Annotated in this window: 48 protein-coding genes and 1 riboswitch; of the genes, 29 read left to right on the top strand and 19 right to left on the bottom strand. The window is 70.7% G+C overall.

The window, feature by feature from the left end:
- The 3 genes from AB0K36_RS27290 to AB0K36_RS27280 all read left to right on the top strand — a co-directional run.
- Positions 1 to 1,358 (top strand): cytochrome c oxidase subunit I (locus tag AB0K36_RS27290; protein WP_364599418.1); only part of this gene is annotated, 1,358 nt, incomplete at its 5' end.
- Positions 1,355 to 1,753: a cytochrome c oxidase subunit 4 gene (locus AB0K36_RS27285; RefSeq protein WP_005318569.1), complete on the top strand. Its 399-nt coding sequence runs from the start codon at positions 1,355 to 1,357 to the stop codon at positions 1,751 to 1,753. The genes AB0K36_RS27290 and AB0K36_RS27285, both read left to right, overlap by 4 nt.
- A 118-nt stretch (positions 1,754 to 1,871) precedes the next feature.
- Entirely contained in the window at positions 1,872 to 3,125 is a 1,254-nt protein-coding gene (locus AB0K36_RS27280) for a L,D-transpeptidase (RefSeq protein ID WP_364599416.1), read from the top strand.
- 16 nt (positions 3,126 to 3,141) lie between these two features.
- On the opposite strand, the gene AB0K36_RS27275 is transcribed toward AB0K36_RS27280, so the two are convergent.
- Positions 3,142 to 3,543 carry a DNA-binding transcriptional response regulator gene (locus AB0K36_RS27275; RefSeq protein ID WP_189475592.1) on the bottom strand — a complete coding sequence of 134 codons (402 nt, stop codon included), beginning with the start codon at positions 3,541 to 3,543 and terminating at the stop codon, positions 3,142 to 3,144.
- 182 nt (positions 3,544 to 3,725) lie between these two features.
- Between AB0K36_RS27275 and ctaE the strand changes: the two genes are divergently transcribed.
- The 6 genes from ctaE to AB0K36_RS27245 all read left to right on the top strand — a co-directional run bounded on the left by ctaE (position 3,726) and on the right by AB0K36_RS27245 (position 10,942).
- Positions 3,726 to 4,346, top strand: a complete 621-nt coding sequence (gene ctaE / locus AB0K36_RS27270; RefSeq protein WP_005318575.1) for an aa3-type cytochrome oxidase subunit III — start codon at positions 3,726 to 3,728, stop codon at positions 4,344 to 4,346.
- A 93-nt stretch (positions 4,347 to 4,439) separates the two neighbouring features.
- Positions 4,440 to 5,249, top strand: a complete 810-nt coding sequence (gene qcrC, locus AB0K36_RS27265; protein WP_189475590.1) for a cytochrome bc1 complex diheme cytochrome c subunit — start codon at positions 4,440 to 4,442, stop codon at positions 5,247 to 5,249.
- Positions 5,246 to 6,322: a cytochrome bc1 complex Rieske iron-sulfur subunit gene (gene qcrA / locus AB0K36_RS27260; RefSeq protein ID WP_364599413.1), complete on the top strand. Its 1,077-nt coding sequence runs from the start codon at positions 5,246 to 5,248 to the stop codon at positions 6,320 to 6,322. Before qcrC ends, qcrA begins: the two co-directional genes overlap by 4 nt.
- A complete protein-coding gene (gene qcrB / locus AB0K36_RS27255) occupies positions 6,319 to 7,944 on the top strand; it encodes a cytochrome bc1 complex cytochrome b subunit (RefSeq protein WP_364599411.1) in 1,626 nt (541 codons plus the stop codon). The genes qcrA and qcrB overlap by 4 nt, the downstream gene beginning before the upstream one ends.
- A gap of 138 nt (positions 7,945 to 8,082) precedes the next feature.
- Positions 8,083 to 9,147 carry an anthranilate phosphoribosyltransferase gene (gene trpD / locus AB0K36_RS27250; protein ID WP_364599409.1) on the top strand — a complete coding sequence of 355 codons (1,065 nt, stop codon included), beginning with the start codon at positions 8,083 to 8,085 and terminating at the stop codon, positions 9,145 to 9,147.
- Between the two features lie 75 nt (positions 9,148 to 9,222).
- Positions 9,223 to 9,340, top strand: a riboswitch (SAM riboswitch).
- A gap of 213 nt (positions 9,341 to 9,553) precedes the next feature.
- Positions 9,554 to 10,942, top strand: a complete 1,389-nt coding sequence (locus tag AB0K36_RS27245; RefSeq protein ID WP_364599407.1) for an aminotransferase class V-fold PLP-dependent enzyme — start codon at positions 9,554 to 9,556, stop codon at positions 10,940 to 10,942.
- Between the two features lies 1 nt (position 10,943).
- Here AB0K36_RS27245 and AB0K36_RS27240 read toward each other — a convergent pair whose 3' ends face one another.
- From AB0K36_RS27240 to AB0K36_RS27210, 7 genes are all read right to left on the bottom strand, one after another.
- Positions 10,944 to 12,104: a glycerate kinase family protein gene (locus AB0K36_RS27240; protein ID WP_364599405.1), complete on the bottom strand. Its 1,161-nt coding sequence runs from the start codon at positions 12,102 to 12,104 to the stop codon at positions 10,944 to 10,946.
- Complete coding sequence (locus tag AB0K36_RS27235; protein WP_364599403.1) at positions 12,101 to 13,531, bottom strand: SLC13 family permease; 1,431 nt, start codon at positions 13,529 to 13,531, stop codon at positions 12,101 to 12,103. Before AB0K36_RS27235 ends, AB0K36_RS27240 begins: the two co-directional genes overlap by 4 nt.
- A gap of 86 nt (positions 13,532 to 13,617) precedes the next feature.
- A complete protein-coding gene (locus AB0K36_RS27230) occupies positions 13,618 to 14,277 on the bottom strand; it encodes a response regulator transcription factor (RefSeq protein ID WP_159692793.1) in 660 nt (219 codons plus the stop codon).
- Complete coding sequence (locus AB0K36_RS27225; protein ID WP_364599424.1) at positions 14,274 to 15,638, bottom strand: sensor histidine kinase; 1,365 nt, start codon at positions 15,636 to 15,638, stop codon at positions 14,274 to 14,276. Before AB0K36_RS27225 ends, AB0K36_RS27230 begins: the two co-directional genes overlap by 4 nt.
- Before the next feature lie 49 nt (positions 15,639 to 15,687).
- Complete coding sequence (locus tag AB0K36_RS27220) at positions 15,688 to 15,981, bottom strand: small hydrophilic protein (RefSeq protein ID WP_364599401.1); 294 nt, start codon at positions 15,979 to 15,981, stop codon at positions 15,688 to 15,690.
- A 153-nt stretch (positions 15,982 to 16,134) separates the two neighbouring features.
- Positions 16,135 to 16,416 carry an Lrp/AsnC family transcriptional regulator gene (locus AB0K36_RS27215; RefSeq protein WP_065488891.1) on the bottom strand — a complete coding sequence of 94 codons (282 nt, stop codon included), beginning with the start codon at positions 16,414 to 16,416 and terminating at the stop codon, positions 16,135 to 16,137.
- Positions 16,413 to 17,144: a rhomboid family intramembrane serine protease gene (locus tag AB0K36_RS27210; protein ID WP_364599399.1), complete on the bottom strand. Its 732-nt coding sequence runs from the start codon at positions 17,142 to 17,144 to the stop codon at positions 16,413 to 16,415. The genes AB0K36_RS27215 and AB0K36_RS27210 overlap by 4 nt, the downstream gene beginning before the upstream one ends.
- Before the next feature lie 149 nt (positions 17,145 to 17,293).
- Here AB0K36_RS27210 and AB0K36_RS27205 point away from each other — a divergent pair, with 149 nt between their 5' ends.
- The 5 genes from AB0K36_RS27205 to AB0K36_RS27185 all read left to right on the top strand — a co-directional run bounded on the left by AB0K36_RS27205 (position 17,294) and on the right by AB0K36_RS27185 (position 22,931).
- The gene (locus AB0K36_RS27205; protein WP_037774904.1) at positions 17,294 to 17,536 is read left to right on the top strand and encodes a hypothetical protein; all 243 of its coding nucleotides are present in this window, start codon (positions 17,294 to 17,296) and stop codon (positions 17,534 to 17,536) included.
- 37 nt (positions 17,537 to 17,573) lie between these two features.
- Positions 17,574 to 18,938, top strand: a complete 1,365-nt coding sequence (locus AB0K36_RS27200; protein WP_364599397.1) for an NYN domain-containing protein — start codon at positions 17,574 to 17,576, stop codon at positions 18,936 to 18,938.
- A gap of 322 nt (positions 18,939 to 19,260) precedes the next feature.
- Complete coding sequence (locus AB0K36_RS27195) at positions 19,261 to 20,286, top strand: C40 family peptidase (RefSeq protein ID WP_364599395.1); 1,026 nt, start codon at positions 19,261 to 19,263, stop codon at positions 20,284 to 20,286.
- Between the two features lie 268 nt (positions 20,287 to 20,554).
- Positions 20,555 to 21,598 (top strand): C40 family peptidase, encoded by a 1,044-nt coding sequence (locus tag AB0K36_RS27190; protein WP_364599393.1) that lies wholly within the window; start codon positions 20,555 to 20,557, stop codon positions 21,596 to 21,598.
- 109 nt (positions 21,599 to 21,707) lie between these two features.
- Complete coding sequence (locus tag AB0K36_RS27185) at positions 21,708 to 22,931, top strand: hypothetical protein (RefSeq protein ID WP_364599391.1); 1,224 nt, start codon at positions 21,708 to 21,710, stop codon at positions 22,929 to 22,931.
- On the opposite strand, the gene AB0K36_RS27180 is transcribed toward AB0K36_RS27185, so the two are convergent.
- The gene (locus tag AB0K36_RS27180; RefSeq protein WP_364599422.1) at positions 22,888 to 24,129 is read right to left on the bottom strand and encodes a glycosyltransferase 87 family protein; all 1,242 of its coding nucleotides are present in this window, start codon (positions 24,127 to 24,129) and stop codon (positions 22,888 to 22,890) included. The genes AB0K36_RS27185 and AB0K36_RS27180 overlap by 44 nt on opposite strands.
- Before the next feature lie 113 nt (positions 24,130 to 24,242).
- On the opposite strand from AB0K36_RS27180, the gene AB0K36_RS27175 reads away from it, so the two are divergent.
- The gene (locus AB0K36_RS27175) at positions 24,243 to 25,385 is read left to right on the top strand and encodes a glycosyltransferase family 4 protein (RefSeq protein WP_364599389.1); all 1,143 of its coding nucleotides are present in this window, start codon (positions 24,243 to 24,245) and stop codon (positions 25,383 to 25,385) included.
- 243 nt (positions 25,386 to 25,628) lie between these two features.
- Here the strand turns inward: AB0K36_RS27175 and AB0K36_RS27170 are convergent, their stop codons facing one another.
- Positions 25,629 to 27,425, bottom strand: coding sequence for an AMP-dependent synthetase/ligase (locus tag AB0K36_RS27170; RefSeq protein WP_364599387.1), 1,797 nt, complete (start codon positions 27,423 to 27,425; stop codon positions 25,629 to 25,631).
- 289 nt (positions 27,426 to 27,714) lie between these two features.
- Here AB0K36_RS27170 and AB0K36_RS27165 point away from each other — a divergent pair, with 289 nt between their 5' ends.
- The 6 genes from AB0K36_RS27165 (at position 27,715) to AB0K36_RS27140 (ending at position 32,642) form a co-directional block, all read left to right on the top strand.
- The gene (locus tag AB0K36_RS27165) at positions 27,715 to 28,482 is read left to right on the top strand and encodes a metallophosphoesterase family protein (RefSeq protein WP_364599420.1); all 768 of its coding nucleotides are present in this window, start codon (positions 27,715 to 27,717) and stop codon (positions 28,480 to 28,482) included.
- A gap of 91 nt (positions 28,483 to 28,573) precedes the next feature.
- Positions 28,574 to 29,023, top strand: coding sequence for an SRPBCC family protein (locus tag AB0K36_RS27160; RefSeq protein ID WP_005318605.1), 450 nt, complete (start codon positions 28,574 to 28,576; stop codon positions 29,021 to 29,023).
- Positions 29,023 to 30,273: an ArsA family ATPase gene (locus AB0K36_RS27155; RefSeq protein WP_364599385.1), complete on the top strand. Its 1,251-nt coding sequence runs from the start codon at positions 29,023 to 29,025 to the stop codon at positions 30,271 to 30,273. Before AB0K36_RS27160 ends, AB0K36_RS27155 begins: the two co-directional genes overlap by 1 nt.
- Positions 30,274 to 30,341: 68 nt before the next feature.
- Complete coding sequence (locus tag AB0K36_RS27150) at positions 30,342 to 30,785, top strand: DUF5304 domain-containing protein (protein WP_364599383.1); 444 nt, start codon at positions 30,342 to 30,344, stop codon at positions 30,783 to 30,785.
- Between the two features lie 65 nt (positions 30,786 to 30,850).
- The gene (locus AB0K36_RS27145; RefSeq protein WP_189475561.1) at positions 30,851 to 31,792 is read left to right on the top strand and encodes an ROK family glucokinase; all 942 of its coding nucleotides are present in this window, start codon (positions 30,851 to 30,853) and stop codon (positions 31,790 to 31,792) included.
- 106 nt (positions 31,793 to 31,898) lie between these two features.
- A complete protein-coding gene (locus AB0K36_RS27140) occupies positions 31,899 to 32,642 on the top strand; it encodes an endonuclease/exonuclease/phosphatase family protein (protein WP_364599381.1) in 744 nt (247 codons plus the stop codon).
- Between the two features lie 264 nt (positions 32,643 to 32,906).
- Here AB0K36_RS27140 and AB0K36_RS27135 read toward each other — a convergent pair whose 3' ends face one another.
- Positions 32,907 to 33,578 carry a hypothetical protein gene (locus tag AB0K36_RS27135; RefSeq protein ID WP_435877946.1) on the bottom strand — a complete coding sequence of 224 codons (672 nt, stop codon included), beginning with the start codon at positions 33,576 to 33,578 and terminating at the stop codon, positions 32,907 to 32,909.
- Positions 33,463 to 34,269, bottom strand: a complete 807-nt coding sequence (locus AB0K36_RS27130; protein ID WP_189475550.1) for an alpha/beta hydrolase — start codon at positions 34,267 to 34,269, stop codon at positions 33,463 to 33,465. The genes AB0K36_RS27135 and AB0K36_RS27130 overlap by 116 nt, the downstream gene beginning before the upstream one ends.
- 187 nt (positions 34,270 to 34,456) lie before the next feature.
- Between AB0K36_RS27130 and AB0K36_RS27125 the strand changes: the two genes are divergently transcribed.
- The 5 genes from AB0K36_RS27125 to AB0K36_RS27105 all read left to right on the top strand — a co-directional run bounded on the left by AB0K36_RS27125 (position 34,457) and on the right by AB0K36_RS27105 (position 39,401).
- Positions 34,457 to 35,218: a lysophospholipid acyltransferase family protein gene (locus tag AB0K36_RS27125; RefSeq protein WP_364599377.1), complete on the top strand. Its 762-nt coding sequence runs from the start codon at positions 34,457 to 34,459 to the stop codon at positions 35,216 to 35,218.
- 30 nt (positions 35,219 to 35,248) lie between these two features.
- Positions 35,249 to 36,457 carry a MacS family sensor histidine kinase gene (gene macS, locus AB0K36_RS27120; protein WP_364599376.1) on the top strand — a complete coding sequence of 403 codons (1,209 nt, stop codon included), beginning with the start codon at positions 35,249 to 35,251 and terminating at the stop codon, positions 36,455 to 36,457.
- Positions 36,454 to 37,128 carry a response regulator gene (locus AB0K36_RS27115; protein ID WP_364599375.1) on the top strand — a complete coding sequence of 225 codons (675 nt, stop codon included), beginning with the start codon at positions 36,454 to 36,456 and terminating at the stop codon, positions 37,126 to 37,128. The genes macS and AB0K36_RS27115 overlap by 4 nt, the downstream gene beginning before the upstream one ends.
- A 158-nt stretch (positions 37,129 to 37,286) precedes the next feature.
- On the top strand, positions 37,287 to 38,315 hold the full coding sequence (locus AB0K36_RS27110) for a 6-phosphofructokinase (protein ID WP_364599373.1): 1,029 nt from the start codon (positions 37,287 to 37,289) through the stop codon (positions 38,313 to 38,315).
- 78 nt (positions 38,316 to 38,393) lie between these two features.
- The gene (locus AB0K36_RS27105; RefSeq protein WP_364599371.1) at positions 38,394 to 39,401 is read left to right on the top strand and encodes a 2-hydroxyacid dehydrogenase; all 1,008 of its coding nucleotides are present in this window, start codon (positions 38,394 to 38,396) and stop codon (positions 39,399 to 39,401) included.
- 12 nt (positions 39,402 to 39,413) lie between these two features.
- On the opposite strand, the gene AB0K36_RS27100 is transcribed toward AB0K36_RS27105, so the two are convergent.
- The 3 genes from AB0K36_RS27100 to AB0K36_RS27090 form a co-directional block, all read right to left on the bottom strand.
- Entirely contained in the window at positions 39,414 to 41,279 is a 1,866-nt protein-coding gene (locus AB0K36_RS27100; protein WP_364599369.1) for an anthranilate synthase family protein, read from the bottom strand.
- 96 nt (positions 41,280 to 41,375) lie between these two features.
- Positions 41,376 to 41,438 carry a trp operon leader peptide gene (locus AB0K36_RS27095; protein WP_159695253.1) on the bottom strand — a complete coding sequence of 21 codons (63 nt, stop codon included), beginning with the start codon at positions 41,436 to 41,438 and terminating at the stop codon, positions 41,376 to 41,378.
- 95 nt (positions 41,439 to 41,533) lie between these two features.
- On the bottom strand, positions 41,534 to 44,317 hold the full coding sequence (locus AB0K36_RS27090; protein WP_364599367.1) for an N-acetylmuramoyl-L-alanine amidase: 2,784 nt from the start codon (positions 44,315 to 44,317) through the stop codon (positions 41,534 to 41,536).
- A gap of 165 nt (positions 44,318 to 44,482) precedes the next feature.
- Between AB0K36_RS27090 and AB0K36_RS27085 the strand changes: the two genes are divergently transcribed.
- Together AB0K36_RS27085 and AB0K36_RS27080 are read left to right on the top strand one after the other, a co-directional pair.
- Positions 44,483 to 45,829, top strand: coding sequence for a class II 3-deoxy-7-phosphoheptulonate synthase (locus AB0K36_RS27085; RefSeq protein WP_189475603.1), 1,347 nt, complete (start codon positions 44,483 to 44,485; stop codon positions 45,827 to 45,829).
- Between the two features lie 145 nt (positions 45,830 to 45,974).
- Entirely contained in the window at positions 45,975 to 46,241 is a 267-nt protein-coding gene (locus AB0K36_RS27080) for a (2Fe-2S)-binding protein (protein ID WP_364599365.1), read from the top strand.
- Positions 46,242 to 46,280: 39 nt separating this feature from the next.
- Here the strand turns inward: AB0K36_RS27080 and bfr are convergent, their stop codons facing one another.
- A complete protein-coding gene (gene bfr / locus AB0K36_RS27075) occupies positions 46,281 to 46,760 on the bottom strand; it encodes a bacterioferritin (protein ID WP_189475531.1) in 480 nt (159 codons plus the stop codon).
- Positions 46,761 to 46,914: 154 nt separating this feature from the next.
- On the opposite strand from bfr, the gene AB0K36_RS27070 reads away from it, so the two are divergent.
- Complete coding sequence (locus AB0K36_RS27070; protein ID WP_364599363.1) at positions 46,915 to 47,547, top strand: sulfite oxidase-like oxidoreductase; 633 nt, start codon at positions 46,915 to 46,917, stop codon at positions 47,545 to 47,547.
- A 47-nt stretch (positions 47,548 to 47,594) separates the two neighbouring features.
- Here the strand turns inward: AB0K36_RS27070 and AB0K36_RS27065 are convergent, their stop codons facing one another.
- From AB0K36_RS27065 to pknB, 3 genes are all read right to left on the bottom strand, one after another.
- Positions 47,595 to 48,095, bottom strand: coding sequence for a DUF4396 domain-containing protein (locus tag AB0K36_RS27065; RefSeq protein ID WP_364599361.1), 501 nt, complete (start codon positions 48,093 to 48,095; stop codon positions 47,595 to 47,597).
- Between the two features lie 78 nt (positions 48,096 to 48,173).
- Entirely contained in the window at positions 48,174 to 49,022 is an 849-nt protein-coding gene (locus AB0K36_RS27060) for a deoxyribonuclease IV (protein ID WP_364599359.1), read from the bottom strand.
- 5 nt (positions 49,023 to 49,027) lie between these two features.
- Positions 49,028 to 50,977 carry a Stk1 family PASTA domain-containing Ser/Thr kinase gene (gene pknB / locus AB0K36_RS27055; protein ID WP_364599357.1) on the bottom strand — a complete coding sequence of 650 codons (1,950 nt, stop codon included), beginning with the start codon at positions 50,975 to 50,977 and terminating at the stop codon, positions 49,028 to 49,030.
- Positions 50,978 to 51,155: the final 178 nt, after the last annotated feature.

Genomic DNA, 51,155 nt, shown 5'->3' with positions numbered 1-51,155 from the left:
TGTTCGCGTACTGGCTGTACCTCTTCGGCTCGCTGATCGCGGTCGCCGGCTTCCTCACCCCGCAGGGTGCGGCCGACTTCGGCTGGTTCGCCTACTCCCCGCTGTCGGACGCGGTCCGTTCGCCGGGTGTCGGCGCCGACATGTGGATCATGGGTCTGGCCTTCTCCGGCTTCGGCACGATCCTCGGCTCGGTCAACTTCATCACCACGATCATCTGCATGCGCGCTCCCGGCATGACGATGTTCCGGATGCCGATCTTCACCTGGAACGTGCTGCTGACCGGTGTGCTGGTCCTGCTCGCCTTCCCGGTCCTCGCGGCGGCGCTGTTCGCCCTGGAGGCGGACCGCAAGTTCGGCGCCCACATCTTCGACGCCTCCAACGGCGGCGCGTTGCTGTGGCAGCACCTCTTCTGGTTCTTCGGCCATCCAGAGGTGTACATCATCGCCCTGCCGTTCTTCGGCATCGTCTCGGAGATCATTCCGGTCTTCTCCCGTAAGCCGATGTTCGGTTACATCGGTCTCATCGGTGCGACGATCGCGATCGCCGGTCTGTCCGTGACGGTGTGGGCCCACCACATGTACGTCACAGGCGGCGTGCTGTTGCCGTTCTTCTCGTTCATGACGTTCCTCATCGCGGTACCGACCGGTGTGAAGTTCTTCAACTGGATCGGCACGATGTGGAAGGGGTCGTTGTCGTTCGAGACACCGATGCTGTGGACCATCGGCTTCCTGGTCACCTTCACCTTCGGTGGCCTGACCGGTGTCATCCTCGCGTCGCCGCCGCTGGACTTCCACGTCTCCGACTCGTACTTCGTCGTCGCGCACTTCCACTACGTCGTCTTCGGCACCGTGGTCTTCGCGATGTTCGCCGGATTCCACTACTGGTGGCCGAAGTTCACGGGCAAGATGCTGGACGAGCGACTCGGCAAGATCACGTTCTGGACGCTGTTCATCGGCTTCCACGGCACGTTCCTGGTGCAGCACTGGCTGGGAGCCGAGGGCATGCCCCGCCGGTACGCGGACTACCTCGCCGCCGACGGCTTCACCGCCCTGAACACGATCTCGACGATCGCGTCGTTCCTGCTGGGCCTGTCGATGCTCCCCTTCATGTACAACGTCTGGAAGACGGCGAAGTACGGCAAGAAGGTCGAGGTCGACGACCCGTGGGGCTACGGCCGCTCGCTCGAGTGGGCGACCTCCTGCCCGCCGCCGCGGCACAACTTCCTCACCCTGCCGCGCATCCGCAGTGAATCGCCCGCGTTCGACCTGCACCACCCGGAGATCGCGGCTCTCGACCAGCTCGAGGACGGCGGCCACGGTGCCCCGGTGGCGGCCGTCGGCAAGGAGGAGAGCAAGTGAAGATCCAGGGCAAGATGTTCCTCTGGCTGAGCGTCTTCATCCTGGCCGTCGCCATCCTGTACGGCGTCTGGTCGAAGGAGCCTGCCGGTACCACCGCGCTCTTCCTGGCTTTCGGCCTGAGCGTCATGATCGGCTACTACCTGGCCTTCACGGCCCGGCGGGTGGACGCCATGGCCCAGGACAACAAGGAAGCCGACGTGGCCGACGAGGCCGGCGAGGTGGGGTTCTTCTCCCCGCACAGCTGGCAGCCGCTCGCGCTGGGCATCGGCGGCGCGCTCGCCTTCCTCGGCGTGGCGCTCGGCTGGTGGCTGCTGTACTTCTCCCTGCCGGTGATCCTGGTCGGCCTCTTCGGCTGGGTGTTCGAGTACTACCGCGGTGAGAGCCAGAACCAGTAACAACGCCTGAGACACACGGGACGAGCCCGGGTCACCTCACTCCAGTGAGGTGATCCGGGCTCACTCGTTCGGAGCCATCCCGCGCGCCGCGGCTGACGATCCTTCATAGCGTGTGCTCATGAACCACACGCCTCGTATCCGTGCCGTCAGCTGCATCGCGCTGGTCGTCTCCCTCGGTGTGGTCGCGACCGCCTGCGGCGGACCGGACGGACACCCGCTGTCCGCCGCGCCGTACGACGCGGCGCGGCAGGTGAGCTTCAACGCCGGGTCAGACTCGAAGGTGGACCCCGACAAGCCTCTGGAGGTCACCTCCAAGGGCGACGGCGGCCGGATCACGGACGTCACGGTCATGGACGAAGCGGGCCACTACGTCGCCGGCGAGCTCGCCGCGGACGGCGTCCGCTGGCGCTCCACGGCCCCCCTCGCGGCCGGCGCGAAGTACACCATCCGCGTCTCCACGGAGGACGACGAGGGCGCCCCGGGGCTGCGCACCATGCTCTTCGAGACGGCGCCCGCCAAGAGCTCACTCACCGCCGAGTTCGGCCCCAAGGCCGGCACCTACGGCGTGGGGCAGCCCATCACGGCCAAGCTCAGCCTCGCCGTCGGCGACGGCAAGGGCCGGGCGGTCGTCGAACGCGCCCTGAAGGTCACCTCGAAGCCCGCGGTGGAGGGTTCCTGGCACTGGGTCGACGACAAGACGCTGCACTACCGCCCGAGGGACTACTGGCCCGCCGGGGCCGTCGTGAACGCCACCAGCAACCTCCAGGGCGTCAAGGTCGCCGGCAAGCTCTACGGCGGCCGCTCCAAGCCGCTGAAGATCACCATCGGTGACCGTCTCGAAGCCGTCACCGACGCCGGGTCGCACACCATGACGGTGATGCGCAACGGAGAAGTGATCAAGACCATGCCGGTCACCACCGGCAAGCCCGGCTTCGACACGCGCAACGGCATCAAGGTCGTGCTGGGCAAGGAGTACTTCGTACGGATGCGCAGCACCAGTATCGGCATCGCCGAGGGCAGCTCCGAGTCCTACGACCTGCCCGTCTACTACGCGACCCGGGTGACCTGGAGCGGCGAGTACGTCCACGCGGCGCCCTGGTCGGTCGGTTCACAGGGCTCGGCGAACGTCAGCCACGGCTGCACCGGGATGTCCATGGAGAACGCCGAATGGTTCTACAAGACCGTTCAGGAGGGTGACATCGTCAAGGTCGTCAACAGCTACGGCGACATGATGGACACGTTCGGTAACGGCTTCGGCGACTGGAACCTGTCCTGGGACAAGTGGCTCAAGGGCAGCGCCCTGGTCGCCGGCTCCGACGCGGCGGACGGCAACGTCACCGAGGTCTCCGCCCGCCTGCGTCCCCGGGTCTGACCGGCCGCTCGCGTGGTCAGGCCTCGATGGAGAGCCGGCTGCGCAGCAGGGCCGCCAGTGAGGCGGCGAACTCGACCGGGTCCACCGGCAGCGTCACCGCCGCCTCCGCACGGCTCCAGGTGGCAAGCCAGGCGTCCTGCGGGCGGCCGATCAGCAGCAGCACCGGCGGGCAGTCGAAGACTTCGTCCTTGATCTGCCGGCACACGCCCATACCGCCCGCCGGAACCGTCTCGCCGTCCAGGACGCAGACGTCGATCCCGCCCTCGTCAAGGGCCTTGAGGACCGCGGGCAGGGTCGCGCATTCCACGAACCGCACCGGCGGAACGTCGGGGGCCGGCCTGCGCCCCGCCGCCAGCCTGACCTGCTCGCGGGTGTTGGAGTCGTCGCTGTAGACCAGGACCGTGGCGCTCGACTGCATGGTTCCTCCGCACTCGTTCGATCAGGCTTGTTGCGCCGGATGCTACTCCGTCCCACTGCCTGTCAACACCGGTTCGGACACGCCTTCGATGGGCCGTTCGGCTCCCCCGGAACGCCCCGCGGGGAGTGGGAACACTCCGAACGGCACCCCCCGGAGTGAGGGCGGGATAAGCGACCGACATAATGTCGGTCGTGGCGACAGCAACGACAGTAGAAACCGGGCACGCGCACCCGTCGGTCAATCGACCGAACCTCACCAGCGTCGGAACCATCATCTGGCTGAGTTCCGAGCTGATGTTCTTCGCGGCCCTCTTCGCGATGTACTTCACCCTGCGATCGGTGACGGGTGCCGAGTTCTGGGCAGAGAAAGCCGATGCGCTGAACTTCCCGTTCTCGGCGACCAACACCACGATCCTGGTGCTCTCTTCACTCACCTGCCAGCTCGGCGTGTTCGCCGCGGAGCGGGGCGACGTGAAGAAGCTCCGCACCTGGTTCGTGATCACATTCGTGATGGGTGCCATCTTCATCGGCGGTCAGGTCTTCGAGTACACCGAGCTGGTCAAGCACGAGGGGCTCTCCCTCTCGTCGGACCCGTACGGCTCGGTGTTCTACCTGACCACCGGTTTCCACGGCCTGCACGTGACGGGCGGTCTCATCGCCTTCCTGCTGGTCCTGGGAAGGACCTACGCGGCCAGGAGATTCACCCATGAGCAGGCAACCGCCGCCATCGTCGTGTCCTACTACTGGCACTTCGTCGATGTCGTCTGGATCGGCCTCTTCGCCACGATCTACATGATCAAGTAATCGGCGCGGGCGGTTCGTCCCCGAGCGGACGCCGCCTGAAGCAGACACAGTCCAGAAGCATCGACGCAGAAGATCCTGACACCGGGGTAATCCGTGAAAAAGCTCTCCGCACGACGACGCCATCCGCTGGCGGCGGTCGTCGTCCTACTCCTCGCGCTGGCGGCCACTGGGGGGCTGTACGCCGCGTTCGCACCCGCGGACAAGGCGCAGGCCGACACAACCGCCCAGTCCCTCGCCATCAAGGAGGGGCAGAAGCTCTACACCGTCGGCTGCGCAAGCTGCCACGGAACCGGCGGTCAGGGCACCTCAGACGGCCCGTCCCTGGTCGGTGTCGGCTCCGCCGCCGTCGACTTCCAGGTCGGCACGGGGCGCATGCCCGCCCAGCAGCCCGGCGCTCAGGTGCCGAAGAAGAAGAACATCTACACGCAGGCCGAGATCGACCAGCTCGCGGCCTACGTCGCCTCCCTGGGCGCAGGTCCGATCACGCCGACCGAGAAGCAGTACAGCCCGGAGGGCGCGGACATCGCCAAGGGTGGCGAACTGTTCCGCAACAACTGCGCCCAGTGCCACAACTTCACCGGTGAGGGCGGCGCGCTGACCGAGGGCAAGTACGCCCCGAGTCTGGAAGGGGTCAGCCCCAAGCACCTCTACGAGGCCATGCAGACCGGCCCGCAGAACATGCCCTCCTTCCCCGACACCACGATGCCCGAGCAGCAGAAGCGGGACATCATCGCGTACGTCAAGACCGTGAACGGCGAAGACACGCCGACGCCCGGCGGCTTCGCGCTGGGTGGCCTGGGCCCCGTCAGTGAGGGTCTGTTCGGCTGGATCTTCGGTCTCGGTTCGCTGATCGCTGTTGCCATCTGGGTCGCGGCCCACACCGCTAAGGCCAAGAAGTCATGAGTAGCCAAGACATTCCAGAAGAGAACCTGCCCGCAGAGCAGGGCGCCGCGCACGACGCGGCCCACGGTGGCAGCACCACCGTCGCGGAGCGCCACGACGATCCGTTCGCCGACCCGGGACTGCCGGCCCACAAGCCGCGCATCCAGGACATCGACGAGCGGGCCGCCAAGCGCTCGGAGCGCGCCGTCGCCTTCATGTTCACGCTGTCGATGCTGGCCACGATCGGCTTCATCGCCGCCTTCGTGATCTTCCCGGTCGACAAGATCGTCTACATCTGGCCGTTCGGGCACATCAGCGCGCTGAACTTCTCGCTGGGTGTGACGCTGGGCCTGGCGCTCTTCTGCATCGGCGCGGGCGCCGTCCACTGGGCGCGCACCCTGATGTCCGACGTGGAGGTCGCCGACGACCGGCACGCGATCGAGGCCGAGCCCGAGGTCAAGGCCAAGGTCATGGCCGACTTCGCGGACGGTGCCCGGGAGTCCGCGATCGGACGGCGCAAGCTGATCCGCAACACCATGTTCGGCGCGCTGGCCATGGTGCCGCTCTCCGGTGTGGTCCTGCTGCGCGAGCTCGGCCCGCTGCCCGAGGACAAGCTCCGCAAGACGCTGTGGGCCAAGGGCAAGCAGCTCATCAACATGAACACCAACGAGCCGCTGCGTCCCGAGGACGTATCGGTGGGTTCGCTGACCTTCGTCATGCCCGAGGGCCTGAAGGAGAGCGACCACAACTTCAACACCGAGATCGCCAAGGCGGCCGTGATGATCGTCCGGCTCCAGCCGGAGGACATCAAGGACAAGCGTGAGCTCGAGTGGTCCCACGACGGCATCGTGGCCTACTCGAAGATCTGCACGCACGTCGGTTGCCCGATCAGCCTGTACGAGCAGCAGACGCACCACGTCCTCTGCCCGTGCCACCAGTCCACCTTCGACCTCTCCGACGGCGCCCGCGTCATCTTCGGTCCGGCCGGTCACCCGCTTCCGCAGCTGCGGATCGGTGTGAACGCCGAGGGCAACCTCGAGGCGCTCGGCGACTTCGAAGAGCCCGTCGGTCCTGCCTTCTGGGAGCGCGGATGAGCACTGCAACGGATACGAAGAAGAAGGCGCCCGCCGGCGAGCGGGTGGCCGACTGGGCGGACGGCAGGCTCGGGATCTACTCGTTGGCCAAGGCCAACATGCGCAAGATCTTCCCGGACCACTGGTCCTTCATGCTCGGTGAGATCGCGCTCTACAGCTTCATCATCATCATCCTCACGGGTGTGTACCTGACGCTGTTCTTCCACCCGAGCATGAACGAGATCGAGTACCACGGCTCGTACGTGCCGATGCAGGGCATCCGGATGACCGAGGCGTACGCCTCGACCCTGGACATCAGCTTCGACGTCCGCGGTGGTCTGCTGATCCGGCAGATCCACCACTGGGCCGCGCTGATCTTCCTCGCCGCGATGTTCGTGCACATGATGCGCGTGTTCTTCACGGGCGCGTTCCGCAAGCCGCGTGAGATCAACTGGCTGTTCGGCTTCCTGCTGTTCGTCCTCGGCATGTTCACCGGTTTCACCGGTTACTCGCTCCCGGACGACCTGCTCTCCGGCACCGGTGTCCGCTTCACGCAGGGCGCGATCCTGGCGACGCCGATCGTCGGCACCTACCTGTCGATGTTCCTGTTCGGCGGGGAGTTCCCGGGCCACGACATGGTGGCGCGGTTCTACTCGATCCACATCCTGCTGCTGCCGGGCATCATGCTCGGGCTCGTGGTGGCCCACCTGATCCTGGTCTTCTACCACAAGCACACCCAGTTCGCGGGTCCCGGCCGTACGAACAAGAACGTCGTCGGCATGCCGCTGCTCCCGGTGTACATGGCCAAGGCCGGCGGCTTCTTCTTCCTGGTCTTCGGTGTCATCGCGCTGATCGCGGGCATGTTCACGATCAACCCGGTGTGGGCGCTCGGTCCGTACCGTCCGGACCATGTGTCCACCGGCGCCCAGCCCGACTGGTACATGGGCTTCGCCGAGGGCCTCGTCCGAGTGATGCCCGGCTGGGAGATCAACCTGTGGGGCCACACGCTGGTCCTCGGTGTGTTCGTCCCGCTGGTCCTCTTCGGTGTCGTCCTCGCGGTGCTCGCGGTCTACCCGTTCATCGAGTCGTGGATCACGGGCGACAAGCGCGAGCACCACATCCTGGACCGTCCGCGCAACGCTCCGACGCGGACCGCGCTGGGTGTCGCCTGGGTCACCGGCTACGTGATCATGCTGCTGGGTGGCGGAAACGACATCTTCGCGACGCACTTCCACCTGTCGATCAACGCGATCACCTGGTTCGTGCGCATCACGTACTTCGTCGGACCGGTCCTCGCGTTCATCATCACCAAGCGGATCTGCCTGGGTCTGCAGCGGCGCGACAAGGACAAGGTGCTGCACGGACGCGAGTCCGGCATCATCAAGCGCCTGCCGCACGGTGAGTTCGTCGAGGTGCACGAGCCGCTGGCACAGGGCGACCTGTACAAGCTCACCGCGCACGAGCAGTACAAGCCCGCGGAGATCGGCCCGACCGTCGACGAGAACGGCGTCCGCCGCAAGGTGAAGCTCACGGAGAGGCTGCGCGCCAGGCTCAGCAAGAGCTACTACGGCGAGCACAACCAGATCGACAAGGCCACCGCGGACGAGTACAAGGAGATCACGAGCGGCCACGGCCACCACTGATCGTCCGACGGACACGTCCGGCAGACCCGTCGCCACAGCGAAGGGCCCCGTCCACTCGATGGACGGGGCCCTTCGCCGTGCCCGGGGCTGGATAGGGTGGTATCCACCCCTGTCGGCTTGTGGACCCTGGAGCGGACCATGAACGTTGTGACCCCAGTAGGCGGCGACAGCGTGGCGGCCCACTCCTGGCCGAGCGTGCTGAACGCCCTCCTCGAGAACCGCGACCAGAGCGCGGACGCGACGGCGTGGGCCATGGACCGGATCCTCAGCGGCGAGGCCACCGACGCGCAGATCGCCGGCTTCGCGGTCGCCCTGCGCGCGAAGGGCGAGACGGTGGAGGAGATCACCGGTCTGGTGCGGACGATGTACCGCCACGCCAACCTGATCGAGGTGCCCGGGGGAGGTGTCGACATCGTCGGCACCGGCGGCGACGGCGCCAAGACCGTCAACATCTCCACCATGTCCGCGATCGTCGTCGCCGGTACGGGCGCGAAGGTGGTCAAGCACGGCAACCGCGCCGCCTCCTCCGCGAGCGGCGCCTCCGACGTCCTGGAGAAGCTCGGCGTCAATCTGGAGCTGACCCCGCGGCGGGTGGCCGAGGTCGCGGCCGAGGCCGGCATCACCTTCTGCTTCGCCGTGAAGTTCCACCCGGCGCTGCGGCACGTCGCCATGGCCCGCAAGGAACTGGGCATCCGGACGGTCTTCAACTTCCTCGGCCCGCTCACCAACCCGGCGAAGGTGACCGCGCAGGCGACCGGCGTCGCCGACGCCCGGATGGCGCCGATCATGGCCGGGGTGCTGGCGGAGCGCGGCTCCTCCGCACTGGTCTTCCGCGGTGACGACGGGCTCGACGAACTGACGACCACCTCGACCTCCCATGTCTGGGTGGTGCGGGACGGCGCCGTGCGCGAGGAGACCTTCGATCCGCGGGACATCGGCATCGAGCTGGTCCCGGTCGAGGCGCTGCGGGGCGCGGACGCGTCGTACAACGCCGACGTGGCGCGCCGGTTGCTGGGCGGCGAGACCGGGCCCGTACGGGACGCCGTGCTGCTCAACTCCGCGGCGGCGCTGGCGGCCCTGGAGCCGACCGACGGCACGCTGAACGAGCAGCTGGCGGCCGGTGTGGCACGGGCGGCACGGTCGATCGACTCCGGCGCGGCGAGGGCCGCGCTGGAGCGCTGGGTCGAGGCCAGCAACGCGTAGCACGGCCCGGGGCGCGGTCCGGATGATGGACCGCGCCCTTGCGTCCGCCGCGACGTGTGGCAGGATGCTGGCCAAGGTCATGAGTGACAGCGATTACGGCCCCGGCCCGCTGTCCGGCAACCCTCCGTCCGTGGCGGGGTGCCCCGGGTGAAGACCAGGCCGCAGGCAGCGAGGTCTGTGGCAAGCGCGGACCCCCGCGGCGTCATCGACCGCCGCGTCCCTGGGGTCCTGGTCCTCAAGGGAGCAGTCTCGTGAGCAAGCGAATGCGATAGGGCGTCTCCGCCCCTTCTTCACCACCCTCCGCACGGCGTCGCCGTGTGCCGAGGCGATCCCGTATCCGGGTTCTGAAGCCGATTCGTCTTTCTCCCCCTGCCTTCGGTGGGGGCCCCAGCTGGGAGATACCGCCATGTCCGTGTACCCGAACGCCGCCGAGACCGCTGTCGCCGACGCCGCCGACCCGTCCCTCTGTGCCCCGCTGCCGGTCCTCGGCCGGGACGTCACCGTCCCGCTGGTCACCGGCGGCGAAGTCACCTACGCCGCCCTCGACTACGCGGCGAGCGCCCCGGCGCTGCAGCGGGTGTGGGACGACGTGGCCGCGTACGCCCCGTACTACGGCAGCGTGCACCGGGGCGCCGGGTACCTGTCCCAGCTGTCCACCGACCTGTTCGAGAACAGCCGGGCCGTGGTGCACGAGTTCCTCGGCTGCCGCGACGGCGACGAGGTGGTCTTCACCCGGTCGACGACCGACTCGCTGAACCTGCTGGCCGCCGCGCTGCCCGACGGATGCGAGGTGTTCGTCTTCGAGACCGAGCACCATGCCTCGCTGCTGCCGTGGAGGGACGCCCGGGTGACGTACCTCGACGCGCCCCGCACGCCCGGTCAGGCGGTGCGGACGCTGGAGCACGCGCTCGCCCACCGCGACCCGCACGGCCCGGCGCTGGTCTGTGTGACGGGCGCGTCCAACGTGACCGGTGAGCTGTGGCCGGTGCGCGAACTCGCCGCGGCGGCCCACGCGCACGGCGCCCGTATCGTGCTCGACGCCGCCCAGCTCGCGCCCCACCACCCGCTGTCCGTCCAGGAGCTGGATGTCGACTGGGTGGCCTTCTCCGGGCACAAGCTCTACGCGCCGTTCGGTTCCGGTGTGCTCGCCGGCCGGGCGGACTGGCTGCGCGAGGCCGAGCCGTACCTCGCGGGCGGCGGCGCCTCGCGCACCGTCGCACGCCGTGCCGACGGCGGGGTGGAGGTCGAGTGGCACACCACCGCCGCACGGCACGAGGCCGGCTCGCCCAACGTGATCGGCGTCTACTCGATCGCCGCCGCCTGCAAGTCGCTCACCGAGGCCGGTTTCGACCGGCTGGTCGCCCGCGAGCAGCACCTGATCGCGAAGGTCCGCGAAGGGCTCGCCGAGGTGCCGCAGGTCCGGGTGCTGTCGCTGTTCGGCGACGACGCCCCTCGCGTCGGTGTCCTCTCCTTCGTGGTCGACGGCTGGAACAGCTCGCACTTCGCCGCGGCCCTGTCCGCCGAGTACGGCATCGGCGTCCGTGACGGACTCTTCTGCGCCCACCCGCTGGTGCGCACCCTGCTCGGCAGCGACCCGCAGGACGTCGGCGAGTGCGGCGCCCCGGAGGCCGGGCCGGGGGAGAGGTCGCTCAACGCCATCCGGGTCAGCTTCGGTGCGGGTACCCCCGACGAGCACGTGGAGAGGTTCGTGCGGGCCGTGGGGGAGCTCGTCCGCGACGGCGCGCAGTGGAAGTACCGCACCGAGGACGGGCGTTGCGTGCCCGACCGCGGCTGACTCAGGCCGCGAGCCGGGTGCCCAGCAGCACCATCCGCAGAGCGCGTTCGGCCGCGTCGGCGAGGAACTCGCCGGCCCGGTCCAGCGCTTCCGGCAGCGGAACCGGCGCCGGCACGATCGACCCGTAGGCGTCCACGCCCGCGGCCCTGACCTCGTGCACGCCGTGGCCGAGCGTCCCGGCGAGAGCCAGCACCGGCACCCCGGCGGCCCTGGCACGGTGCGCCACCTCGGCCGGGATCTTCCCCCGCACGGTCTGGCCGTCGAGCGCCCCCTCCGCCGTGATCACCAGGTCGGCGCGGGCCAGCCTGGCGTCCAGGTCGACATGGTCCAGCAGCACGTCGAACCGGGGGAGCAGCCGCGCGCCGAGCGCGGCCAGCCCCGCGCCGAGCCCGCCCGACGCGCCCGTGCCGGGGGCGGTCCGCAGGTCGACGGTGGCCGGCAGGGCGGCGGTGAGGTGGGTGGCCCAGTGTTCCAGCGCGGCCGAGAGCTCCTCGACCTGCGCCGGGCTCGCGCCCTTCTGAGGGCCGAAGACCCTGGCCACGCCGTGCTCGCCGCACAGCACGTTGTAGGGGTTGCAGGCCACCAGGATCTCGGCCGCGGCGGTACGCGGGTCGAGGCCGGCGCCGTCGATGCGCGCGAGACGCGTCAACTCCCTTCCTCCCGGCCTCAGCTCATGCCCCTGGTCGTCCAGGAGCCGAACGCCGAGGGCCTGGAGCGCGCCCGCCCCGCCGTCGGAGGTGCCCGAGTCGCCGCAGCCGACCAGGATCCGCCGGGCACCGGTGTCCAGCGCCGCCCGGATCAGCTCGCCCACACCGTAGGTGGTGGTGCCGCCCGGGTCCCGACGGTCCGGCGGCACCAGGGCCAGCCCGGCGACGGCGGCCATCTCGACCACCGCGGTGCCGTCGCCGAGCAGGGCGAAGTGGGCCGGTACGGGAATGCCGAGCGGGCCCGTGGCCCGGCGGCGCACCAGCCGGCCGCCGGTCGCCGCCGCCAGCGCCTCGGCCGTGCCCTCGCCGCCGTCGACCAGCGGGACGAGGTCGATCTCGGCGTCGGGCGCGACCCTGCGCAGCCCTTCCGCGATCGACTCCGCGGCCTCCCGGGCCGTCAGGGACTCCTTGAAACCGCTGGGTGCGACGGCGATACGGATGGGGGTACGGCTCATGGCTGGGTCTCCAGAAGGACGGGCACGCCGAGCAGCGGCCAGACGGTGAGGGCGAAGAGCAGCACGACGGCGGCGCTGAGCGGCGCGAGGAGGCCGGACAGTCGCAGCAGATCGCGCGGGGTGAAGGTGGGCACACCGTCCGGCGGGTCGGCGAAGAGCGTGACCGGCTTGGCGGAGGCGGGCAGCGTGTGGCAGAACCCCGCCGCGGCGGTGGACGCCAGCGCCGCGGCGACGGGGTTGACCCCGGCGGCGACGGCGGCGGCCACCACCAGCGGTACCAGCACGGACGAGCGGGCGGAACGGGACTGGAGCACGAGGTGCGCGGCGGTGCTGACCACCACGATCACCGCGAGGAACAGCCACGCCGGCAGGTCCCCGGGCAGCCCGCCCACCAGCCACCCGGCCGCCCCGGACTCGGCCAGCGCCACCCCCATCGCGGTCGTCGCGGCCATGAACAGCAGCAACGGCCAGGGCACCGTCCGCAGCCCGTCCTTCAGCCGTACGGTGCCGAGCGCCGGCGATGCCGCCACCACCGCGCCGATCAGGGCCACCACCGCCGGCGGCACCCCGTGCAGCGGCTCGCTGCACCACAGCGCCACGACCGTGCCCAGCAACAGCAGGCACCGTGTCTCCGCGGTGGTCAGCGGACCGGTCACCGCCGTGGGGGAGTGCTCCTGGAGCAGCGCGGGCGTGATCCTGACCGGCCCTTGGCGCTCCGCCCGCGACGTGGTGGTCAACAGCACGGTCTCCGCCGCCAGGTGGGAGGAGACCACCGCCAACGGGAGACCCAGCAGCAGCCATTCGACGAAGCCGAGCCGCTCACCGGTCTGCTCCCACAGCACGCTCACCGTGATCAGATGCGCGCCCGCGCCGATGAGGGTCGCGACGGCCGACAGCAGGACCACCGTCGGGAACAGCAGCGCCAGCATCACCACCAGCCGCCGCCGGTCGGCGAGCGCCTTGGCGAGGGCGAGGAACACCGGCATGGCCAGCGCGGCCCGGCCCGACGTGGCGGGCACCGCGAACGCGGTGACCACCAGCGCCGCGGTCGTCAGATGCACCAACTGCCGTACGGTGCGCGCCCCGCCGACCAGGAACGCGGCCGCCCGCCCTGCCAGCCCTGTCCTGGCGACGGCGGCCGCCAGGACGAACGCGCAGATCAGCAGCCAGACCGTCTCGTCACCGAGGGTGGCGAAGAGGGTGTCGGCGCTGATGACGCCGGTCGCGGTGAGCGCCAGGCCCGCCCCGAGGGCGATGTAGGTGTCGTCGACGGGCGCGGCGATCCAGGCGCAGGTGGCGAGAGCGAACACGGCGAGAGTGAGCCGTGCTTCACCGTTCAGCGACGGGAGGACGGTGGGGACGGCGAGCAGCGCGCAGACGCTGAGCGCCGCGCACAGCCAGACCGCCTGGCGGAGGGAGAGGGTCACGACGAACAGTCTTGGAGCGGGCCGTGAGCCGCCGATGAACCGCGGATGAGGGAAAGTTCATCCGTGGGCGCACCCTTTGCGTGGTTCTACGGCATGCGGTAGCCCATGCCCCGTACCGTCTCCAGCCGTTCGGCGCCGAGCTTCTTGCGCAGCGCCCGCACGTAGACGTCGACGATGTTGGAGCCGGGGTCGAAGTCGTAGCCCCACACATGGGAGAGGATCTGCTCGCGGGACAGCACCTGGCCGGGATGGCGCAGGAACAGCTCCAGCAGCACGAACTCACGTGCCGTCAGGTCCACCGTCCGCCCCGACGCGCGCGCCCGGCGGGTCCGCAGGTCCAGACCGAGGTCGCCGCTGCGCAGGACCGTGACCTCGGGGGCGCGGGCCGCGGTACGGAGCCGCAGCCGTACCCGCGCCAGCAACTCCTCGAAGCGGAACGGCTTGGTCATCCAGTCGTCGGCGCCGCCCTCGAGACCGGCGACGGTGTCCCGTACCGAGTCGCGGGCGGTCAGCACGACTACGGGCAGGGTCACCCGGGACTCGCGCAGCTCGCGCAGCACGGTGAAGCCGTCCCGGCCGGGCAGACCGATGTCCAGCAGCATCAGGTCGAAGCCGCCGGACAGGGCATGGCCGAGAGCGGTGTCGCCGTCGGCGGCGACCGTGGTGGTGAAGCCGTTGGAGCGCAGCCCCTTCTCGACGAAGGACGCGATCCGCTCCTCGTCCTCGGCGATCAGAATGCGGTTCACAGCGCGTCCTCCATGACGAGTACGAAAGTCGCCCCTCCGCCGTCGGTGCGGCGCAGTTCCACGCGGCCGCCCCGGTGCCCCTCCGCGATGGCCCGGACGATGGACAGGCCCAGCCCGGCGCCGCTGGTACGGGCGCCGCGCCGGGCGGTACCGCGCCGGAAGCGCTCGAAGATCACCCCGGCGTCCTGCTCCTGCACACCCGGCCCGCTGTCGGCGACGTACAGCTCCAGCCGGTCCTCGAGCGCGCGGGAGCCGATCCGTATCCGGGCGCCGGGGACGGTGTGCTGCACCGCGTTCTGCGCCAGCTGCACCATGGCCTGGGTGATGCGCTGCGGATCGAGCACCGCCTCGCGGTCCGCGACCTGGTCCAGCACCCAGTCACGCTCGCCCAGCGCCCGCGCCTTCACGAAGACGTCGGCGGTCAGCTCGCCGAGCTGCACCGGCTCCGGACGGATGAAGTCCGGCCGCTCGGCCTTGGCCAGGAGGAGCAGGTCCTCCACGATCCGGCTCATCCGGTCGAGTTCGTCGGTGACCAGACGGACCGTCTCGCGCTGCTCGGCCGGATCGTCGCCCATGACCTCCAGATGGCCGCGCACGATGGTGATCGGGGTGCGCAGCTCGTGTCCGGCGTCGTCGACGAACTGCCGCTGGCCCGCGAAGGCCCGTTCCAGCCGGTCGAGCATGGCGTTGAAGGTCTCGGCGAGCGCGGCGATGTCGTCACGGCCCTGGACCGGGATCCGCTGGGTCAGGTCCTGCTCGGTCAGCTGCTCGGCGGTCGCCCGGACCACTCGTACGGGTGCCAGGATGCGGCCGGCCACCACCCATCCGATGCCGGTCGTCAGCAGCAGCGCCACACCGGAGATCACCAGCAGCGTGCGGAACGCGTCGTCGGCGATGGACCGCTCACCGTCGGCGTGGAACGCGACGACGAAGGCCGCAGGGTGACCCGGCCGGGCGGAGTCGATGGTCACCTTCGCCCAGCGCACCTCACCCGCCGGCCGGTCGAGGACGCCGGAGGAGGACTTGGACTCCAGGATCGCGGACAGCGAGGTCCGGTCGGGGTGCAGCGCGACGGAGGCGCGTATGTCGCGTGACTGCCGTATGACGTGGAGGCTCTGCCCGGCCGGGCGGGTCAGCCCGAGCAGCTCCTCGTCGGGATCGGAGTACTGGCGCTGAAGGAAGACCCGCAGCAGCTTCTCCGGGTCGGTGAAGGTGCGGCCGGTGTCCGGGTCGACGCCCTGGGGCACGAAGTTCCCGAATTCCTGGGTCTCCTGGGTGAGCAGCTGGTTGATCCGGTGATCGATGTCCCGCAGCAGCAGTGACCGGGTGGTGGTGGCGACGGCCGCCAGGGCCACCGTCATCATCAGGAGCAGCCAGAGCAGGATGCGGACCCGCGCGGAGATCCGGCGGTCAGTTCTCTTCACCGGTGTCGTCGTCGTCGTCGTCGGTGGCCGCCGGACCCGGCACGACGGCGTCGCCGGTGGGGCGCGGGCTCGTCGGCGTGCCGCTCGGGCCGCCCGACGGGCTGCCGCCGGGGGTGGCGGACGGCGCGGGCGAGGCGGGACGCGGAGTGGCGTCCAGCTCGACGGCCGGCGGCACCCGGGGCGTTTCCGGGGCGTCGGTCAGGGCGTAGCTGGTGGCCGCGATACCGAGCGGGATGGCGACGACGGCGGCGAGGGTCGCCATGCGATGGGTGAAAGCCATACCGGTCATCCTCGGGTCCTGGCGGAAGGCCCGGATGAGGCGCAGATGAGGATTCCTTCATGAACGGCCCGCAGTGCCCCCGGCCGTGAACGGCCCGCGGGGCGCCCCGGCCCGGGTCCGCACGCCCGGGGGGCCCGGCCCGCCGGACCGGTCCTACGCGTCCAGCCCGATGGCGAACGCCGCCTCCAGGTCGTGCTGCGAGTAGGTGCGGAAGGCGACGTGCGTATCGGTCCCCTCGACACCGGGGATCTTGCTGATCCGGCCGGGGATCACGTCCGCCAGGTCGTCGTGCCTGGCCACGCGCACCATGGCGATCAGGTCGTAGGTGCCGGTGACGGAGAAGACCTCGCTGACGCTGTCCAGCGCGGCGATCGACTCGGCGATCTCGGGGATGCGGTCCACGCTGGTCTTGATGAGCACGATCGCGGTGATCACGGCTGGCTTTCTCCCTCGGTCGCTGCGGATGCGTTCACTCTAGTCCCACGCCCGTAGCGGCCCCACGCGTAGACGAAGCCCGCCCCGAAGCCGACCAGGTGCGCCAGATACGCGACGCCCGGCCCGCTGCCGGCGCCCCTGGCGGCCAGCCACTGGAGGACGAACCAGAAGATCAGCACCGCCCATGCGGGGAAACGCAGCGGCAGGAAGAAAAGGAAGGGGAACAGGCTCGTCACCCGTGCCCTCGGGAAGAGGAAGAGGAACGCCCCGAGGACGGCGGAGATCGCCCCGGAGGCCCCTACCAGCGTCTGCTCGGAGTCGGCGTTGACGACCGCGAAGGCGAGCAGCGCGAGGCAGCCGGCGCCGATGTAGAAGAGCACGAACTCCAGCTGCCCCATCCGCTCCTCGGCCATGGCGCCGAAGACGAACAGGAACAGCATGTTCCCCAGTAGATGCAGCCAACTGCCGTGCACGAACAGCGCGGTGAGCGGAGTCAGCAGGGCGCCCGGGGAGCCGGCCGTCAGCTCGGCGGGGATCACGCCCCAGCGTTCGAAGTACCCCGCCTGGGCGACGAGCAGCCGGTCACCGAGGCCGTACACGGGGTTGAGTCCGGACACCGGGCTGATGACGAAGATCGCGCAGCAGACCGCGATCAGGCCGTACGTCACCGCGGGCCCCGCGGCCGCGTTCCTGAGCGCTTCCCTGGCCGTGCCCCACCAACTGATCATGGACAGAGCATGGCGTAGCAGGACCGAACGGTACAGAGTGCCTCGCCGCGACATCGGGTACCCGCGAGGCCGTAGGGTTACAGGCAGTACATCCGCAGTTCGACGGCGCACCGCGGTACCGCATCCGCATGAGACAAGAGGACGGCACGATGACGACGGTTCCCTCGCCGACCGCCGATACCAGGTGGCGCTGCACGCTCTGTGGCAATCTGACGCGCTTCGACGTCACACGCTCGTCGAAGGTCGTCGAGTACGTCCATCTGGACCTGGCGGGCGAGCCGACCGTGGAGGAGCGCGAGGTCGTCAGTGAGACCATCGAGTCGGTCCGCTGCCGCTGGTGCAACGCGGTGGACCAGATCGAGCTGGTGGACAGGCCGGGAGCCGGTTCCTGAACGGAGCGGCCCCCATGGGTGGTAGGGGTGACGGATCGTGGAGCAGCCTGAGAACGGCGGCGGGCCGGCCGGTGCGGCCGGTGACGCCGCCGAGGCGCTCGACCGCCCGCTGCCGGAAGGTGTGAGGCGACGGGTCGTCGCTCTTGTCTCCGACGCCTTCGGCGGCCTGACCGTCGCCGAACTGCCCGCACAGCTCCGGCAGTACGCCCGGTTCACCCCCACCCGGCGCGCCAAGTTCGCCGGGAACGCGATGGCCGCCGCACTCGAGGGAGACCCCCTCTTCCGCCAGCGCATCGGCGAACGGCTCGGCAAGGCCCAGCCCGAGCTGGTCAAGGCACTCGAGTCCGGATCGCCGCCCGCCGCCGCGGACCCGGCCGACGTGGCGGCGGCCGCCTATGTGCTGCGCCCCGCCGGCTGGGTCAAGATGGTCGCCGCCGCCGGCGAGGAGGCCCAGCGGGCCGACGCCGAGCGCGCCGACGAGGCCGGCCGGCGCGAGCTCGACCGGCTGCGCGAGGAACTGGCCCATGCCCGCGACCAGATCAGAACCGAGACCGAGCGGCTGCGCGCCGAACTCGACAGCGCCCGCAAGGAGAACGAGTCGCTGCACCGCAAGCTGCGCAGCGCCCAGGCCGATCTGAAACGGGGCGAGGCCGCCCTGCGCCACCGGGACGCCGAGATCGACGGCGTCCGGGCCCAGGCCGCGGCCCAGGTATCGGCCGCCGAGAGCGAGACGCGGCGGCTCAAGGCACGCCTCGCGGAGGCGGAGGCGGCGGTCGAGGCGGGACGCCGGGCCGCCCGCGAGGGCCGTTCCGTCGAGGACATGCGGCTGCGGCTGCTCCTGGACACGGTGCTCGACGCGGCCCAGGGGCTGCGCCGGGAGCTGGCCCTGCCGCCCGCGGGCATGCACCCGGCCGACACGGTGGACGCCGTGGAACCGGGGCGGATGTCGCCCAAGGACATCGCGGCACGGGCGCTCTCCGAGACGGACCCCGCCCTCCTCGACCAGCTGCTGGCGCTGCCGCAGGCCCACCTCGTCGTCGACGGCTACAACGTCACGAAGACCGGCTATCCGACGATGCCGCTGGAGAAGCAGCGGCTGCGGCTGCTGGGCGGCCTGTCGATGCTCGCCGCCCGGACGGGCGCCGAGATCACGTGCGTGTTCGACGGGGCGGAGCTGGCCGCTCCGGTGCTGCTGGCGCCGCCTCGCGGGGTGCGGGTGCTGTTCTCCAAGGCGGGCGTGACGGCGGACGAACTGATCCGTCAGCTGGTGCGGGCGGAGCCGCCCGGCCGGCCCGTGGTGGTCGTCTCCACCGACCGGGAAGTGGCCGACGGCGTCGCGAAGGCGGGCGCCAGGCCGGTCGCGTCCGCCTTGTTGCTGAAGCGGCTTTCGCGCGTCTCGTAACTCCCGCGGCATATGACCGATTTCGGGTCTCCGCAGGTGGGACGCTGCGTCAAGTCTCCATCACTACACGTGTGATGAGAGTAAAGAATGAGCTCCCTGGGTAAGATTTTCCCCGTGAGGATTTGAAGTGATCACAAGAAGGTCACTAAGGTCGGGGCTCGAACCTTCGCGCGGTTGATCGCCCATCCGGGGCGACAGCGAAGGAACCGCCGAGTTCGTGCAGTTCGACCCCATTTCCCCCAGGGACCCGATGCGCGGACGCCGGGGATTCGCGTCCCCCCACTGCCCGGTAGGCGGCTCGAGGAAGAAGGAGCTCGCCTTCGTGGCGTCCCACCGTCGTCCCAAGCAGCCGAGCCGCACCCGCGTGACCGTGCTCACCGCGACCGCCGCAGCGGCCGTCGCCCTGACCGCCCAGACCGCCCAGGCCGACCCGAAGCCGAGCAAGAGCGAGGTCAAGGAGAAGGTCGACAAGCTCTACGAAGAGGCGGAGAAGGCCACCGAGAAGTACAACGGGGCCAAGGAGCAGCAGGAGAAGCTCGACGAGCAGATCGACGCGCTGCAGGACAAGGTCGCCCGCGGGCAGGACGAGCTCAACACCCTGAGGGACAGCCTGGGTTCGGTGGCCAGTGCGCAGTACCGCACCGGTGGCATCGACCCCTCCGTGCAGCTCTTCCTCTCCGGTGACCCGGACACCTACCTCGACAAGGCCTCCGCGCTGGACCAGCTCGGCGCCAAGCAGACCGAGGCGATCCAGGAGATCCAGTCCAAGCAGCGCACCCTCGCGCAGCAGCGCCAGGAGGCCCAGAGCAAGCTCGGCGACCTGGCCGAGACCCGCAAGACGCTCGGCGAGAAGAAGAAGGAGGTTCAGGGCAAGCTCGCGGAAGCGCAGCGGCTGCTGAACTCCCTCACCGCCGCCGAGCGCGCCGCGCTCGCCGCCGACGAGAGCCGCGCGAACCGCGCCAGCGCCCGTGTCGACCTCGGCCCGGCCGTGCCCGCCTCGCAGCGCGCGTCCGCCGCGTTCGCCGCCGCGCAGTCCCAGATAGGGAAGCCGTACGTCTACGGCGCGTCCGGCCCGAACTCCTTCGACTGCTCGGGCCTCACCTCCTGGGCGTTCGCCCAGGCCGGCGTCTCCATCCCGCGCACCTCGCAGGCGCAGGCCAACGCCGGCACCCGCATCTACTCGCAGAGCCAGCTGAAGCAGGGCGACCTGGTCATCTTCTACGGCGACCTGCACCACGTCGGCTTCTACGCGGGCAACGGCCAGGTGCTGCACGCCCCGCGCAGCGGCACCAACGTGCGCTACGAGTCGATCAACAACATGCCGTTCCAGTTCGGCGTACGTATCTGACGCACGGTCGGACGGACTGCCGGTCAGGCAGTCGGACGGATCGTTCGGCGGGTCCTCACACCCGCCCGAACGGGGGAATTCGTCCCTTTCATACTGACGCGACGCCCCGCCGGTGACCTGTGGTCTCCGGCGGGGCGTCACTCTTCGTGCCCGCCGGGGTCTTTGGTCACCTCGTGTTCACCCGGTTACTCTCTGCCGCGCATCGAACCCGGTTCCCCGGAAGTCCCGGTGAACCGCTGCGAACGTCATGCGGAAGGGAGCGCGGCACGTGGTGTCCCACCGCCGACCCTCACAACCCGGCCTCACACGGAGTGCCCGGGGCACCGTCCTGTCCGCCGCGGCGGCCACGGCCGCCGCCGCCCTCGGCGCCGGTGCCGCACCGGCCGGCGCCGAGCCGGGAACCGGCGCGGAGGCGACCCGGGCCAGGGTCGACCGGCTCTACCAGGAGGCCGAACGGGCCACGGAGCGCTTCAACGCCGCGGGTGAGCGCGTCGAGGAGCTCCACGAACAGGTCGGGCACGCGCAGGACAGGGTGGCCCGCGGCCAGGAACGGATCAACCGGATGCGCGAAGCACTCGGCTCCGTGGCAGGCGCCCAGTACCGCTCCGGCGGCATCGACCCGGCGCTGGCGCTGCTGCTCTCCCAGGACCCGGACGGCTACCTCGACGCGGCGGCGAGGCTGGACCGCATCACCGAACGCCACTCCGCCGCGCTGACCGACCTCCGCCGCGAGCAGCGCGACCTCGGCCAGGAGCGCAGGGAGGCCGCGCACGACCTGGCCGAACTGGAGCGCAGCAGAAGCGCCGTGGCCCGCCACAAGCGCACCGTGGAACGCAAGCTCGGCGAGGCCAGGCGTCTGCTGAACGCGCTGCCGGCCGAGGAACGGGAGGCGTACGACCGGTCCTCGCGCTCCGGCCGCGACGACCTGGCCGGCATGGCCGCACTGCCCGGTCTCCCCGCCGCCTCCCCGCATGCGGCGGCGGCCATGGCGGCGGCGCGCGGCGCGGTCGGCCGCCCCTATGTGTGGGGCGCCACCGGGCCCTCCGGCTTCGACTGCTCCGGCCTCGTGCAGTGGTCCTACGCCCAGGCGGGAGTGGGCCTCCCGCGCACCTCCCAGGCCCAGGCGCACGCGGGCACCCGCGTGCCCCTCTCGGCGGCCCGGCCGGGCGACATCGTCACGTACCGGAGCGACGCGAGCCATGTCGGGATGTACGTGGGGAACGGGCAGGTGGTCCACGCGCCGTATCCGGGGGCGGCGGTGCGGTACGACCCGGTGGGGATGATGCCGGTGTACGCGGTGACGCGGGTGTAGGTCGCGCCTGCGGCGGGTTTCTCCCCTCCCCGCCCCTTCCCGAACCGGGCTCCGCCCGGATCAGCCTCGGCGGGGCGGGCCGGGTCGTTCCGTTACGTACCATCGCAGGATGGCATCGCACGGGCGCGCGCAGCGCACAGCGGGGACGGCGCTCGCCGTGCTCGTGCTCGTCGGCGGGTGCGGTGGTATCGGCCCGGCGCCCGTGGACCCGGCCGTCGAGGAGATACAGCAGGCCCTGGACGTCCGGGCCGCCGCCGTGCTCGGCCACGACCGCGCCGGCTACCTCGCGTCGCTCGAGCCGGGCGCGACCGCTCTGCGGGCGGCGCAGGGCGAGGAGTTCGACAACCTCGCCGATGTGCCGCTGCACTCGTGGGGGTACCGGGTCAAGGGCGTTCGGCACCAGGACGGCAGGGCCGTCGCCGACACCGAACTGCGGTACCGGATAGCCGGCTACGACAGCGCGCCGATGACCGTCTCCCGGACCCTCGAGCTGTCCGAGCGCGACGGCCGCTGGTACGTGACCGCCGACCGCGCCGGCTCCGGCGCCCCGCAGCAGCTGTGGCAGCAGGGCGATGTGGAGGCCGTACGGGGCAGTCACAGCCTCGTCCTCGGCGTCGGACAGGACGAGAAGCGGCTGCGTGAGCTCGCCGCCGCCACCGACCGTGCCGTGCCCGCCGTGTCGGGCGCCTGGCCGTCGAAGTGGGCAGGCAGGGTGGTGGTGCTCGTACCGGACTCGGTGGAGGCCATGGGCAGGCTGCTGGGCACGCCGGCGGCGGGGTACCGGGGCATCGCGGCCGTGACGACCGGTGAGACGGGCGGCGCGAAGGACGGTTCGCCGGCGGACCGGGTCGTCGTGAACCCCGAGGCGTACGGGCTGCTCGGCGAGTTCGGGCAGCGGGTCGTGCTCACCCACGAGACCACCCATGTGGCGACCCGGGCGCACACGTCCGCCGCGACACCGATGTGGCTGTCGGAGGGCTTCGCGGACTGGGTCGCCTACCGCGGCACCGGACGTACCGCCGCGGAGGCCGCCCCCGAGCTGCAGGAAGCGGTCCGGGCAGGAGACGTGCCGGACGCGCTGCCGACGGACCGGGACTTCTCCTTCGACGGCGACGCGGACGCGCTGGCCAGGGCCTACGAGGGCGGCCGGCTCGCCTGCGACATGATCGCCGGCCGCTGGGGCGAGGCGAAGCTCACCGCGTTCTACCGGTCCGTCGGGGAGGGGCCGCGGCGGGAGGGCGCGATCGAGCGGGCGCTGGGCGAGGAGCTCGGCACCACACCGGAGGCCTTCACCGCGATGTGGCGGGACTTTCTTCGCGAGCAACTGGGCTGATCCGGGCGGCCGGCCGCGGCAGGGGAACCGTCTGCCGCCACAGCCGGCGGCAGGCCGTGACCGTCGCGGCCACCAGCAGCCCGTTGCGCAGGACGAGCAGCGCGATGCCGGACGGATCGCTCGCCACCACTTCCGCGAACCAGATGGGGAACTCCAGCACCGTCACCGCGGTGGCCGCCAGCACCAGCCACGCGGGGAGCGTCATCCGGCTGCCGGGGAACACCAGGCACACGGCGGCCAGGCCGACCAGCCACACCATGTACTGCGGGCTGATCACGCGGCTCGTGGTCGTGAACAGCAGCACCGCCGCGAAGGCGGCGTCGCACGGCGTGGACGGTCCGAACTCCCTCGCCCGGAGCCGCCACAGCACCAGCCAGCCCAGCGCGAGGACGGACAGGCCGAGGGCGACCGTACTGACCAGCGGGACGTACGGGCCGAGGAACTCGACGGACCCGTAGTTCAGCAGCACCTGCCCCTCCCAGCCGAAGTGCCGGGCGAAGTGGAAGACCAGGGCGCCCAGCGACTCGATCTCGGTACCCCGGTCGCGCTGGAACGTGAGGAAGGCCAGCCCGCCCGGCATCAGCGTGCACAGCAGCACGGTGACCGCCGCCGCCGTGGCCGCCGCGGCGCCCCAGGACCGGACCGTGGTGCGCCCCCGCGGAACACCCAGCAGGAGCAGCACCGGCCACACCTTCAGCACCGCGCCGAAGCCCGCCAGCGCCCCGAGCGTCCGCGGCCGGCGCACGCCCGCGAGGAGCGCGGCGACGGCGACGGCCGTGACCATCAGGTCGTAGCGGGCGTAGACCGTCGGGCCGAGCAGGGGAACGCCCACGACCCACACCCAGGTGCCCCGCCGTGCGGTGCCGCGCCGCTCCGCGTACCGCAGCAGGAGCAGGACGACCATGTCGCACACGAGAACGATGACGAAGAAGGCGGACGTGTAGTCGAGACCCGGCAGGAGACCGGGGGAGAGGATCGCGAGCGCGCCGGCGGGCGGGTACTGCCACGTCACGTCGTTCAGCGGGTACGTGCCGGTGCTCAGCACCTCGTACCAGCCCCGGTAGATCGCCGAGACGTCGCTGGTGACGTCGGGCCCGGGGAAGACGACGACCTTGAAGACGAACAGCAGCAGCGCGGTCCTGGTGAGCAACCACACCGCGAAGGGGAGGATCGTGCCTCGCGCGACCGCCGTCGGCATCGTGTCTCTTTCGTCGGTGGAGGAGCCGGGGGACGACTCGGGAGCTGTGACTGCCATCATGCCGTGGCGGTACCCGAACCGGTGGACCGGGCCGTTCGGTACTGTCGGCGACGATGCACAAGACCTTGATCGTGACCAACGACTTCCCGCCCAGGCCCGGCGGCATCCAGGCGTTCCTGCACAACATGGCGCTACGGCTGGACCCCGGACAACTCGTCGTCTACGCCTCCACATGGAAGCGCGGCCGGGAGGGGGCGGAGGCGACCGCGGCGTTCGACGCCGAGCAGCCCTTCACCGTCGTACGCGACCGTACGACGATGCTCCTGCCGACCCCGCGCGTCACCCGCACGGCCGCGCGCCTTCTGCGGGAACACGGCTGCGAGTCCGTGTGGTTCGGCGCGGCCGCACCGCTCGGACTGATGGCCCCTGCTCTGCGGCGCGCGGGCGCGCGGCGGCTGGTGGCCACGACGCACGGCCACGAGGCGGGATGGGCGCAGCTGCCCGCGTCCCGGCAGCTGCTGCGCCGTATCGGCGAGGGCACGGACACGATCACCTACCTCGGCGAGTACACCCGCTCACGCATCGCCACGGCACTGACGCCCGAGGCCGCGGACCGCATGGTCCAGCTGCCGCCCGGAGTCGACGAGAAGACCTTCCACCCCGGCTCCGGGGGCGACCTGGTCCGGCGACGGCTCGGCCTGAGCGACCGGCCCGTGGTGGTGTGCGTCTCACGCCTCGTGCCGCGCAAGGGTCAGGACACGCTGATCCGCGCCATGCCCGCGATCCTCGCGAAGGTGCCGGACGCGGTGCTGCTGATCGTCGGCGGCGGCCCGTACGAGAACGAGCTGCGGGGCCTCGCGGCGCAGACCGGGGTCGAGGGGTCGGTGCGCTTCACCGGCGCAGTGCCGTGGTCCGAGCTCCCCGCGCACTACGGCGCGGGTGATGTCTTCGCCATGCCCTGCCGGACCCGCAGGGGCGGCCTGGACGTCGAGGGCCTCGGCATCGTCTACCTGGAGGCGTCGGCGACCGGCCTGCCCGTCGTGGCGGGCGACTCGGGCGGCGCGCCGGACGCCGTGCTCGACGGCGAGACCGGCTGGGTCGTCCGCGGCGGCTCGGCGGAGGAGTCGGCCGAGCGCATCGTGCACCTGCTGGAGGACCCGGAGCTGCGGAAGCGGATGGGGGAGCGGGGCCGGGCCTGGGTCGAGGAGAAGTGGCGCTGGGACCTGCTGGCGGAGCGGCTGAAGGCGCTGCTCTGAGGTGTCGGGGCGGGGCGGCGGGCGTGGCCGCTGCGCGGGGCTCGTCCCCCACCCGCCCCTTCCCGCTGCATCGATGTGCGGCTCCGCCGCGTGGGGGCTCCGCCCGGACCCGTACCGCGCTTCGCGCGGTGCCCTCGATCTCCTCCTACGGCCCGGCGGCCGTGGGAGGTGCGCCCAGGCGGGCCGGCTTCGTCAGCCTCGCCGGGGAGCGGGGGTCCGGGGGCGAGCCCCCGAAACCGACCGTCAGGCGCGGTAGATCGCTTCGATCTCGTCCGCGAAGTCCTTCGCCACCACGTTCCGCTTGAGCTTCAGCGACGGCGTGATGTGTCCCGCCTCCTCCGTGAACTGCGCCGGCAGGATGCGGAACTTGCGTACCGACTCCGCCTTGGAGACCGCCGCGTTGCCGTCGTCGACGGCCTTCTGGATCTCCGCGCGCAGGTCCTCGTCGTCGCGCAGGGACGCCGCCGTGGAGCCGGCCGGCTTGCCGTTCTCCGCGGACCAGCGGCCGAGGAACTCCTCGTCGATGGTGACGAGCGCGCCGACGAACGGACGGCCGTCGCCGACGACCATGCACTCGGCGACGAGGGCGTGCCCGCGGATGCGGTCCTCGATCACCGCGGGGGCGACGTTCTTGCCGCCGGCGGTGACCAGGATCTCCTTCTTGCGGCCGGTGATCGCGAGGTAGCCGTCCTCGTCGAGGGTGCCGATGTCGCCCGTGTGGAACCAGCCGTCGGCCAGTGCGTCGGCCGTCGCGGTCTCGTTGTTCCAGTAGCCGGAGAAGATGTGCTCGCCGTGCAGCAGCACCTCGCCGTCGTCCGCGATCCGCACCACGGAGCCTGGCAGCGGCTGGCCGACCGTGCCGATCTTCTGGCGGTCCCACGGGTTGAACGCGGTCGCCGCGCACGACTCGGTGAGGCCGTAGCCCTCCAGCACGGTGAAGCCGATGCCGCGGAAGAAGTGGCCGAGCCGCTCGCCCAGCGGCGCGCCGCCGGAGACCGCGTACTCGCCGCGGCCGCCGAGGACGGCGCGGAGCTTGCTGTAGACGAGCTTGTCGAAGACCTTGTGCTTGAGCTTCAGGCCGACCGGCACGCCGCCGGGACCGCCCAGGGCGCGGCTGTAGGCGATGGCCGTGTTCGCGGCCTTGTCGAAGATCTTGCCCTTGCCGTCCGCCTGGGCCTTGGCCCGCGCGGAGTTGTAGACCTTCTCGAAGACCCGGGGCACACCGAGGATCAGCGTCGGCCGGAAGGAGGCCAGTTCGTCGGTGAGGTTCTTGATGTCCGGGACGCAGCCGAGCCTGATGGGCGCCATCACGGCCGCGATCTCGACCATGCGGCCGAAGACGTGCGCGGCGGGGAGGAACAGCAGTACGGAACTCTCGCCCGTACGGAACAGCGGCTTGAGGCGCTCGACCAGGTTGCCGCACTCCGCGAAGAAGGCGCGGTGGGTGAGCACACAGCCCTTGGGGCGCCCGGTGGTGCCGGAGGTGTAGACGATGGTCGCCGGGTCGTCGGCCTTGGCGGAGGCGCTGCGCTCGTCGACGGTCGCCTCGGAGATCTCCGCGCCGGCGGCGGTCAGTTCGTCGACCGCGCCCTTCTCGATCTGCCAGACGTTCCGCAGGGCCGGCAGCGACTCGCGCACGGACTCCACGGCGGCGGCGTGCGCGTCGCCCTCGACGATCACGGCGGCGGCACCGGAGTCACCGAGGATCCACTGCACCTGCTCCGCCGAACTGGTCTCGTAGACCGGCACGGTGACCGCGCCGGCGCTCCAGATCGCGAAGTCCAGCTGGACCCACTCGTAGCGGGTGCGGGACATCAGGCCGACCCGGTCGCCGGGCCGGATGCCGGCGGCGATCAGGCCCTTGGCGGCGGCCCGCACCTCGGCGAGGAACTGCGTCGCGGTGACGTCCGTCCATCTGCCGGCGACCTTGCGGCCCATCACCGCCACATCCGGGTGCTGCGCGGCATTGCGGCGGATGAGATCCGTCAGGTTGCCGTCCGTGGGGACCTCGTACAGGGCCGGAAGGCTGAACTCGCGCAAGACTGCTGCTCCTCATCGGGCGCCGGTGCCACGGCTCTGTGTGATGCACCGGCTGCGGTCCAAGATCGGGCAGGTGCTCGGTGGGGGTGAGCACGACTGGACTGCCCGGACGTTACCCACGAGTACACGGTTCCCGATAGGGGTTCCCGGCCATTGTTCTGTGCGTCACACATCGATGGCTGGACTTCGCGCAGAGTATTCCACTCTCCGTGCAGGACCCAAGTAACCGCAGGTAGGCCCCCTCTACCCAGTGCTCCCGACCCGTTCTAGGGTGATCGCCATGCGAGGCATGCGAGTCAACGTGGTCAGCGACGTACACGGCAATGCAAAAGATCTCGCCATTGCGGGCGACGGTGCCGATGCCCTGATCTGCCTCGGTGACCTGGTGCTTTTCCTGGACTACGCCGACCACTCACGCGGCATCTTCCCCGAACTGTTCGGCGTCGAGAACGCCGACATGATCGTGGAACTGCGCAACGCGCGGCGCTTCGACGAGGCCCGGGAGTTCGGACGCAGGCTCTGGGCGGAGCTCGAAGTCGACAGGGAAACCGCCATCGAGGCGGCCGTGCGGCGCCAGTACGCCGAGCTGTTCGCCGCCTTTCCCCATCCGACGTACGCCACCTACGGCAACGTCGACATCCCGTCCCTGTGGCACGAGTACGCCCGCCCCGGCACCACCGTCCTCGACGGCGAGCGGGTCGAGATCGGCGGCCGGGTCTTCGGCTTCGTCGGCGGCGGACTGCGCACCCCGATGCGCACGCCGTACGAGATCTCCGACGAGGAGTACGCCGCCAAGGTCGAGGCGATCGGCGAGGTCGACGTGCTCTGCTCGCACATCCCGCCCGACATCCCCGAGCTGACGTACGACACCGTCGCCCGCCGCTTCGAACGCGGCAGCCGCGCCCTGCTGGACGCGCTTCGGCGCACCCGGCCCCGGTACGCGCTCTTCGGTCATGTGCATCAGCCGCTCGTGCGCCGGATGCGGGTGGGCGCGACCGAGTGCGTCAACGTCGGTCACTTCGCGGCCGGCGGCCGCCCCTGGTCCCTGTCCTGGTGACCCGGGGCACGCACCGGACGGCCGTGCGGTCGCGATAGCCTGCACCCCACACACCTGCCCGGTCCGTACCGCACTGTGAGGAGCCGCAGAGATGGCGGAACACACCAGCTCGAGCATCACGATCGATGCGGCACCGGCCGAGGTCATGGGCGTCATCTCCGACTTCACCCGCTACCCCGAGTGGACCGGCGAGGTGAAGGAGGCGGAGGTGCTCGCCACCGACGCCGAGGGACGGGCCGAGCAGGTCCGCCTGGTGCTGGACGCCGGCGCGATCAAGGACGACCACACCCTCGCCTACACCTGGCACGGGGCCAACGAGGTCAGCTGGACCCTCGTGAAGTCCCAGATGCTGCGCGCGATCGACGGCTCCTACCGGCTCTCGCCGGTCGGCGGCGGCGACCGTACGGAGGTCACGTACCAGCTCACCGTCGACGTCAAGATCCCCATGCTCGGCATGATCAAGCGCAAGGCGGAGAAGGTCATCATCGACCGCGCCCTCGCCGGTCTGAAGAAGCGCGTCGAGAGCGGCGCAGGCGCCTGATGCGCAAGGTCCTCGTCACCGGCCTCGGCGGCGCGGGCCGCACCACCGTCGCCGCCGCCACGGCGCTCGCCGAGGCGGCACGCGGCAGGCGGGCGCTGTTCCTCTCCGCCGGTCCGGGCGACGTGCTCGGCGCACCCGTCACCGCCCTCCCCGAAGAGCCGGCCCGCGTCCGTGACGGCCTGTGGGCCGCGCGCATCGACGCCGGCTCCGACTTCCGCGCCGAGTTCCTCGACCTCCAGGAGCGTGCCTCCGCGGCGCTGGACCTGCTGGGCGCGGCCAGGCTCGAGGACGAGGAACTGACCCGGCTGCCCGGCAGCGAGCAGTTCGCCCTGCTGCGCGCGCTCACCGTCGCCTCGCGCGGCGGCTGGGACGTGGTCGTCGTCGACATGCCCCCGCTGCACGAGACGATCGCGCTGCTCGCGCTGCCGGAGGAACTGCGCCGCTATCTGCGCCGCCTCCTTCCGCAGGAACGCCAGGCCGCCCGCGCGCTGCGCCCCGTGCTCGCACAGCTCGCGGGAGTGCCGATGCCCGCCCGGTGGCTGTACGGGACCGCCGAACGCTGGGACACCGAACTGGCGGGTGTGCAGGCACTGATCGAGTCCGTGAACACCACCTTGCGGGTCGTCGCGGAGCCGGGCCCCCGGGCCGCCGCGGCCCTGCTCGAGGCCCGTGCCGGACTCGCCCTCCACGGGCTCGCCGTGGACACCCTCGTACCCAACCGGAACCTGCCGAGGGAACCGGCGGACCCCTGGCTCGCTCCTCTCGTCGCCCAGCAGGAGAAGTGCCTGCACGAGTGGTACGACGCCTGGCTTCCCAGCGCCTCCATATGCGAGGTCCCCCACCTCGGCCGGGACCCGCAGGGCCTCGAGGACCTCGCCCTGCTCGACACCCGCGCCGTCCGCACCGCCGCGGGCGGGGACGGGCACGGCGGCGACGGACTCGCCGTCGAAGGCGACCCGGACCGGGAAGGGCTCCGGGGAGGCATCGGCCGGATCGAGCCGTCCGCGACCGGCCCCGGCGCCCAGGACGCCCTCTACGTGTGGGAACTGGAGCTGCCCGGCGTCGTCAAGGAGCAGCTCTCCCTCGTCCGCCGTGGGGATGAACTCCTGATCGGTGCGGGGCCGTTCCGCAGGATCCTCCCGCTGCCCTCGGCGCTCCGCCGCTGCACGGTCGCCGGCGCGGGGCTCGCGGACGGCACGCTCAGGGTCCGCTTCACGCCGGACCCCGGGCTGTGGCCGCGGACACGCTGAACGACGTACCACCGTTCGGGTACCGTCAATAGCACACAACCCCTCGAAACGGCCCCCAGGAGTACGTCATGAGCGAAGCGACCGAGCGCCCCGACGCCGACGCCTGGGCCACGGCCTGCGAGGAGGACCTCCAGCAGGAGCGGGCCCGGCGCCGGGCCGAATACGGGCAGCCGCCCGGTTCCGCGGCGGAAGAACTGCGCAAGCTCTTCGACGTCGTGGCGGAGAAGGTCACCTCCTTCCAGTCGTCCCTGCCCGGTATGGCCGCGCAGAGCGCCGTCCAGCAGTTCGTGACCCAGGCGAAGGCCGCCGTCGAGCCGGTCATCGAACGAAACCCGCAGGTCTTCGACCATCTCGCGGCCGCCGGCGGCGAACTGCTCGCCGCCTACCGGTCCGCCGTCGAGGGTCAGGAACGCCGCTGGACGCAGCGCCCCGCGGGCTCCGAGGACGCCAAGGACAGCGACGACCCGCGCGACGAAGGCCCCGGCGGCAGCGAGCACATCGACCTGGACTGACCAGGGCATGCCCGCCCTCGGGTACGGTTGGCCTTAGCGGGGCTCGACCGAATACTGAGGGACACATGGGACTCACCATCGGCGTCGACATCGGCGGCACGAAGATCGCGGCGGGCGTGGTCGACGAAGAGGGCGCCATTCTCGAGACGCACACCGTGCCCACCCCGTCGACTCCCGAAGGCATCGTCGACGCGATCTGTGCTGCCGTCGCAGGAGCCGGCCAGGGCCACGAGATCGAGGCCGTCGGTATCGGAGCCGCCGGATACGTCGACGACAAGCGCGCCACGGTCCTCTTCGCGCCGAACATCGACTGGCGCCACGAGCCGCTCAAGGACAAGGTCGAACAGCGTGTCGGCCTTCCCGTCGTGGTCGAGAACGACGCCAACGCCGCCGCGTGGGGCGAATACCGCTTCGGCGCCGGCCAGGGCCACGAGGACGTCATCTGCATCACGCTCGGCACCGGCCTCGGCGGCGGCATCATCATCGGCAACAAGCTGCGCCGGGGACGGTTCGGCGTCGCCGCCGAGTTCGGGCACATCCGGGTCGTGCCCGACGGCCTCCTCTGCGGCTGCGGCAGCCAGGGCTGCTGGGAGCAGTACGCCTCCGGCCGCGCGCTCGTCCGCTACGCCAAGCAGCGCGCCAACGCCACACCGGAGAACGCGACGATCCTGCTCGGCCTCGGCGACGGCACCGTCGACGGCATCCAGGGCAAGCACATCAGCCAGGCCGCACGGCAGGGCTGCCCCGTCGCCGTCGACTCCTTCCGTGAGCTGGCCCGCTGGGCGGGAGCCGGTCTCGCGGACCTGGCCTCCCTCTTCGACCCGTCGGCGTTCATCGTCGGCGGCGGTGTCTCCGACGAGGGCGACCTCGTCCTCGACCCCATCCGCAAGTCCTTCCGCCGCTGGCTGATCGGCGGCCAGTGGCGCCCCCACGCCCAGGTGCTCGCCGCGCAACTGGGCGGCAAGGCGGGGCTGGTGGGCGCGGCGGACCTGGCACGCCAGGGCTGACCGCGGTATCCGTCTCCGGCAGGTGCCCGCCGCGCCCGCCGAAGGGCGCGGCCTTGTGGGCCGCGTCCTTCGGGAAGCGCGGCGGGCACCGTCGTATGTTGCTCCCATGGCGATCACCGCACTGCCCAAGTCCCGCACCGAGCCGGACGGTTCGGCCGTGGTCCGGGTCCTCGGCTACAACATCCGCTCCATGCGCGACGACGAGGAGGCGCTGGCCCGGGTGATCCGGGCCTGCGAACCCGACCTGGTGTTCGTCCAGGAAGCGCCGCGCTTCTTCCGCTGGCGCAAGCACGCGGCGCGGCTCGCCGCGAAGACGGACCTGGTGATGCTGTCCGGCGGCGCGACGGCGGCGGGCCCGATGCTGCTGTGCTCGCTGCGGGCCACGGTGGAACGCACCGAGGACATCCTGCTGCCGCGCACCCCGGGCCTGCACCGGCGCGGCCTCGCCACGGCCGTCGTCCGCTTCGCGGGTGCGCGGCTGGGACTGATCAGCTGCCATCTGAGCCTGGCCGCCGACGAGCGTCTCGCCCAGGCGGGACTGCTGCTGGAGCGGCTGAAGGCGATGGACGTGCCGCACGCCGTCGTCGCCGGGGACCTCAACGAACGGCCCGGCGGCCGGGCCTTCAGCCGCTTGGCGGGGGAGCTCCAGGACTGCTGGGCGGTGGCCCCGTGGGGCGGTGAGTTCACGTCCACGGCGGCGGGGCCGCACCAGCGGATCGACGCGGTCTTCGCGACGGACGGGGTGGAGGTGCTGGGGTGCGGGGTGCCGGGTCTTCCCACCGCGGACCTGCGGGCGGCCTCCGACCACCTCCCGGTCCTGGCGGCCCTCCGCGTCCCCACGACGGGCTGACGCCTGCGGCGGGCCGTTCCCCACCCCGCCCCTTCCCGAAACCGGGGGCTCTGCCCCCGGACCCCCGCGCCTCAAACGCCGGCGAGGCTGATTTCGCGGAGCGAAATCCAGCCCGCCTGGGGGCACCTCCCACGGCCGCCAGGCCGTAGGGGGAGATTGAGGGCACCGCGCGAAGCGCGGTACCGGGTCCGGGCGGAGCCCGGTTTCGGGAAGGGGCGGGGTGGGGAACAAGCCCCGCGCAGCGGCACCCCGGCCGTCACGCCGTCACACCACCGCGCCCCGCCCCGGATCATCGTTCTCGTCGTCGTCGCCGTGCGACATCCGCGCGACCAGCGTCGCGAAACCGCCCAGGAAGCCGCCGACGCACAGCGTCGTCAGCCACCACGTCATGTCCCACCGCAGGATCACCGCGATCAGCATCAGCACCGGTCCGCCGATCACCGCCAGCCACGCGAACTTCGACGTCACGTCGGCCTCCGGCAGCGGCGGGGGCTCGGGCGGGACGAAGTGGCCCTCGTCGCTGTCGTCGAAGTCGCCGTCGGACGGCTCCGTGACCTGGTAGTCGCGCGGCCCGCCGACGCCCGGTGCGAAGGTGACCGAGCTGCCCAGCGCCGGCTTGTCGTCGTCGGGCCGGGCCGCGGGCTCCGGCGCGGGATCCGGTGTGTCGTTCATGTCGCTCTCCAGGAGCGCCAGGTCCTCCACCGATTTGAACGGCTTCGCGCCCGGCGGGTCGGCCGGCTCGTCGCCGTATCCGGCGACGATGGCCGCCCAGGCCGCGTCCTCGTCGATCGGCTGCGGCTCACGGTCCGCGTCGTGCTGGTCAGCCACCGGTTGTGCTCCCTCCCAAGGCTTCCGGCGCGGGAGACCCCGTGGTCCCCGCGCTCGGAGCGAGCCGGCCGATGAACGCGTAACTCTCCTCGAAGATCCGCTCCGCATCGTGGTCCAACGTCGCGACGTGGTAGCTCTGTTCCAGCAGTATCTCGGTGACGTCCGTGGAGGAGACACGGCTGAGGATCCGGGCGGAGTCGGCGGCCGGGACGACATGGTCCTCGGGGCTGTGCAGCAGCAGCATCGGCTGCGTGACCTGCGGAAGCTCCCCGTCGACGATACGGAAGAACTGTCGCACCGAATGCGCGGCGTGCAGCGGCACCCGGTCGTACCCCAGCTCCTCCACGCCCTGCTTGGCGATGTCGCTGGTCAGGCCCTTCGTGGACGGCACCAGGTGACGCACCACGGGCAGCAGCGAAGCCATCGCGCCGTGGACCTTGTTCGCCGGATTGACGACGACGACGCCCCGCACCGCGTCGCCGTGCTTGGCGGCGAGCCGCAGCGTCAGGGCGCCGCCCATGGAGAGGCCGAAGACGAACACGTGCCGGCAGCGCTCGAGCAGCGAGCGCAGTTCCCTGTCCACCTCCGCGTACCAGTCCTGCCAGCCGGTGACCTGCATGTCCTGCCAGCGGGTGCCGTGACCGGGCAGCAGCGGCAGGGACACCGTGAGGCCCCGCTCCGCCAGATACTCGGCCCAGGGCCGCAGCGACTGCGGGGAGCCGGTGAATCCGTGACAGAGAAGGACGCCGACCTCGCCGCCGTCGTGGCGGTAGGGCTCGGCTCCAGGAAGGACCGGCACCGGGGTCTCCTGTTCGTGAGGTACGCGGGCGTACGGGAGGGTCGAGGGTGTACTTCACGGTACGCGACCGGACCGACACCGACCAGGGCCGTTCCGGCACGTGAGCACGGCGGTGACGGACCCGGAGCGGCGGACGCGGGCCGACCTCGGGATAAGGTCTGTTCGAAAGCAACAGGAGGCATTCGAGTTGATCTACGGCGCCATGAAGTTCTCCATCGGGGGTTCGCTGAAGCTTGCCTTCAGGCCCTGGGTGGAGGGTCTGGAGAACGTTCCGGCCGAGGGCCCCGCGATCCTCGCCAGCAACCACCTGTCGTTCTCCGACTCGTTCTTCCTCCCCGCTATGCTCGACCGCAAGGTCACCTTCATCGCCAAGGCGGAGTACTTCACCTCGCCGGGCGTGAAGGGCAGGCTGACGGCCGCGTTCTTCAAGGGCGTCGGCCAGCTGCCGGTGGACCGTTCGGGTGCCCGCGGAGCGGGCGAGGCGGCGATCAAGGCCGGGATCGACGTGATCGAGTCCGGTGGTTTGTTCGGCATCTACCCGGAGGGCACCCGTTCCCCCGACGGCCGCCTCTACCGCGGCAAGCCGGGCGGCCTCGCCCGTGTGGCGCTGGCCACCGGCGCGCCGGTGATCCCCGTCGCGATGATCGACACCGAGAAGATCCAGCCGCCCGGCAAGGTCGTCCCGAAGCTGATGCGCCCGGGTATCCGGATCGGCAAGCCGCTGGACTTCAGCCGCTACCACGGCATGGAGGGCGACCGCTTCATCCTGCGCTCGGTGACCGACGAGGTCATGTACGAGATCATGAAGCTGTCCGGCCAGGAGTACGTCGACATGTACGCGACGGCCGCGAAGCGTCAGATCGCCGACGCGGAGAAGGCGGAGAAGGCGGCCCGGGCCGAGGCGGAGAAGGCCGAGAAGGCCAAGAGGGCGCAGCGGCCCGCCGCCTGAGCGGCGCGGCACTGCTACGGGGTGGGGGAGATGGCCAAGCGCGAGCGTGTCGTGCGGATGTCGGTCGAGCTGCCGCTGTGGCGTGCCCTGACCGCGTACCGCGTGCTGACCATGGTCTACGCGGTGCTGCTCTTCGTCTTCACCCGGCAGAACTTCGAACGCCCGCTGGTGGCGGCCGGCTTCCTCGCGGTGATGGCCGTCTGGACCCTGGCCACCCTCCCCAAGGTCGCCAACGCGGCGCGCTGCACCAAAGGGTTCCTCGCCGCGGACCTGACCATCGCCCTCACCGGCATACTCCTCACCCCGCTTGCCGACGCGCACGCCCAGACCCACGACGGCCCCACCCTGCCGTCGATCTGGACGGCGGGCTCCGTCCTCGCCTTCGCCATCAAGGGCGGCTGGCGCTGGGCCGGTTTCGCCTCGTCCTTCGTCGCCGTCGCCAACATCATCGAGCGGGGCGAGCCCAGCCGGGACACCTTCCACAACGTCCTGCTGGTGTGGGTCGCCTCCATAGCGATCGGCTACGTCGTCGAGGTGGCCCGAGCCTCCGAGCGCACCCTCGCCCGTGCCCTGGAGATCGAGGCGGCGACCCGTGAGCGGGAGCGCCTGGCGCGCGACATCCACGACAGCGTTCTCCAGGTCCTCGCGATGGTGCAGCGCCGGGGCACGGCCCTGGGCGGCGAGGCGGCGGAGCTGGGCAGGATGGCGGGCGAGCAGGAGGTCGCGCTGCGCAGCCTGGTCGCCGGTGGTCTGGTCCCGGCGTCCCGGGTGTCGGAGGACGAGTCCGAGGGCGCGGTCGTACGGGTCGTGGACGTACCGGACGACGACGGGCCCGCGCGGCCCTGCGACCTGCGGACGCTGCTCGCCCCGCACGCCGGCGCGAAGGTGACGCTGTCGGAGCCCGGCGCCCCCGTCCTGATGGACGCTCCGGCGGCCCGCGAGCTGGCGGCGGCGGTCGGGGCCGCACTGGACAATGTGCACAGGCACGCGGGCCCGGACGCCCAGGCATGGATCCTGGTCGAGGACTGGCCCGACGAGGTGATCGTGACGGTCAGGGACGACGGCCCCGGCATCGCGGACGGCCGGCTCGCGCAGGCGGAGGGGGAGGGCCGGCTCGGAGTCGCCCAGTCCATCCGCGGGCGGCTGCGGGACCTCGGCGGCACGGCCGAGCTGCTGTCGGTCCCCGGTCAGGGCACGGAAGTAGAGCTCAGGATCCCACGGGGGAAGGCAGCGAAATGACGGATCAGCGGACGCTCAAGGTGATGGTGGTCGACGACCATCCGATGTGGCGGGACGCGGTGGCACGCGACCTCACGGAGGCCGGGTTCGACGTGGTCGCCACGGCGGGCGACGGTGCGCAGGCCGTGCGCCGGGCCAGGGCCGCCGCGCCCGACGTTCTCGTGCTCGACCTCAATCTGCCCGAGCTGCCGGGCGTGCAGGTGTGCAAGGAACTGGTCGGGGCGCTGCCCGGACTGCGTGTCCTGGTGCTGTCCGCCAGCGGCGAGCACGCGGACGTCCTCGAGGCGGTGAAGTCGGGCGCCACCGGCTATCTGCTGAAGTCGGCCAGCACGGAGGAGCTGACGGACGCGGTGCGCCGCACGGCTGTGGGCGATCCCGTCTTCACACCGGGTCTCGCGGGCCTGGTGCTCGGCGAGTACCGCCGGCTCGCCTCGGAGCCCGGTCCGCCGGCCGGTGCGGACGAGCCGAAGGCCCCGCAGCTGACGGACCGGGAGACCGAGGTACTGCGGCTGGTCGCCAAGGGGTTGTCGTACAAGCAGATCGCGGAGCGGCTGGTCATCTCCCACCGCACCGTCCAGAACCATGTGCAGAACACCCTGGGCAAGCTTCAGTTGCACAACCGCGTCGAGCTGGTGCGGTACGCGATCGAGCGCGGCCTGGACGACGTCTGACCGCCCGCCGGCCGGTTCGAGTTGTACCCGTACGAGTGAATGGCGGACGGTCAACGACCGCGCCACGCACAGGAATCGACCATTCGCCCCATCCCTGAGTGACCTGCGTCACCATTAGCGTGACGGTCACAGGGCTCATCTGGCGAAGGGAAGTTTCCATGCGCGTCGGAGTACTGACCGGGGGCGGCGACTGCCCCGGCCTCAACGCGGTCATCCGCGGCCTCGTCCGCAAGGGTGTGCAGGAGTACGGCTACGAGTTCGTCGGCTACCGCGACGGCTGGCGCGGACCGCTGGAAGGCGACACCGTCCCGCTCGACATCCCGGCCGTCCGCGGCATCCTTCCCCGCGGCGGCACGATCCTCGGCTCTTCCCGTACCAATCCGCTGAAGGAGGCGGACGGCGTCCGCCGGATCAAGGAGAACCTCGCCAAGCACGAGGTGGACGCCCTCGTCACCATCGGCGGCGAGGACACGCTCGGCGTCGCGGCGCGGCTCTGCGACGAGTACGGCATCAGCTGTGTCGGCGTACCCAAGACCATCGACAACGACCTGTCCGCCACCGACTACACCTTCGGCTTCGACACGGCGGTCGGCATCGCCACCGAGGCGATCGACCGGCTGCACACCACGGCCGAATCCCATATGCGTGTCCTCGTCGTGGAGGTGATGGGGCGTCACGCGGGCTGGATCGCCCTCCACTCCGGTCTCGCGGGCGGCGCCAACGTCATCCTCATCCCCGAGCAGCGTTTCGACGTCGACCAGGTCTGCGCCTGGGTCACCTCCCGTTTCAAGGCGAGTTACGCGCCGATCGTGGTGATCGCCGAGGGCGCGATGCCCAAGGACGGCGAGGCGGTCCTCAAGGACGGCACGCTCGACTCGTTCGGCCATGTCCGCCTCTCCGGCGTCGGCGAGTGGCTGGCCAAGGAGATCGAGAGCCGTACGGGCAAGGAGGCCCGCACCACCGTCCTCGGCCACGTCCAGCGCGGAGGCACCCCGAGCGCATTCGACCGCTGGCTCGCCACCCGCTTCGGGCTGCACGCCATCGACGCCGTGCGCGACGGGGACTTCGGCAAGATGGTCGCCCTCCAGGGCACCGACATCGTGCGGGTGCCGATCGCGGAGGCGACAGCCAAGCTCAAGACGGTCGACCCGAAGCTCTACGAGGAGGTCGGCGTCTTCTTCGGCTGACGCCGCGGTGGGCCGTATATTCGCGATATCCGGGTATTCGCGGGTATCCGGCCCACAGCTCGTGAACCGGGAGAGAACGTGGAAATCCTCGCCTACGGTGTCCAGGCCGACGAAAAGCCGCTCATCGAGAAGGCATTCGCGGATCTCCGCATGAGCGTCCGGTGCCTGGACGTGTTCCTCGACGCCGACACCGCCGCCATCGCCGCCGGCCACCAGGTGATCTCCACCAGCGTCAACGCCCAGTTGGACGCCGAGGTGCTGCGGCCCCTCGCCGCGGGCGGCACGAGGATGATCGCCCAGCGTTCCACCGGCTTCAACAACATCGACCTCGATGTGGCAGGGCGGCTCGGTCTCACCGTCGCCAGGGTGTCGTACTACTCGCCGTACTCCGTCGCCGAGTTCGCCTGGACGCTGGCCATGGCCGTCAACCGGCGTATCGTCCGCGCCGCCAACCGCACCCGCGACTTCGACTTCCGCCTCGACGGCCTGATGGGCCGGGACATGCGCGGCCGGACCGCCGGCGTGATCGGCACCGGCAAGATCGGAGAGGCATTCACCCGGATCGCCCACGGCTTCGGCATGCGGCTGCTCGGCCTGGACGTGGCGCCGAACCCCGTGTGCCTCGAACTGGGCATGGAATACGTCGACAAGGACGAACTCCTCGCCGCCGCGGACCTGGTCACCCTCCACGTACCGCTGCTGCCCGCCACCCGGCATCTCATCGGCGCCCGGGAGCTGCGCGCGATGAAGGACGACGCGATCCTGGTGAACTCCAGCCGCGGCGGCCTGATCGACAGCGACGCCCTCGTCGGCGAACTGCGCAAGGGGCGCTTCGCGGGGGTCGGCCTCGACGTGTACGAGGCGGAGGCCGGGCTGTTCTTCCTCGACAGGTCCATGGAGGCGGTCGACGACGACACCCTCGCCCGGCTGATGACGTTCCCCAACGTCCTCGTCACCTCCCACCAGGCGTACTACACCGTGGAAGCGGTCGCCCAGATCGTGGACACCACCGCCCGGAACATCAAGGACCACCTCGAGGGCCGGCGCAGCGAGAACGTGCTCGTCCCCGCCGCGCCCGCCCTCTGAGCGCCGTGTCCCTCAGCCGACCAGCACACCCGCCAGCAGCGACGCCGTCAGCGCCGCGCCGTTCATGGTCAGCACCGACTCCGGATGGAACTGCACGGACGCGAAACCGCTGCCGCGCAGCGCGTGCACGTCACCGGTCACCTCGTCCCGGCTGAGCTCGATCCGGTGCATGGCGAGTTCGGCCGCGGTGACCTCGTCGCAGCGCGCGGTGAAGCTGTTGTAGAAGCCGACCGTCTCCGGGCGGCCGAAGAAGTCGATCCGCTCCTGCGCCCCCTGGTACGGCTCGTCCTTGCGGACGGTCACCAGCCCCAGCTCCGCGGCCAGCACCTCATGGCCGAGGCACACACCCAGCAGACCGTGGCCGTGCCCCTTCAGCAGGTCGGCGGCGAGGGCCCGCAGGAAGCGCATCTTCGGGTCGGACGCGTCGGCCGGGTCGCCGGGGCCCGGTCCCAGCACCACGGGCCCCGGGTGGGCGAGGGCGCGCTCCCGCAGCCCCGGCGCGTCGTACCGCACCACGGTCACCTCCAGCCCGGTCGAGCGCAGCAGATGCGCCAGCATGGCGGTGAAGGTGTCCTCGCCGTCGACGACCAGGGCGTGCCCGGAGAGTCTCGCGGCCTGCTCCTGCATCCGCAGCCAGAACGGGGCGAGATCGGCCCGGCGGGAGTCCAGGGCCGCCCGCACGCGTGGATCGTCCGCCAGACGCGGCGCCGGCCCCCCGGCGTCGGACCGCCCCGGCCGCACTCCCAGCGCGGCGAGCACGCCCGCGGCCTTGGCGTGTGTCTCCGCGACCTCGCCGGCCGGGTCGGAGTGCCGCACCAGCGTCGCCCCGACCGGCACCCGCAGTGTGCCCGTGGCGTCGATGTCGGCGGTACGGATCAGGATGGGCGAGTCCAGCGTCTGCGCGCCGGAGGCGTCCGTGCCGATCAGTGCCAGCGCGCCCGCGTAGTAGCCGCGGCCGCCCACCTCGTGGCGCTCGATGACCCGGCAGGCGTTCTGCAGGGGCGAGCCCGTGACCGTGGCGGCGAACATCGTCTCCTTCAGCACCTCGCGCACGTCGAGGGACGAGCGTCCCCGCAACTCGTACTCGGTGTGGGCGAGATGAGCCATCTCCTTCAGCCGGGGCCCCACCACGACCCCGCCCATGTCGCCGACCGTGCACATCATCTTCAGCTCCTCGTCGACCACCATGGAGAGCTCCTCGCGCTCCTTGCGGTCGTCCAGGAAGGCGAGCAGCGCCTCGGCGGTCGGCCCCCCGGGCGGATACCGGAAGGTCCCGCTGATCGGGTTCATCACGACCGTGCCGCCGGTCATGCGCACATGCACCTCCGGGCTCGCCCCCACCAGCGTGCGGTCGCCCGTGTGGACCACGAAGGTCCAGTACGCGCCGCGTTCGCCGGTCAGCAGGCGCCGGAACAGTGCGAGCGCGTCGGCCCGGCCGAAGCCGTCGATCTGCCCGGTGAAGGTGCGCCGGATCACGAAGTTGGCGCCTTCACCCTGCCCGATCTCGTCCTCGACGACCCGCCGCACGATGTCCGCGTACTCCTCGTCGCCGACGTCGAACGTGCCGCCCTCGACCCGTACCTCGTGCCGGGGGAGCTCCTCCAGGACCTGCCCGAGGGCGAGTTCATGGCTTTCGCGGGCGACCAGCACCGCGAGGGGCGTGCCGTCGTCGGTCACGTCGAAGCCGCGTTCCGCGATCTGGCGGAAGGGCACGAGCGCCAGGGAGGGATGCCCGCCCACCGGGATGTCGGCCAGGCGGGCGGCCTCGTGGACGTCGCCGATCAGGACCTCGACGGTGCCGTGGTCGCGGCCGGGGGTACGGCGGTGCAGCAGGGCGAACGGGGGGCAGTCGTCGTCGAGCAGTCGTCCGATGAGCATGCGGGGTGTTCCTTCCGGGAGAGGAGGAACGGCCGCTGTCGGGAAAACAGTGAAGGCCGCCCCTCGGGCGGCCTTCGCGATCGGTGCTGCGCGCGATCAGGAAGCAGTGGGCCGCCGGAGTGCGGTCCACCACCAGTTCTGGATCTGCTGCGCGAACATGACGCCGACGATAACGCATCCGCCCGCGCCTGCGGGGCACGTCCCACGATGAGGACGGCCCCGCCGACGCGGGCGGAGTGTGCGAGGTGCGCGGGTCAGATCAGCGTGTTGTAGATCTGCCAGCCGTTGCCGACCGAGGTCCGGGCGGCGAAGGGAGACGTCGGGACGCCGGTGCCCTTGTAGAACCACAGGGCGCCGGACGGCTCACGGCCGACCATGTCGGCGATGCCGTCCTTGTTCAGGTCCCCGGTGGAGACCAGCATGTTGAACATGTTCCAGCCGCCGCCGACCCGGATGCGCGCTGCGAACGGAGCCGCCCCGTTGCCGGTGCCCCGGTAGAACCACAGGTAGCCGGACGTGTCCCGGCCGACCGCGTCGGCCTTGCCGTCCTTGTCGAGGTCACCGGTGGCGACGAGCATGTTGTACGTCTGCCAGCCGTCGCCGACCTTGGTGCGGCGGGCGAAGGGGGCGGACGGGACGCCGGTGCCCTTGTAGAACCACAGGGCGCCGGACGGCTCACGGCCGACCATGTCGGCGATGCCGTCGCCGTCGAGGTCCTGCGAGCCGACGATCATGTTGAACATGTTCCAGCCGGGGCCGACGTTGACGCGGGCCCGGAACGGCTGGTTCTTGTTGCCGCTGCCCTTGTAGTACCAGAGGTAGCCGGAGCCGTCCCTGGCCACCATGTCACCGGTGCCGTCGGCACGGAGCGGTCCGAGATCGGTGATGGCGTTGTAGCCCTGCCAGCCGCCGCCGATCCGGTAGCGCGAGTAGAACGGCGTCGTCGCGCTGCCGGTGCCCTGGTACTGGTACAGCGAGCCGCCGGTGTCGCGGGCGAGCACGTTGAACCGGGTGGTGCCGGGATCGGGAGCGGTGGGGGTGGCCTCCACGACGTCGGCCGCCTTCACCCAGGTGATCTTGTGGTGGAAGCGGATCGGCACGTAGAGCGTGTCGCCTATGACGTTCTTCTGCGCGGAGCCGAACCAGTCGTCGCCCCTCACCGCCGGGCCGGCCTTCACATAGGCCTGGCCGGCGGCGAAGGTGAACTTCGTCAGGTGGGCGTTCTCGTCACCGGGCGCCTCGAGGCCCGCGGCGGTGTAGGCGGCGGTCTCCGGGAAGGAGCGCCCGTAGACGTCGGCCGAGGTCGCACCGGCCTTCACCTTGATGCTCGTGGCATTGGCCACCGGAACGGTGTACTGGCCGCCCGGGTTGTAGAACCAGGCCTTCTTGCCCGCGTACCAGATTGCCGTCCAGTTGGTCCTAGCCTCGGCGACGACGTAGCTGCCACCGGCACGGACCTTGTTCCCGTAGTTCGAGCCCTCGGACCAGAGGGAGGTGAAATACGGGTCGGTCAGCGTCGACGCGCTCGTCGAGGGCGAGGTGTAGAGGTAGCCGAAGTTGGACGGTCGGGCGGTGACCGCGTTGCCACCGACGGTGAGCTTGGGCTGGTTCGCCGTGGTGAACGGGGGAACGACACGGACCACTTGGCCGGCCGCGAGCGGACCGCCCGCGCCCTGGTCGCCCTGCCGGGCGCCCATCAGGCCCATGTAGTGGTTCCAGTCCCAGTACGGGCCCGCGTCCCAGTGGAGATTGGCCATGCCGGCGTCCGTCTGGAGCGCCACCTCGTCATGGCCGATAATGTGGTCGCGGTCCAGCGGCACGTTGTACTTGGTGGCCAGGAACTTCACCAGGTCGGCCGAGGACTGGTACTGGGACTCGGTGTACCACTTGCCTTCCTTGATCGCGTAGCCCTCGTGCTCCACGCCGATCGAGTGCATGTTGTGGGTCCAGTTGCCCGCGTGCCACGCCAGGTGCTTGTTCTCGATCATCTGGGTGACCAGACCGTCCGAGGCGCGGATCAGATAGTGCGCGCTGCCCGGGACATCCGGGTTCGTGAGCGCCGCGAGCGAGCCGTCGTAGCCGCCCTCGGTGTCGTGGATGACGATCTGGCGGATGTCCACACCCTGGTTCGGGCGGTCGGCGAGCGTGTAGTTGCGCTTGCCCGTGCTCGACGTGCGGGACGGCACGAAGTTGCAGTTCAGGCCGGTGGGGCACTCGAGCGTCGGCTCCGCCGTGGTGGAGGCGTGGCTCACCGCCAGCGGGACGTTCGCGGGCTTGACGGGCCGGACCGACGGGTCGGCCGGCAGGGAGACCTGCTCGCCGTCCAGGGTGAGCTCCTGCTCACCCGTCTTGATCGACTCGAAGACGCGCTTGGCGAAGAGGTCGGCGCCCTTCTTGTCCGGCGACTGGCTGTAGCGGGCCACTGCCGGGTACCAGGCGCCAGGGTCGTCGGACAGCTCCGCGCCGGCCTCCTTCTGGTACTCCGCGAGCAGAGCCGCGCCGGCCCGGATGGACTCGGAGGTGTCGCTCTGGACCGCCTCGGGGGAGCTGTCGATCAGCTCGGCGGCCTTGTCCACGGTGTGGAGCCGGGGGTCGTCGGTGTCGACGGTCGCCTCGGCCAGAATCCGACGGACCTTGGCGGGATCGAAGGACTTCTCGATCTCCGGCTTGCCGCTGCCGTTGAAGTGGGCGACGGCCTCCTCGCCGGCCTCGTCCGTCTCGATGTCCTCCGGGTCGACGTCCGTCAGACCCATCACGTTGTACGCGCCGGTGACGCTCGGCTCGCCCTCGTGGTCCTCCCAGCGCGTCTGCCGGTACGAGACCGCCATCAGCACGCTCTGGGGTACGTCGAACTCGCGCGCCGCCTCCGCGAACTGGCTCTGGAGCGACTCGTTCCGGCTGCCCTTGTCGTCGCCGAGACCGACGAGGTCGGGCGATGCCACCGCGACCGTTCCGATCGTGGCAGTGGCGACGACTGCCGCCGCCACCCCGTAGAAGAGCCGTTTCTTCTTGCGATCTCTGCGGTGCCCCTGGCTCACGCCCACCCCTGGTCCGTCTTGTGTTGTGATCCGTTTCGAAAACGCGCCGCAGGGTAACACCACTCGATCGGGTGAACGTCGTCGAGGGACATTTCGGACGGCTGTCTCAGTCGCTGGGCACGCGGCCGGACAGGTGGCGGGAAGCCGTAGGGTTGTGCTGTGACCGTGAACGCTAAGACCACCGCTACCGGTGGCAACACCTGGCGAAACCTGCCCGCGGCGCAGCAGCCCGAGTACCCCGATGCCGAGGCTCTGCGCGATGTGATCGCGGACCTCGAGTCGTATCCGCCGCTCGTTTTCGCGGGCGAGTGCGACCAGCTGCGCGCCCGGATGGGAGCCGTCGCCAAGGGCGAGGCGTTCCTGCTCCAGGGCGGCGACTGCGCCGAGGCCTTCGACGCCGTCTCCGCCGACCACATCCGGAACAAGCTGAAGACCCTGCTCCAGATGGGCGCGGTCCTCACCTACGCCGCGTCCGTCCCCGTGGTGAAGGTCGGCCGCATCGCCGGCCAGTACTCGAAGCCGCGCTCCAAGCCCACCGAGACCCGCGACGGCGTGACCCTGCCGACCTACCGCGGCGACTCCGTCAACGGCTTCGACTTCACCGAAGAGGCCCGCATCCCGGACCCCGAGCGCCTCAAGCGGATGTACAACGCCTCCGCCTCGACGCTCAACCTGGTGCGTGCCTTCACCACCGGCGGTTACGCGGACCTGCGCCAGGTGCACGCCTGGAACCAGGACTTCGTGAAGTCGTCCCCCTCCGGCCAGCGCTACGAGCAGCTCGCCCGTGAGATCGACAACGCGCTGAACTTCATGAAGGCCTGCGGCACCGACCCGGCCGAGTTCCGCACGGTCGAGTTCTTCTCCTCCCACGAGGCCCTGCTGCTGGACTACGAGTCGGCCCTGACCCGGACCGACTCCCGCACCGGCCGGCTGTACAACACCTCGGGCCACATGGTCTGGGTCGGTGAGCGCACCCGCCAGCTGGACGGCGCGCACATCGAGTTCGCCTCCAGGATCAGCAACCCGATCGGCATCAAGCTCGGGCCGACGACGACGGTGGACGAGGCGCTGACCTACATCGACCGTCTCGACCCCGACCGTGAGCCGGGCCGGCTGACCTTCATCGTCCGCATGGGCGCCGACAAGGTCCGCGACAAGCTCCCCGAGCTGGTCGAGAAGGTCACGGCCTCCGGCGCGACCGTGGCGTGGGTGACCGACCCGATGCACGGCAACACCTTCGAGGCGGCGTCCGGCCACAAGACCCGCCGCTTCGACGACGTGCTCGACGAGGTCAAGGGCTTCTTCGAGGTCCACAAGGCGCTCGGCACCCACCCCGGCGGCATTCACGTCGAGCTCACCGGTGACGACGTCACCGAGTGCGTGGGCGGCGGCGACGAGATCTTCGTCGACGACCTGCACCAGCGCTACGAGACGGCCTGCGACCCCCGGCTGAACCGCAGCCAGTCCCTGGACCTGGCGTTCCTCGTCGCGGAGATGTACCGCGACCAGTAGCCGAGGCGATGTGCCGGTGGGGCGTGGATCGATGTGATCCATGCCCCACCGGCATATTCGGGGCTTTTACCGGCCCGGGGCTGCGGGTAAGGTTAGGTTAGCCTCACCGATCATCGGGACGGCGACAACCAATCGATCCCGGGAGGTGAACCGCGTGTACGTCTGCTCGTGCTTCGGCATCACGGAGAAGCAGGTCAAGGAGCATGCGGATGCCGGTGCCTGCACCCCCCGGCAGATCGCGTCCGTGTCCAAGGCCGGCACCGACTGCGGTTCCTGTGTGCGGCGCATCCAGGGAATCCTGGGCCGTGGCGCCTGCCCCCGCCGTGAGCTGCTGGAGCAAGGCAACGGCGCGTCCGTCCTGGCCTCGGAGCCGGACGGCGGTACCGGGCCCGCGCTCGGCGAAGCCGCCTAGGCCGGGCCCGGCCCGGTTCCGCCGGCCGTCGCTCGTCGCCTAGGACTCCGGCTGCTCGATCAGCTGGGCGATGTACAGCGCCTCACCGAGCTTGTCGACCAGGTCCAGCTGGGTGTCGAGGTAGTCGATGTGGTGCTCCTCGTCCGCGAGGATCGACTCGAAGATGTTCGCCGAGGTGACATCGCCCTTCGCGCGCATGACGTCGATTCCGCGCTTGAGGCGGTCGATCGCCTCCACCTCGACCTGCCGGTCGGCCTGGAACATCTCGGTGACCGTCTGCCCGACGCGCACATGGAACAGCCGCTGGTAGTTCGGCAGACCGTCCAGGAAGAGGATCCGGTCGGTGAGCACCTCCGCGTGCTTCATCTCGTCGAACGACTCGGCCCGGGTGTATTTGGCGAGCTTCGTCCAGCCGAAGTTCTCCTGCATCTTCGCGTGCAGGAAGTACTGGTTGATCGCGGTCAGCTCGGCAGTCAGCTGCTCGTTGAGGAACTCGAGGACCTCGGGGTCGCCCTGCATCGCAGAGGCTCCTTCCACGCGTACGTCTGGGCAGGTTCGCGCATCCTTGCACCGCGACACGGGAGCGTCCAGTAAGTGCATGCTTAGTAGGAGTTGCCCGAATCGGCCCAGACCTGGTCATGACCACCCCTCCCGGTCTGTCACCATTGAAGGCATGGGTCAGCCGGAGAGCCGGGAATACCGCGCACCAGAGGAGTCCGAGCTTCCGCCGGGGCAGCGACTCCAGCGAGGCTGGCCCGTCACCCACTACGGACCTGTACCCAAGTTCAAGCCGGACCGCTGGGAGTTCAGGGTCTTCGGCGCCACCGCCGACGGTGAGAAGCACTGCTGGAACCACGAGGAGTTCTCGGCGCTTCCCTACGCGAGCGTAGTCGGCGATCTGCACTGCGTGACGAAGTTCAGCATGCTGGGGGCCGAATGGGGCGGTGTGCCCGCCCGTACGATCGTGGAGCTCGCCCCGCCGGCGCCCTCCGTCAGTCATGTGATGGTCTGGGCGGAGTACGGCTTCAGCGCCAATCTGCGCCTCTCCGACTTCGTCGCGGAACGCACGATCTTCGCCACCCACAAGGACGGCGAACTGCTGACCGCGGAGCACGGCTTCCCGCTGCGTCTGGTGGTCCCGCACCTGTACGCCTGGAAGGGGCCCAAGTGGGTCCGGGGTGTGGAGTACATGACGGCCGACCGCCGTGGCTTCTGGGAGGAGCGGGGCTATCACAACCTCGGCGATCCCTGGCGGGAGCAGCGGTACTCGTACCAGGAGGAACCCGGGGACGGCCCGGAGCTCTGAGCCCCGGGCCGTGAGGTCCGCCGTGGGAGACGTCGGTGGTACCGACGTCAGTGGTACTGGTGGACCACCGCGTGACCCTTGCCGCGGCCGATCATCCACTTGTTCACTGGAGTGGTGACCACGAACGCGACGAGGAACGCGAACGCGAGCGCGCCCCAGAAGAGGAAGTCGGCCAGATGGGCGTCCATCGCGCCCGGGACGAGGAGCAGCACGCCGTTGTCGACGATCTCCATGACCGTGATGGAGATGGTGTCCGCGGCGAGTGCCACGCCGATCGCCGCCTTCAGGCTCAGGCCGGCCCGCAGGACCGCCCACAGGGTCAGCGAGTAGCCGAAGAGGAAAGCCAGCGCGATGGCGAGGATCATCGTGGGGGCGGTGCCCCAGCCCAGCGCCGTACCGATGATCATGCCGAGCACCTCGCCGATGGCGCAGCCGGTGAGGCAGTGCAGGGTCGCCTTGGCCGCCATGCTCCAGCTCGCCCTGCCCGGGCCCTGTGCGTGGCCGTGGTGCCCGTGCTCCGAGTGGTCCATGTGCGTCTCGTGCTGCATGGCGTGCCCCCAATATGCGGTAGCGGTTCCTGCCGACCAGTAGGAACCGTATACCCCCTCGGGGTATTCCGCAGAGTCTCAGCGAAGTTCTTTCAGCCGCGCAACGTCCGCGGCATGTCCCTCCTTGCCACCGGGCGTCTCGATGACCAGAGGCACGCCCTCGGTGGCGGGATGCGACATCAGCGCGCGGAACGGTTCCTCGCCGATGTGGCCCGAGCCGATGTTCTCGTGACGGTCCTTGTGTGCCCCGGCGATGTCCTTCGAGTCATTCGCGTGGATCAGCTTCAGCCGCCCTTGGCCCACCGTTTCCACCAGCAGATCCAGTGTCCGCGCCATCCCCCCGGGCGCCGCAAGGTCGTGCCCGGCCGCGAAGATGTGGCAGGTGTCCAGGCAGACGCCCAGCTTGGGATGCGCGTCGAGTGCCTCGAAGTAGGGACCGAAGTCCCAGGTACGGGAGCAGAGCGAGGAGCCCTGGCCGGCCGTCGACTCCAGAAGCAGAAACGGATCGTCGTCATGCGTCAGTTCGTCCAGCAGCGGCAGCATCCGCTCCCGCACCTGGGCCAGCGCCACCTCACGGGCGCGGCCCCCCGTCGCCGAACCCGTGTGCACCACCACGCCTCGGGCGCCGATCTCCCGGGCCCGGCGCAGCGAGTGCCTCAAGGAGAGGACGGACTGCTCGACGGTGGCTTCGGTGTGAGAACCGAAGTTGATCAGATAGGGGGCGTGCACCCAGGCCGAGACGCCCTCGGCCGCGCACTCGGCCCGGAACTTCTCGTCCTGGGCCGGATTCCCCTTGGGCGTCGCCCAGCCCCGCGGATTGGCCACGAAGACCTGCACGGTCTCCGCCTCCAGTTCCCTCGCGTAGGTGAGTCCGGTCGTGGCGAGGCCGCCGGCCACGGGAACGTGGCCGCCGACAGGGTTGCGCATGAGAACTAGAGCCCCTTGGTCTTGATCGTGATCGTGCTGCCTTCCGGCGCCTGGCCGCCGCCCTCGACGGACTGGCTCTCGACCTCGTCACCGAGGAACGGGAAGTTCTTCTCGACCTTCACCACGAAGCCGGCTTCCTCCAGCTCGGCGGTGGCGTCGTCCACCTTGTCACCGACCACGTCCGGCACGTCCACCATCCGCGGGCCCTTGGAGACCGTCAGCGTGACCGTGTCGCCGCGGGCCAGCCTGGCCCCCTCGGCGGCCGACTGCCGGGCGACGGCACCGGCCTCCTGCTCGGAGTGGATCCGCTCGTCGGCGACCTTCACCTTCAGACCTGCTTCCTCGAGCTCGGCCGTCGCGTCCTCGACGGAGTCACCCGTCACATCAGGCATGTCGATCGGCGCACCCTTGCTGACGACGATCGACACGGCGGTGTCGGGGCTCCGGCCGCTGCCGGCGGCCGGGTCGGTACGGATCACCGAACCCTGGGCGACGCTCTCGTCGAACTCCCTGGTCACCACGCCCGGCGCCAGCCCCACCTTGCGCAGCTCGCGCTCGGCCTCCGCCAGCGGCCTGCCGGACACCTCGGGAACCTTCACGATCTCCGGACCGCGGGAGACGGTGATCGTCACGGAGCCGTTGCCCCGTATCCGCTCGTTCGTGCCCGGGTCGCTGTTGATGACGGTGCCGCGGGCCACTGTCTCGCTGAAGTCGTGGCGGACGGTCTTCAGGTCCAGGCCCGCCTTGTCGAGCGCCTCCCGGGCCTGCTGCTCGCTCTTGCCGATCAGCGGGGGGACACGGGTGAACTGGCCGGAGTTGATGTACCAGACGCCCGCACCCACACCGATGACGGTGATCACCGCGAGCAGCAGCGCGAACAGGCCGCGGCGCGACATCGGCAGGCCCCGGCCGGCCGGACGCACCGGCTCGGGCTCGGGCCGCTCCGGAGGCGGCAGGATCAGCCGGGCCGTGTGGTGCACCCCGGGCTCCGCGTCGGCCGGTGCCCGCACAATGACGTCCGTACGGTCCTCGTCGGACGCGTCGCCGTCCGATCCGCCGTCCGCCGGTTCCCCGGTGCGGGCCCGCGGGGGAACCGCGTCCAGCTGCTCGTCGCCGAGCGCCGCCCGCGCCTCACGCGCCTGGGCAAGCAGGGCCACCGCGTCGTGCGGGCGGACATCGGGATTACGGGCGGTCGCGCTCGCCACCAGCTCGTCCAGCTCGACGGCGAGCCCCGGGAAGAGCGCGGACGGCGCCGGGACGTCCGCGTTCAGGTGCTGGAACAGCACCTGGGCCGGAGTGTCACCGGCGTGCGGCTTGGCGCCCGTCAGCATCTCGTAGAGGACGACCCCGCACGCGTACACATCGGCGCGGGTGTCCGCCGTGCCGTACTCGATCTGCTCCGGCGCGAGATAGGAGACGGTGCCGAGGACCGTGCCCGAGGTGTTGGTCACGGAACCGACCGCGCGCACCAGGCCGAAGTCGGCGACCTTGACCCGGCCGTCGTCCCCTATCAGCACGTTCTCCGGCTTCATGTCCCGGTGCACGAACCCGGCCCGGTGCGCGGCGCCGAGCGCGGCCAGCACGGGCTCCAGGATGTCGAGCGCGGCCCGCGGCTGGAGCGCGCCGCGCTCACGCAGGACGTCACGGAGGGTGCAGCCCTCCACGTACTCCATCGCCAGATACACGTACGCGCCCTGGGCGCCCTGGTCGAAGACCCCGACCACGTTCGGGTGCGCCAGCCGTGCGACGGACTTCGCCTCGCGGATGAACCGCTCCACGAACGTGACGTCCGTGGCGAGATCCGGATGCATCACCTTGAGAGCGAGCACCCGGTCGAGCCGGGTGTCGACGGCCCGGTAGACCGTGGCCATGCCGCCGACGGCGATGCGCGCATCGACGCGGTAGCGGCCGTCGAGCACCTGCCCGACGAGAGGGTCCTGGAGGGTCGTATCCACGCGCCGATTCTACGAGCCGCGAAGACGGGGTCCGACGGGTCGGACGCGGGTGGGGCCGGACTGCAGCCGAGCTGTGACGCGGGGGTGGCGGGCGGGCGGCCGCTGCGCGGGGCCGTTTCCCCAACCCGCCCCTTCCCGAACCGGGGGCTCCGCCCCCGGACCCCCGCGCCTCAATCGC

The sequence above is a fragment of the Streptomyces kurssanovii genome, assembly GCF_040677245.1.
GTDB lineage: Bacteria > Actinomycetota > Actinomycetes > Streptomycetales > Streptomycetaceae > Streptomyces > Streptomyces kurssanovii.
Note: the sequence above shows the minus strand (reverse complement) of the source record. Positions and strands in the feature narration are given on the sequence as shown.

Excerpts from the sequence above, each read along its gene's own strand:
- AB0K36_RS27240 (WP_364599405.1), bottom strand. The coding sequence starts at position 12,104 with ATGAGCCGTACCCCCATCCGTATCGCCGTCGCACCCAGCGGTTTCAAG.
- AB0K36_RS27060 (WP_364599359.1), bottom strand. The coding sequence starts at position 49,022 with ATGCGCAACCCTGTCGGCGGCCACGTTCCCGTGGCCGGCGGCCTCGCC.
- AB0K36_RS27275 (WP_189475592.1), bottom strand. The coding sequence starts at position 3,543 with ATGCAGTCGAGCGCCACGGTCCTGGTCTACAGCGACGACTCCAACACC.
- AB0K36_RS27165 (WP_364599420.1), top strand. The coding sequence starts at position 27,715 with ATGCGAGTCAACGTGGTCAGCGACGTACACGGCAATGCAAAAGATCTC.
- AB0K36_RS27155 (WP_364599385.1), top strand. The coding sequence starts at position 29,023 with ATGCGCAAGGTCCTCGTCACCGGCCTCGGCGGCGCGGGCCGCACCACC.
- AB0K36_RS27210 (WP_364599399.1), bottom strand. The coding sequence starts at position 17,144 with ATGATCAGTTGGTGGGGCACGGCCAGGGAAGCGCTCAGGAACGCGGCC.
- AB0K36_RS27220 (WP_364599401.1), bottom strand. The coding sequence starts at position 15,981 with ATGGCTTTCACCCATCGCATGGCGACCCTCGCCGCCGTCGTCGCCATC.
- AB0K36_RS27135 (WP_435877946.1), bottom strand. The coding sequence starts at position 33,578 with ATGCGGAGCGGATCTTCGAGGAGAGTTACGCGTTCATCGGCCGGCTCG.
- AB0K36_RS27100 (WP_364599369.1), bottom strand. The coding sequence starts at position 41,279 with ATGCTCATCGGACGACTGCTCGACGACGACTGCCCCCCGTTCGCCCTG.
- bfr (WP_189475531.1), bottom strand. The coding sequence starts at position 46,760 with ATGCAGGGCGACCCCGAGGTCCTCGAGTTCCTCAACGAGCAGCTGACT.
- qcrA (WP_364599413.1), top strand. The coding sequence starts at position 5,246 with ATGAGTAGCCAAGACATTCCAGAAGAGAACCTGCCCGCAGAGCAGGGC.
- AB0K36_RS27140 (WP_364599381.1), top strand. The coding sequence starts at position 31,899 with ATGGCGATCACCGCACTGCCCAAGTCCCGCACCGAGCCGGACGGTTCG.
- AB0K36_RS27150 (WP_364599383.1), top strand. The coding sequence starts at position 30,342 with ATGAGCGAAGCGACCGAGCGCCCCGACGCCGACGCCTGGGCCACGGCC.
- AB0K36_RS27070 (WP_364599363.1), top strand. The coding sequence starts at position 46,915 with ATGGGTCAGCCGGAGAGCCGGGAATACCGCGCACCAGAGGAGTCCGAG.
- AB0K36_RS27175 (WP_364599389.1), top strand. The coding sequence starts at position 24,243 with ATGCACAAGACCTTGATCGTGACCAACGACTTCCCGCCCAGGCCCGGC.
- AB0K36_RS27180 (WP_364599422.1), bottom strand. The coding sequence starts at position 24,129 with ATGCCGACGGCGGTCGCGCGAGGCACGATCCTCCCCTTCGCGGTGTGG.
- ctaE (WP_005318575.1), top strand. The coding sequence starts at position 3,726 with ATGTCGGTCGTGGCGACAGCAACGACAGTAGAAACCGGGCACGCGCAC.
- AB0K36_RS27245 (WP_364599407.1), top strand. The coding sequence starts at position 9,554 with ATGTCCGTGTACCCGAACGCCGCCGAGACCGCTGTCGCCGACGCCGCC.
- trpD (WP_364599409.1), top strand. The coding sequence starts at position 8,083 with ATGAACGTTGTGACCCCAGTAGGCGGCGACAGCGTGGCGGCCCACTCC.
- AB0K36_RS27160 (WP_005318605.1), top strand. The coding sequence starts at position 28,574 with ATGGCGGAACACACCAGCTCGAGCATCACGATCGATGCGGCACCGGCC.
- AB0K36_RS27145 (WP_189475561.1), top strand. The coding sequence starts at position 30,851 with ATGGGACTCACCATCGGCGTCGACATCGGCGGCACGAAGATCGCGGCG.
- qcrB (WP_364599411.1), top strand. The coding sequence starts at position 6,319 with ATGAGCACTGCAACGGATACGAAGAAGAAGGCGCCCGCCGGCGAGCGG.
- AB0K36_RS27115 (WP_364599375.1), top strand. The coding sequence starts at position 36,454 with ATGACGGATCAGCGGACGCTCAAGGTGATGGTGGTCGACGACCATCCG.
- AB0K36_RS27065 (WP_364599361.1), bottom strand. The coding sequence starts at position 48,095 with ATGCAGCACGAGACGCACATGGACCACTCGGAGCACGGGCACCACGGC.
- macS (WP_364599376.1), top strand. The coding sequence starts at position 35,249 with ATGGCCAAGCGCGAGCGTGTCGTGCGGATGTCGGTCGAGCTGCCGCTG.
- AB0K36_RS27280 (WP_364599416.1), top strand. The coding sequence starts at position 1,872 with ATGAACCACACGCCTCGTATCCGTGCCGTCAGCTGCATCGCGCTGGTC.
- AB0K36_RS27225 (WP_364599424.1), bottom strand. The coding sequence starts at position 15,638 with ATGACGGTGGCCCTGGCGGCCGTCGCCACCACCACCCGGTCACTGCTG.
- AB0K36_RS27185 (WP_364599391.1), top strand. The coding sequence starts at position 21,708 with ATGGCATCGCACGGGCGCGCGCAGCGCACAGCGGGGACGGCGCTCGCC.
- AB0K36_RS27110 (WP_364599373.1), top strand. The coding sequence starts at position 37,287 with ATGCGCGTCGGAGTACTGACCGGGGGCGGCGACTGCCCCGGCCTCAAC.
- AB0K36_RS27205 (WP_037774904.1), top strand. The coding sequence starts at position 17,294 with ATGACGACGGTTCCCTCGCCGACCGCCGATACCAGGTGGCGCTGCACG.